Source organism: Corynebacterium nasorum, from assembly GCF_022345765.1.
GTDB lineage: Bacteria > Actinomycetota > Actinomycetes > Mycobacteriales > Mycobacteriaceae > Corynebacterium > Corynebacterium kefirresidentii.
The window spans coordinates 173015-230097 of the sequence record NZ_JAKRDR010000001.1 but is presented as its reverse complement, the minus strand read 5'-3'; the positions used below and the strand labels follow the sequence as shown (position 1 = coordinate 230097).

General features: G+C 58.3%; 57 protein-coding genes (2 of these 57 running past the window's edge). 18 read left to right on the top strand and 39 right to left on the bottom strand.

Annotation, left to right across the window (positions count from 1 at the left end; all coding sequences use genetic code 11):
- Both miaA and MHK04_RS01085 read right to left on the bottom strand, forming a co-directional pair.
- Positions 1-505: the 5' portion of a tRNA (adenosine(37)-N6)-dimethylallyltransferase MiaA gene (gene miaA / locus MHK04_RS01090; RefSeq protein WP_239207608.1), read on the bottom strand. 392 nt of this gene lie to the left of the window's left edge; 505 of the gene's 897 nt are visible here — the first part of the coding sequence; it begins with the start codon at positions 503-505; its stop codon lies off the left edge, out of view.
- Positions 505-1104, bottom strand: a complete 600-nt coding sequence (locus MHK04_RS01085) for a hypothetical protein (protein ID WP_200288947.1) — start codon at positions 1102-1104, stop codon at positions 505-507. Before MHK04_RS01085 ends, miaA begins: the two co-directional genes overlap by 1 nt.
- Positions 1105-1240: 136 nt before the next feature.
- Between MHK04_RS01085 and MHK04_RS01080 the strand changes: the two genes are divergently transcribed.
- Together MHK04_RS01080 and MHK04_RS01075 are read left to right on the top strand one after the other, a co-directional pair.
- The gene (locus MHK04_RS01080) at positions 1241-2545 is read left to right on the top strand and encodes a DUF349 domain-containing protein (RefSeq protein WP_239207607.1); all 1305 of its coding nucleotides are present in this window, start codon (positions 1241-1243) and stop codon (positions 2543-2545) included.
- Entirely contained in the window at positions 2545-3672 is a 1128-nt protein-coding gene (locus MHK04_RS01075) for a GNAT family N-acetyltransferase (protein WP_239207606.1), read from the top strand. The genes MHK04_RS01080 and MHK04_RS01075 overlap by 1 nt, the downstream gene beginning before the upstream one ends.
- A 14-nt stretch (positions 3673-3686) precedes the next feature.
- Here MHK04_RS01075 and MHK04_RS01070 read toward each other — a convergent pair whose 3' ends face one another.
- The 5 genes from MHK04_RS01070 to MHK04_RS01050 all read right to left on the bottom strand — a co-directional run bounded on the left by MHK04_RS01070 (position 3687) and on the right by MHK04_RS01050 (position 8130).
- On the bottom strand, positions 3687-4313 hold the full coding sequence (locus MHK04_RS01070) for an Rv2732c family membrane protein (protein ID WP_239207605.1): 627 nt from the start codon (positions 4311-4313) through the stop codon (positions 3687-3689).
- Positions 4314-4336: 23 nt separating this feature from the next.
- Positions 4337-5899: a tRNA (N6-isopentenyl adenosine(37)-C2)-methylthiotransferase MiaB gene (gene miaB, locus MHK04_RS01065; protein WP_239207604.1), complete on the bottom strand. Its 1563-nt coding sequence runs from the start codon at positions 5897-5899 to the stop codon at positions 4337-4339.
- A 45-nt stretch (positions 5900-5944) separates the two neighbouring features.
- Positions 5945-6547 (bottom strand): recombination regulator RecX, encoded by a 603-nt coding sequence (gene recX, locus MHK04_RS01060; RefSeq protein ID WP_023021362.1) that lies wholly within the window; start codon positions 6545-6547, stop codon positions 5945-5947.
- 48 nt (positions 6548-6595) lie between these two features.
- The gene (gene recA / locus MHK04_RS01055) at positions 6596-7732 is read right to left on the bottom strand and encodes a recombinase RecA (protein ID WP_239207603.1); all 1137 of its coding nucleotides are present in this window, start codon (positions 7730-7732) and stop codon (positions 6596-6598) included.
- 182 nt (positions 7733-7914) lie between these two features.
- Complete coding sequence (locus tag MHK04_RS01050) at positions 7915-8130, bottom strand: DUF3046 domain-containing protein (protein WP_005325117.1); 216 nt, start codon at positions 8128-8130, stop codon at positions 7915-7917.
- A 163-nt stretch (positions 8131-8293) separates the two neighbouring features.
- On the opposite strand from MHK04_RS01050, the gene MHK04_RS01045 reads away from it, so the two are divergent.
- Genes MHK04_RS01045 through MHK04_RS01035 form a run of 3 tightly spaced genes read left to right on the top strand, consistent with a single transcriptional unit; the run spans position 8294 to position 10181 of the window.
- The gene (locus tag MHK04_RS01045; protein WP_023021360.1) at positions 8294-8857 is read left to right on the top strand and encodes a biotin transporter BioY; all 564 of its coding nucleotides are present in this window, start codon (positions 8294-8296) and stop codon (positions 8855-8857) included.
- Entirely contained in the window at positions 8857-9549 is a 693-nt protein-coding gene (locus MHK04_RS01040; protein WP_023021359.1) for an energy-coupling factor ABC transporter ATP-binding protein, read from the top strand. Before MHK04_RS01045 ends, MHK04_RS01040 begins: the two co-directional genes overlap by 1 nt.
- An 11-nt stretch (positions 9550-9560) precedes the next feature.
- Entirely contained in the window at positions 9561-10181 is a 621-nt protein-coding gene (locus MHK04_RS01035; protein WP_023021358.1) for an energy-coupling factor transporter transmembrane component T family protein, read from the top strand.
- A gap of 80 nt (positions 10182-10261) precedes the next feature.
- On the opposite strand, the gene MHK04_RS01030 is transcribed toward MHK04_RS01035, so the two are convergent.
- From MHK04_RS01030 to pgsA, 4 genes are all read right to left on the bottom strand, one after another.
- Positions 10262-11122, bottom strand: coding sequence for a PspA/IM30 family protein (locus MHK04_RS01030; RefSeq protein WP_200288943.1), 861 nt, complete (start codon positions 11120-11122; stop codon positions 10262-10264).
- A gap of 183 nt (positions 11123-11305) precedes the next feature.
- A complete protein-coding gene (locus tag MHK04_RS01025; RefSeq protein WP_023021356.1) occupies positions 11306-11668 on the bottom strand; it encodes a helix-turn-helix domain-containing protein in 363 nt (120 codons plus the stop codon).
- A 26-nt stretch (positions 11669-11694) separates the two neighbouring features.
- Positions 11695-12192, bottom strand: a complete 498-nt coding sequence (locus MHK04_RS01020; RefSeq protein WP_239207602.1) for a CinA family protein — start codon at positions 12190-12192, stop codon at positions 11695-11697.
- 7 nt (positions 12193-12199) lie between these two features.
- Positions 12200-12784, bottom strand: a complete 585-nt coding sequence (gene pgsA, locus MHK04_RS01015) for a CDP-diacylglycerol--glycerol-3-phosphate 3-phosphatidyltransferase (protein ID WP_200435528.1) — start codon at positions 12782-12784, stop codon at positions 12200-12202.
- Between the two features lie 59 nt (positions 12785-12843).
- Between pgsA and MHK04_RS01010 the strand changes: the two genes are divergently transcribed.
- Positions 12844-13131 (top strand): YciI family protein, encoded by a 288-nt coding sequence (locus MHK04_RS01010; protein ID WP_204608652.1) that lies wholly within the window; start codon positions 12844-12846, stop codon positions 13129-13131.
- Here MHK04_RS01010 and MHK04_RS01005 read toward each other — a convergent pair.
- From MHK04_RS01005 to dapB, 7 genes are all read right to left on the bottom strand, one after another.
- Positions 13128-14249: a TerC family protein gene (locus MHK04_RS01005; protein WP_150851270.1), complete on the bottom strand. Its 1122-nt coding sequence runs from the start codon at positions 14247-14249 to the stop codon at positions 13128-13130. The two genes, MHK04_RS01010 and MHK04_RS01005, sit on opposite strands and share 4 nt — an antisense overlap.
- A 169-nt stretch (positions 14250-14418) precedes the next feature.
- Complete coding sequence (locus MHK04_RS01000) at positions 14419-17757, bottom strand: FtsK/SpoIIIE family DNA translocase (RefSeq protein ID WP_411350898.1); 3339 nt, start codon at positions 17755-17757, stop codon at positions 14419-14421.
- A gap of 217 nt (positions 17758-17974) precedes the next feature.
- Positions 17975-18610, bottom strand: coding sequence for a TIGR03085 family metal-binding protein (locus tag MHK04_RS00995; protein WP_239207600.1), 636 nt, complete (start codon positions 18608-18610; stop codon positions 17975-17977).
- Between the two features lie 57 nt (positions 18611-18667).
- Positions 18668-20797 carry a ribonuclease J gene (locus MHK04_RS00990; RefSeq protein WP_239207599.1) on the bottom strand — a complete coding sequence of 710 codons (2130 nt, stop codon included), beginning with the start codon at positions 20795-20797 and terminating at the stop codon, positions 18668-18670.
- Positions 20798-20799: 2 nt separating this feature from the next.
- Positions 20800-21708: a 4-hydroxy-tetrahydrodipicolinate synthase gene (gene dapA / locus MHK04_RS00985; protein ID WP_034655398.1), complete on the bottom strand. Its 909-nt coding sequence runs from the start codon at positions 21706-21708 to the stop codon at positions 20800-20802.
- A gap of 56 nt (positions 21709-21764) precedes the next feature.
- A complete protein-coding gene (thyX, locus tag MHK04_RS00980; protein ID WP_049361193.1) occupies positions 21765-22511 on the bottom strand; it encodes an FAD-dependent thymidylate synthase in 747 nt (248 codons plus the stop codon).
- A 3-nt stretch (positions 22512-22514) separates the two neighbouring features.
- Complete coding sequence (dapB, locus tag MHK04_RS00975; protein WP_049361192.1) at positions 22515-23261, bottom strand: 4-hydroxy-tetrahydrodipicolinate reductase; 747 nt, start codon at positions 23259-23261, stop codon at positions 22515-22517.
- Between the two features lie 58 nt (positions 23262-23319).
- Between dapB and MHK04_RS00970 the strand changes: the two genes are divergently transcribed.
- Both MHK04_RS00970 and MHK04_RS00965 read left to right on the top strand, forming a co-directional pair.
- On the top strand, positions 23320-23790 hold the full coding sequence (locus tag MHK04_RS00970) for a VOC family protein (protein ID WP_023021345.1): 471 nt from the start codon (positions 23320-23322) through the stop codon (positions 23788-23790).
- Positions 23791-23916: 126 nt separating this feature from the next.
- A complete protein-coding gene (locus MHK04_RS00965) occupies positions 23917-24612 on the top strand; it encodes an AMIN-like domain-containing (lipo)protein (RefSeq protein WP_427846918.1) in 696 nt (231 codons plus the stop codon).
- A gap of 94 nt (positions 24613-24706) precedes the next feature.
- On the opposite strand, the gene MHK04_RS00960 is transcribed toward MHK04_RS00965, so the two are convergent.
- The 4 genes from MHK04_RS00960 to MHK04_RS00945 form a co-directional block, all read right to left on the bottom strand.
- Entirely contained in the window at positions 24707-26953 is a 2247-nt protein-coding gene (locus tag MHK04_RS00960) for a polyribonucleotide nucleotidyltransferase (RefSeq protein WP_023021343.1), read from the bottom strand.
- Between the two features lie 143 nt (positions 26954-27096).
- Entirely contained in the window at positions 27097-27366 is a 270-nt protein-coding gene (rpsO, locus tag MHK04_RS00955) for a 30S ribosomal protein S15 (protein ID WP_005278802.1), read from the bottom strand.
- Positions 27367-27536: 170 nt separating this feature from the next.
- Positions 27537-28469, bottom strand: coding sequence for a nucleoside hydrolase (locus MHK04_RS00950; protein WP_239207598.1), 933 nt, complete (start codon positions 28467-28469; stop codon positions 27537-27539).
- Positions 28470-29492, bottom strand: a complete 1023-nt coding sequence (locus tag MHK04_RS00945; protein ID WP_239207597.1) for a bifunctional riboflavin kinase/FAD synthetase — start codon at positions 29490-29492, stop codon at positions 28470-28472. It abuts the gene before it with no gap.
- Positions 29493-29515: 23 nt separating this feature from the next.
- On the opposite strand from MHK04_RS00945, the gene truB reads away from it, so the two are divergent.
- Entirely contained in the window at positions 29516-30409 is an 894-nt protein-coding gene (gene truB, locus MHK04_RS00940; protein WP_239207596.1) for a tRNA pseudouridine(55) synthase TruB, read from the top strand.
- On the opposite strand, the gene MHK04_RS00935 is transcribed toward truB, so the two are convergent.
- The 9 genes from MHK04_RS00935 to rimP form a co-directional block, all read right to left on the bottom strand.
- Positions 30406-31080: a 4'-phosphopantetheinyl transferase family protein gene (locus MHK04_RS00935; protein ID WP_239207595.1), complete on the bottom strand. Its 675-nt coding sequence runs from the start codon at positions 31078-31080 to the stop codon at positions 30406-30408. The genes truB and MHK04_RS00935 overlap by 4 nt on opposite strands.
- Positions 31077-31889 carry a metallophosphoesterase family protein gene (locus MHK04_RS00930; RefSeq protein WP_239207594.1) on the bottom strand — a complete coding sequence of 271 codons (813 nt, stop codon included), beginning with the start codon at positions 31887-31889 and terminating at the stop codon, positions 31077-31079. The genes MHK04_RS00935 and MHK04_RS00930 overlap by 4 nt, the downstream gene beginning before the upstream one ends.
- A gap of 84 nt (positions 31890-31973) precedes the next feature.
- Positions 31974-33314 (bottom strand): MATE family efflux transporter, encoded by a 1341-nt coding sequence (locus MHK04_RS00925; protein WP_239207593.1) that lies wholly within the window; start codon positions 33312-33314, stop codon positions 31974-31976.
- Entirely contained in the window at positions 33311-34273 is a 963-nt protein-coding gene (locus tag MHK04_RS00920) for a DHH family phosphoesterase (protein ID WP_239207592.1), read from the bottom strand. Before MHK04_RS00920 ends, MHK04_RS00925 begins: the two co-directional genes overlap by 4 nt.
- Positions 34274-34717, bottom strand: coding sequence for a 30S ribosome-binding factor RbfA (gene rbfA / locus MHK04_RS00915; protein ID WP_023021335.1), 444 nt, complete (start codon positions 34715-34717; stop codon positions 34274-34276).
- A gap of 264 nt (positions 34718-34981) precedes the next feature.
- The gene (gene infB / locus MHK04_RS00910) at positions 34982-37822 is read right to left on the bottom strand and encodes a translation initiation factor IF-2 (RefSeq protein ID WP_239207591.1); all 2841 of its coding nucleotides are present in this window, start codon (positions 37820-37822) and stop codon (positions 34982-34984) included.
- A 106-nt stretch (positions 37823-37928) separates the two neighbouring features.
- Entirely contained in the window at positions 37929-38276 is a 348-nt protein-coding gene (locus MHK04_RS00905; RefSeq protein WP_086587497.1) for a YlxR family protein, read from the bottom strand.
- 84 nt (positions 38277-38360) lie between these two features.
- Positions 38361-39377, bottom strand: a complete 1017-nt coding sequence (gene nusA / locus MHK04_RS00900; protein WP_023021332.1) for a transcription termination factor NusA — start codon at positions 39375-39377, stop codon at positions 38361-38363.
- A 23-nt stretch (positions 39378-39400) separates the two neighbouring features.
- On the bottom strand, positions 39401-39940 hold the full coding sequence (gene rimP, locus MHK04_RS00895; protein WP_239207590.1) for a ribosome maturation factor RimP: 540 nt from the start codon (positions 39938-39940) through the stop codon (positions 39401-39403).
- Between the two features lie 38 nt (positions 39941-39978).
- Here rimP and MHK04_RS00890 point away from each other — a divergent pair, with 38 nt between their 5' ends.
- Both MHK04_RS00890 and MHK04_RS00885 read left to right on the top strand, forming a co-directional pair.
- Positions 39979-40830 (top strand): DUF4439 domain-containing protein, encoded by an 852-nt coding sequence (locus MHK04_RS00890; RefSeq protein WP_239207589.1) that lies wholly within the window; start codon positions 39979-39981, stop codon positions 40828-40830.
- Between the two features lie 169 nt (positions 40831-40999).
- Positions 41000-41329, top strand: a complete 330-nt coding sequence (locus MHK04_RS00885) for a transglycosylase family protein (protein ID WP_239207588.1) — start codon at positions 41000-41002, stop codon at positions 41327-41329.
- A 126-nt stretch (positions 41330-41455) separates the two neighbouring features.
- On the opposite strand, the gene MHK04_RS00880 is transcribed toward MHK04_RS00885, so the two are convergent.
- On the bottom strand, positions 41456-41818 hold the full coding sequence (locus MHK04_RS00880) for a DoxX family protein (RefSeq protein ID WP_239207587.1): 363 nt from the start codon (positions 41816-41818) through the stop codon (positions 41456-41458).
- Between the two features lie 40 nt (positions 41819-41858).
- Positions 41859-43628 carry a proline--tRNA ligase gene (locus MHK04_RS00875; RefSeq protein WP_239207586.1) on the bottom strand — a complete coding sequence of 590 codons (1770 nt, stop codon included), beginning with the start codon at positions 43626-43628 and terminating at the stop codon, positions 41859-41861.
- 31 nt (positions 43629-43659) lie between these two features.
- Between MHK04_RS00875 and yaaA the strand changes: the two genes are divergently transcribed.
- Positions 43660-44382, top strand: coding sequence for a peroxide stress protein YaaA (gene yaaA / locus MHK04_RS00870; protein ID WP_239207585.1), 723 nt, complete (start codon positions 43660-43662; stop codon positions 44380-44382).
- 30 nt (positions 44383-44412) lie between these two features.
- On the opposite strand, the gene MHK04_RS00865 is transcribed toward yaaA, so the two are convergent.
- The 5 genes from MHK04_RS00865 to MHK04_RS00845 form a co-directional block, all read right to left on the bottom strand.
- Complete coding sequence (locus MHK04_RS00865; RefSeq protein ID WP_239207584.1) at positions 44413-45726, bottom strand: DUF4921 family protein; 1314 nt, start codon at positions 45724-45726, stop codon at positions 44413-44415.
- A 27-nt stretch (positions 45727-45753) separates the two neighbouring features.
- The gene (locus MHK04_RS00860; RefSeq protein WP_023021324.1) at positions 45754-46506 is read right to left on the bottom strand and encodes an ABC transporter permease; all 753 of its coding nucleotides are present in this window, start codon (positions 46504-46506) and stop codon (positions 45754-45756) included.
- Positions 46507-46551: 45 nt separating this feature from the next.
- Positions 46552-47451: an ABC transporter ATP-binding protein gene (locus MHK04_RS00855; RefSeq protein ID WP_208612429.1), complete on the bottom strand. Its 900-nt coding sequence runs from the start codon at positions 47449-47451 to the stop codon at positions 46552-46554.
- A 66-nt stretch (positions 47452-47517) separates the two neighbouring features.
- On the bottom strand, positions 47518-48261 hold the full coding sequence (locus tag MHK04_RS00850) for a response regulator (RefSeq protein WP_239207583.1): 744 nt from the start codon (positions 48259-48261) through the stop codon (positions 47518-47520).
- A complete protein-coding gene (locus MHK04_RS00845) occupies positions 48254-49438 on the bottom strand; it encodes a sensor histidine kinase (RefSeq protein ID WP_239207582.1) in 1185 nt (394 codons plus the stop codon). Before MHK04_RS00845 ends, MHK04_RS00850 begins: the two co-directional genes overlap by 8 nt.
- Before the next feature lie 67 nt (positions 49439-49505).
- Here MHK04_RS00845 and MHK04_RS00840 point away from each other — a divergent pair, with 67 nt between their 5' ends.
- The gene (locus MHK04_RS00840) at positions 49506-50327 is read left to right on the top strand and encodes a PhzF family protein (RefSeq protein ID WP_239207581.1); all 822 of its coding nucleotides are present in this window, start codon (positions 49506-49508) and stop codon (positions 50325-50327) included.
- Complete coding sequence (locus MHK04_RS00835) at positions 50328-51683, top strand: protein adenylyltransferase SelO (RefSeq protein WP_239207580.1); 1356 nt, start codon at positions 50328-50330, stop codon at positions 51681-51683. It begins immediately after the preceding gene.
- A gap of 81 nt (positions 51684-51764) precedes the next feature.
- Here MHK04_RS00835 and mqo read toward each other — a convergent pair whose 3' ends face one another.
- Complete coding sequence (gene mqo, locus MHK04_RS00830; protein ID WP_023021318.1) at positions 51765-53261, bottom strand: malate dehydrogenase (quinone); 1497 nt, start codon at positions 53259-53261, stop codon at positions 51765-51767.
- Between the two features lie 264 nt (positions 53262-53525).
- Between mqo and MHK04_RS00825 the strand changes: the two genes are divergently transcribed.
- From MHK04_RS00825 to MHK04_RS00810, 4 genes are all read left to right on the top strand, one after another.
- A complete protein-coding gene (locus MHK04_RS00825) occupies positions 53526-54557 on the top strand; it encodes an alpha/beta hydrolase (protein WP_239207579.1) in 1032 nt (343 codons plus the stop codon).
- A 27-nt stretch (positions 54558-54584) separates the two neighbouring features.
- Complete coding sequence (mtr, locus tag MHK04_RS00820; RefSeq protein ID WP_239207578.1) at positions 54585-55988, top strand: mycothione reductase; 1404 nt, start codon at positions 54585-54587, stop codon at positions 55986-55988.
- A gap of 316 nt (positions 55989-56304) precedes the next feature.
- Positions 56305-56691, top strand: a complete 387-nt coding sequence (locus MHK04_RS00815) for a hypothetical protein (RefSeq protein WP_239207577.1) — start codon at positions 56305-56307, stop codon at positions 56689-56691.
- A gap of 48 nt (positions 56692-56739) precedes the next feature.
- Positions 56740-57083: the 5' portion of a hypothetical protein gene (locus MHK04_RS00810; protein ID WP_239207576.1), read on the top strand. 55 nt of this gene lie beyond the right edge of the window; only the first 344 of its 399 coding nucleotides appear in the window; its start codon is at positions 56740-56742; its stop codon lies beyond the right edge, outside the window.

The following is a 57083-nucleotide window of genomic DNA, read 5'->3' as shown; positions in this document are numbered from 1 at the left end:
CGGTTAGTTCAATGACCTCGAGCGCGCGGACGGTACGGCGCGGATCCTTATCCTCGATAATGGCGGCTGCGGCCGGATCCACCTGCGCCAGCTCCTCATGCAGGGCATCGGTACCGATTTCCACGCGCCGTGCCTCGTACTTGGCACGAACGGCGGGGTCGGTGGGTGGGAACTGCCAGTCGTCGACAAGCGCTTGGGCATAGAGCATGGAGCCACCGACCAGAATAGGCGTTTTGCCGCGGTCCATGATACCTTCCACGTCCGCGATAGCATCGCGCTGGTAGCGCGCCACGGAAGCGGTCTCGGTCACCTCCCACACATCGAGCTGATGGTGCGGGATCCCCTCGCGCTCGGCCGGGGTGAGCTTGGCGGTGCCAATATCCATGCCGCGATATAACTGCATGGAATCGACGTTGACCACCTCTCCGTCTAGTTCATGCGCAAGCGCCAGACCTAAGGCAGATTTTCCGGAGGCGGTGGGACCAAAGACTGCAATCGGGTGCATTAGACCTCCCATCCTGCGACATAGCGGCCAACGCCCAAGGTGGCATCGGTGGCCAAAAGCTGCGCTTTCTTTGGCCGCAAGCCCGCCAATTCCTCCCACAGTGCGGGTTCTATGACGCCGCGCTGGGAAAGCCACTCACCTGCCCTGCTTGCCGACGCCCCCATCAGCACCTCCTCGCACCACTCGTGCGCCGCCTGGGCGTCTGGAACAAGCGCCAAAGGGGCGCGCTCGGTTAGGCCTGCACTGCCATCTGCCACGACGATGGTCAGCGCCGCTGGATCCGGCTGGCCGATAGCCTCCCGACTACCGCGGACGCTAAGCTGCGGCACGCTGTGTAGTACGTAGCGCGCCATTATCTCGGGCAAAAAATTGCCGCCGCCCAGGTCCGTGGCTGCTCCCCAGGCCTGTAAACTGCCGGTATGGGCGGTATACCAGCGCTGGTCTTGGCTGCCAACGATATCCACGGCTGTGATACCGGCCGCGGCAGCCTCCACCGCAAGGGAGCGAGCAGCGGCGAGCAGTGCACGAGAGGCAGCGTCATGAGCGGAAAGCTCCACGGCCAGCGCTGGTGAGGCTGGCATTACCATGAGATTGAACATTATTTCTCCATACTATCTACCCAAGTGGAGGTAATTAAATAGAATCTGGGCGCGCGCGAGATATTCGCGGTAATGTATCCAATGATTTTATCCGGCAGCCGTGACGCGCGGCGATCTATGCATAGGAGGGCTTGTCATGTCTCCCATCCCTACCCCAGGTTCCATGCCCAAAAAGGGCCCTCGCCCCACCGCAAAGCCTGTTCCCGTTCAGGCCCCACGCAACAATGACCCGGCCAAGTGGGGCCGGGTCGACGCAGATGGTTCCGTCTTCGTTTCTGCTCCAGAGGGCGAACGCAAGATCGGCGAGTGGAAAGCCGGTACCCCCGAGGAGGGCCTTAAGCACTACGGCGCGCGTTATGACGATCTATCTACCGAAATCGAGCTGCTCGAGGCACGCCTACGCGCCAATCCTGATGAGGCCGTCGGCATTAAAAAGACCGCAGCGCAGTTGCGCGAAACCCTAGCTACTGCTTCGGTCATCGGAGACATCGCTGCCTTGGATCGGCGCCTTAGCGCGGTGATTGAACACTCGGTAGAAGCCGGCGAGCAGGCGCAGGCCGATAAGGAGCGTCGCCGCGAGGAAGCTATTGCTGCCAAGGAGAAGCTGGCGGCGGAAGCAGAAGAGATTGCCGAAAACTCCACCGAATGGAAGGCCGCCGGTGACCGCATCCGCGCCATCTTGGAAGAGTGGAAGCAGATTAAGGGCATTGATCGCAAGACCGACGATGCCCTGTGGAAGCGCTACTCCCGCGCCCGCGACTCCTTCAACCGCCGTCGGGGCTCCCACTTTGCCGAGCTGGACCGCGCCCGTGCGGTTGCCCGCAAGAAGAAGGAAGAACTCGTCGAGCGTGCCGAGGCCATCCAGGATTCCACCGAGTGGGGCCCCACCGCCCGCGCCTACCGCGATTTGATGACCGAGTGGAAGGCCGCCGGCCGCGCCCCGCGCGACGTGGACGATAAGCTTTGGGCCCGCTTCCGCGCCGCCCAGGACAAGTTCTTCAATGCCCGCAATGCAGTCAATGACGAGCGCGACCGCGAGTTTGCAGAAAATGCCAAGGCCAAGGACGCCTTGATTGCGGAATACGACGGCCAGATCGACCCGTCCAAGAGCATCGAGGGTGCGAAAGCCAAGCTGCGCGAGCTGCAGGAAAAGTGGGAAGAGGTAGGGTTCGTTCCCCGCAAGCAAGTACGCGAGTACGAGTCCAAGATTGAGGCGTTGGAGCAGCGCGTCACCGAGGCTGAAAAGTCCGAGTGGCGCCGCACCGACCCTGAGGCGCAAGCACGCGTGGCGCAGTTCCAGGCTAAGGTCGATGAGTTTAACTCTCAGGCCGAGGCAGCTGAGGCCAAGGGCAATGCGAAAAAGGCCGCTGATCTGCGCGCACAGGCCGAGCAGTGGCAGGCTTTTGCCGACGCCGCCGCTAACGCCGTCAACGATAAGTAGTGCACCTCGTCCACATTGCTCGGCCACCGCGGCCGCACTCGCCTACCGCCCACGCCCGGCCCAGCGAACCTGCGGACTGCATTCGCAGCTTCGTCTTTTGGGCCAACTTGGCGGCCCAAGAAGCAAGCGGTGATGCCGCGGCATCGACGTCGCCGGGCCGCGTGGTCCAGCGCCTGCAGGGTTCTAGCGAATCACAGACCCATCTTTTTGCTGTAGTGGACGGCGACTCCACTCTTGGTGAGGTTTCTGAGCTGGGACTGCCACAGATTCCCGCAATAGAACCCAGCCCGGAGCTGGATTTCCTCGGGTTCATCCACATTAGCCTGCCGCTTTTAGAAGAGCGCGAGGCAGCAGAGATTGAGTGCGTGCTGTGCGATTTGCCCCTCCCTGGCGAACAGCTCGATGAGGAGGGGCGCAAAGTAGCCGAGTGGATGGGGACAAAGGCGCTGGAGCTGGCCCAGAAACTCGGCCGCACCGTAGCTCACGTGGGGCTATTGCACCCGCCGGGCGCGGACCCAGACTACGACGCTATGGGCACCATCTACCGCGAGTTGGGATTTACGCAAAGGCATGCGGAGCACCAGCTGGTAATGGACATCCCCGAAAGCCCTGTCGCAGCACTGCTCCCGGCGGGAATCACCGCCCGAGTCTGGCCGGATTACGACATCCCTGAGGGCTACCTCGACGAGGTCATGCGCCTGCTTAGCCTAGCGTCCACAGATGCGGAAACTGGTGATCTGACGGTGGAGCCCATTGTGTGGACGCGTGCTCGATTGCGCGAAGCGCACAGCCGCCTGCGCTCTCGTCGCGGGCACACGCTTCTTATCGCACTCACCGCCGAGGACGGGAGCATTCTCGCGCTGACCGAAATGGCGCGGCACGAGGACGCGAATCCTGAGGTATGTGAGTGGACCCTGACTGTGACCGATCGCCCGCACCGCCGCCGCGGACTTGCACAGCTAGCCAAGCTCACAGCGCTGCATGAGGTGGCAGGCTATTGGCCGCGGGTGCGACGCTGCTATTGTTCCGTTGCCGCCAAGGACGCGGCCATGAATGCCATTTACCGTAGCCTGGGTGCCCGGGAACTCTCCCGCTCTTCTGCGTGGGAGTTGCGGCTGGGAGACTAGTGGCGGTAGGACTACTACTCGCCGCGCTGGGCGCGGTGGCGTTCGGCGGCTTGCTTGCGGCGATTGTCCTCCAGTGGCTCGTGCTGCGGTACTGCGTCAATCCTGGATTGGAATTCGCCCACCGCATCGAGCTGTCCGGCGGTGGCGCGCACACGGGCTTCGGCGGCCTTCTGCTCTGGGCTGCGGCGCAGCGCCACCATGCTATAGGCCAGAAATGCTAGGAAAGTAGCCAGCATTCCGACCCACATTCCCAGCGACGCCCCGTCGGCGGTAGAACCACGGAACCAGAAGCCCCATAGGTTGGCAAAAAAGGACACCGTCACCAGCATCCATGCAACCAGCCCAGGCGTGGCGCGGCGGGTGAACAATGTCACCGGAGTAAGAATGCCCAACCCAATGAGCGCGAGCCACGCAGAGACGGTTTCCATGATGGAAATCCTGACACCACTTGACGTGGTGCCGAACGTCAATGCCTCCCAACCGTGGGCTGGACCGGCGTAGGGCAAAATCAGGTAGAGGAGATAGGCCACCACTGCAATGCACAGCGTGACCTTGTGACCGCCGAGGTCCATTGTTTGTGCTGCTCTACGCTCGGCGTTAGCTGCATTATGGGCTGCGGTGGTCGAATGTTCCTCAGTCATGGCTCCCTAGCCTACTCCCCCTGCTAGCAACCGCAGGAATCGCCAGATTCGGCCGCCGCGGGCTTGCCAATCGACGGCAATCCCAGACCGACGCCGATGGGTGCGGTGGTAGGCGTTTCGCCGGCAGCAGACATGTCCCCGGCCTTGGTACGGGTGTGGGAGGTAACGGCGGCGTCGGCAAGCAAGAAGAAGGAGCCCGCACCGGTGACCTGGGTATGCACCACATCGCCAGGGCGAATCTCCGCCGAAATATCCGTGCCATCCGAATCAACCGGGGCGAAATGCACCAGGCGGCCATCGCGCGCACGGCCGGTCATGCGGTGGGTTTCATCGTTTTTGCGGCCGCCTTCGGCCTGCACCAAAAGCTCCACATCCGTGCCGATGAGCTTCTTGTTTTCCTCTGCCTGAATGCTATCTTGCAGGGCAACGAGACGTTCGAAACGATCCTGGACGACTTCCTTGGGAATCTGGTCCTCCATTTCCGCAGCCGGGGTTCCCGGACGCGGCGAATACTGGAAGGTAAAGGCCGAGGCAAAGCGAGCGCGGCGCACAAGCTCCATGGTGTCTTGGAAGTCTTCCTCGGTCTCGCCTGGGAAGCCCACGATGATATCGGTCGTGATTGCGGCGTGCGGAATCTTGTCCCGCACTTCATCCAAAATCCGCAGGAATTTCTTGGTGCGGTAGGAACGGCGCATGTCCTTCAGGACCTTGTCGGAGCCAGACTGCAGGGGCATATGCAACTGCGGGCACACAGCCGGGGTCTCGGCCATGGCATCGATGACGTCGGAAGTAAACTCCGCCGGGTGCGGGGAGGTAAAGCGCAGGCGTTCAAGGCCTTCGATCTTGCCGACCTCGCGCAGCAGCTTAGAAAAGGCGAAACGGTCGCGTGGCATATCGGGATCGGCGAAATTGACGCCATAAGCATTGACGTTTTGCCCCAGCAGGGTGACCTCGGATACGCCCTGGTCCACCAAGGCTTTAACCTCGGCCAAGATATCGCCGGGCCGACGGTCCTCTTCTTTACCGCGCAGGGAAGGAACGATGCAGAAGGTGCAGGTGTTATTGCAGCCTACAGAGACAGAAACCCAGCCGGCATAGGCAGACTCACGCTTGGCCGGCAAGACGGACGGGAACGCCTCGAGGGAATCGACAATCTCCACTTGGGCTTCATCGTTGTGGCGAGCGCGCTCTAGCAGGGTCGGAAGAGCCGCCATGTTGTGGGTGCCAAAGACGGCATCGACCCACGGGGCATTATCAAGGACGGTGTCTTTGTCCTTTTGCGCCAGGCACCCACCCACGGCAATCTGCATGCCTGGGTGGTTTTCCTTGGTTTTCTTCAAAGCGCCCAAGGTGCCATAGAGCCGCTTATCGGCATTCTCACGCACGGCGCAGGTATTAAAGACGATAAGGTCTGGCTCTACACCTTCGCCGGCGGCCGAGTAGCCTGCCTCCTCCAAGAGGCCGGAGATGCGCTCGGAATCATGCACATTCATCTGGCATCCGAAGGTTCGGACTTCATAAGTACGGGTATCTGCGATTGTCTGCTCCACGTCGGCATAGTTTAGCCATGTAGTTAGGCATCTCATAACTGCCGGACTTGGCCATTCCGGCGCTACCCTTCCTCGGCCGTATCAGTCCTCTGCGCGCAGTTCCGCGCACCGCGCGTCAAGCGCTGCGATTGCGATCTGCAATGACATTCCTTCATTGAAGCCGCGGCGTGCCAGCACACCCACGATGCGGCGTAGGGCCTTGTCGCGCTCCTTGCGATCCGGCGGGACAGTCTTAATGGAGCGAGCCTTCTTTTCCGCAAGGGCCTGCGCCATGGCTTGTTCATCGGCAGGGTCAATTTGCTCGAGGGCCTCAGCACGGTCGGCCTCGCTCACGCCCTTTTCCCGCAATTCCCTGTTGAGAACCGAGCTGGACTTGCCGCGCCGCTTATGCCGTTGGCGCACCCACTCGTGTGCAAAGGCTGCGTCATTCACCAGCCCCGCGTGGGCTAAATCATCTAGCACGTCCTCAACGACATCTGGCTCAAACTCGGCCTTTACCAGACGATCATAGAGCTCTTTCCGGGACCTAGAACGCTGATCCAAAAGGCCCAGCGCCCGAGAGCGGACCTTGGCCTTGGCTTCCTCTGCCTCTCGATCAAAAAGCCCGCCCCCAGCTGCTCCATTCTCATAGGCCTCGAGGGCCTGACGGAGTTGGGCGAGCTTTTCGGGGGCGGGCTGATTCATGATGCAGATTCAAATGGTACGCGGTGTGCGGGTGCGGGTTAGACGATTCTAGTCGTCGTCAAAATCGACGTTTGGAACGAGATCAACGGACTCATCGGTCAATGGGTCATCGGCGCCAGGAACATCCATCGCGGCAGCCTCTTCACCCTCGGCCGCAGCCTCGCCGATGCCAAGCTTCTGGAAAATCTTCTGCTCGATTTCATTGGCAAGGTCCGGATTATCCTTCAGGAAATTACGCGCCTTCTCCTTACCCTGGCCCAGCTGGTCGCCTTCGTAGGTAAACCAGGACCCGGACTTGCGGATGAAGCCGTTTTCGACGCCAAGGTCGATGATGGACGACTCGCGAGAGATGCCTTCGCCATACATGATGTCGAACTCGGCAATCTTAAATGGTGGCGAGACCTTGTTTTTTACTACCTTGAGCTTGGTGCGGTTACCGATGGCATCCTGGCCATCTTTTAAGGTCTGGATGCGGCGGATATCGCAGCGCACGGAAGAGTAGAACTTGAGCGCCTTACCACCGGTGGTGGTCTCTGGCGAGCCGAACATCACGCCAATCTTTTCGCGCAGCTGGTTAATGAAGATAGCGGTGGTACCGGAGTTGTACAGGGCACCGGTCATCTTGCGCAGCGCCTGCGACATCAGGCGGGCCTGGAGGCCGACGTGGCTATCGCCCATTTCACCTTCAATTTCCGCCTTCGGGGTAAGTGCAGCAACGGAGTCAACGACAATGATGTCAATTGCGCCAGAGCGTACCAGCATATCGGCGATCTCCAAGGCCTGTTCGCCGGTATCTGGCTGGGAAACCAAAAGGTTATCGGTATCCACGCCAAGCAGGCGAGCATACTGCGGGTCGAGCGCGTGCTCGGCGTCAATAAACGCGGCAATGCCGCCGTCCTTTTGTGCAGATGCAATGGCGTGCAGCGCAACAGTGGTCTTACCAGAAGACTCCGGGCCATAAATTTCTACGATGCGCCCGCGCGGGAAACCACCAATACCCAGAGCAACATCGATTGCGGTATTACCGGAAGAAATGGCCTTAATCGGTGGGCGGTTGTCATCACCCAGGCGCATCACAGCGCCTTTGCCGTAATCCTTCTCAATCATGGCCATTGCGGCATCGAGGGCCTTTTGGCGGTCATCTCCCTTAGAGGTGGCAGAAGAAGACTTCTTTTTGGTTGCCATTAACTTTCATCCTTATCTTTAACGACGATGTACTAACGCATTATTAGACTGCCGTGGAACTCAAACGGTTCCCTCCGTCAACGCCATCCCACTGTAGACGACTGCATCGACACCTCCGCCATATTACATACATCTGTTCGAATTTTGAAAGTGAACACGCCAGTCCGCCAAATTCGACGGCGCTATAAAGTAGGGTAATCGACCCCCAACCTGCGCTCCTTCGGTACATCAAAGTCATCGCACAGGCTCAGCCAGACGCGACGCGGATCGACGCCGCGTTCGATAAGCTCATCGGGCGTTGCCCCGAGGTCGGGCAAGACATGGGAGTGACTAATCCACTTTCCCTTAGACTCGCCAAATTCGTCCACAATGAGCTGGTGATACTCAGTCAATCGCATGCGCGCCATCCTACTCAGCACTAAAGCACGGGCGCCAGCGGTCCAGAAAGTGTCGATTGGGAGCCCGCCGCAATGGCCCCACCTCACAATAATCAGCCTCAGATGAACACCGTTCAAAACCCTCAATTGTCTGCAGTTTTCATGCAGTGCTAACCTCTTGAACATGAAAAAGAACTCTCTGGCAACGACCATTGCCTATGTTGCCGTGTTTACCGCTCTCGTCATCGTCCTTGCCTTCGTGTCCATTCCCATCGGTTCGGCCGGCGTGCCCATCGTGTTGCAAAACGCAGCGCTGATCCTCGCCGGCCTTATTTTGGGTAGCAAGCGCGGCGGTTACGTGGGACTCCTCTTTTTGTTCCTGGGCCTTGCCCTCCCAGTTTTAGCAGGTGGCGGTACCACGCTGCGTGCCTTGGCAGGCCCAACCGCGGGCTACATCATCGGCTATGTTCTTTCGCCAGCGGTTGCAGGTGCAATTGCCTACCGCTCCCCTAAGAACAAGGGTGGCATGGCGGTCATACTTGCCATTGCTGCCATTGTCGGCCTTGCCGTCCAATACATCTGCGGCGCCTTTGGTCTCATGATCCGCTCTGGCTTGGAAATTGGGCCAGCCTTCGCAGCCCAATTGCCCTTCATCCCTGTCGATGCCGGAAAGCTTGTCGTTGCCGTCATCATCGCTCTCGGTGTTCACTCGGCCTTCCCCGATCTGATGGGACGAAAGGCCGCCTAGTGCCCACGATCGAATTTTCCTCGGTTTCGGTAGCTTTTGATGATACCGTGGTGCTCGAGGACATTAACCTCACCCTCACCGAACAACGCATTGGCATCATCGGCCAGAATGGTGGCGGAAAATCCACCTTGACCAGGCTCATTAATGGGTTGGGCGAGCCTAGTGCCGGTACGGTGACGGTGGACCAGATGGACGTCGCCAAGCAGGGCAAAAAGGTGCGCGAAAAGGTGGGCTTTGTCTTTTCGGATGCCGAAAACCAGATTGTCATGCCCAATGTGCGCGATGACGTCGCCTTTTCGCTCCGCCGTTTTAAGCTGCCCAAACACGAGCGCCTCGCCCGCGTGGATGCTGCCCTCGAGCGCTTCGGACTCGCCGAATTTGCTGAGCGCTCACCGCATACGCTCTCCGGCGGACAAAAGCAGCTCCTCGCGCTGGCAGCGGTCATGGTCATCGACCCGATTCTCATCATCGCTGATGAGCCCACTACCCTGCTGGATCTGCGTAACCGCGATCGAATCAAAAGAGAATTCGCGCGATTGGAACAGCAACTAATTGTGGTGACGCACGATCTGGAATTTCTGCGCGATTTTAATCGGGTCATTTGCATCGATGACCACCGCATCGCCGCGGATGGCCGACCGGCGGAGGTCATAGATTTTTACCAAGACCTCATGGCCCAGCGGCCGCTGTAGGGAGAATTGTCATGCAACGACGCACGAATCTCCCACTTTCCGTCTATGTTGATGGCACCAGTTTTGTTCATCGCATCAAACCCAGTTGGAAGATCGCATTCCTCTTAGTCTTTATCCTTGTTACCAGCATCTTTTTCAAGTCCATTCCGTGGGCAGCAGGCGGGGTCATCTTCGTTGTCATCCTTTATGCTTGCGCTCGGATCCCACTGGGCATTGCGTGGAGTCAAATCTGGCCGCCTCTCTTTTTCCTAGTCCCGTTGGCAGGCTTTCAATGGTGGGCAAAGGACTTCGACTATGCGGCGGTGATGTTCCTCAATGTCTTCGCCGCTATGATGGCTGCCTTCTTGCTCACGCTGACCTCCACGGTAGATGAAATCATGGAGTCGCTGGAAGAGTCGCTGCAGCCCCTAAAGCGACTAGGAATACCGGTAGAAAACATCAGCTTGGCTATGTCACTGACTATTCGGCTCATCCCGCTGATGTTTGAAACCGTCTATGAAGTCCTAGATGCCCGCAAAGCGCGCGGTGCCGGGATGTCCCCGCTGGCGTTTGGCACCCCCGTTATTATTCGCTCCATCCGGCGAGCGCGCGCGATGGGGGAAGCGTTGCAGGCCCGCGGCGTCGGTGACTAGCAGCGTAAGTTATCGCCTCCCTTGCACCACCAAATGATGGCCAAGGGAGGCGATAACTTTTTAAAAGACAGTCGAGGGTTTTACTCCCCACGCAACTCACGCAGACGGGCCTGTACAGCATCGTTGTTGGCACTGCCTGGCTGGGCAGCGCTGTCGGCAGCAGAGCCAGAAGCTTTATTGCCCTCAATGGCCTGAGCCTTATTGGCTTCCACGGACTTAGAGGAGTTCATTTCACTGCGAATCTGCTCCAAGCGGGAATGACCGGCCATCTGTATGCCCGCCTGCTGAACCTCGGCCATGCGGTTTTCCACGGAGTTCTCAGCAAGCTCGGCCTGGCCTAGCGCCTTGGAGTAACGGCGCTCAATCTTATCGCGCACAGCATCCAGAGACGGCGTATTGCCATTGGCAGTTAGCTCGTTCATGGAGTTCAAAGACTCAGAGACCTTTTCCTGCATTTTTGCCTGCTCCAGCTGGGAAAGCAGCTTGGAGCGCTCATTGACCTTTTCGCGCAGCGCGGCGTTATTACGCTGAACCGCATTCTTGGCCTTTTCTGCCTGCTGTAGTGCCTGGTCGTGCAGCTTCTTGGTATCCTCCACGGACTCCTCAGCCGTAACCAGCTGGGCGGCGAAGGCCTCTGCCGCGTTCTCGTACTCCACGGCCTTATTTTCATCGCCCTTAGCACGGGCCTGATCAGCCAATTCCAGAGCCTGGCGAGCATTGCCCTGCAGCTTTTCTACCTCTGCCAAGCGGCGGTTAAGCTGCATTTCCAGCTGACGCTGGTTACCAATCACGGCGGCCGCCTGCTGAGACAGCTCCTGGTGCTGGCGCTGAGCATCCTCAATAGCCTGCTCGATCTGCACCTTCGGATCGGCGTTTTCCTCGATCTTATTATCGAAGAGTGCCATCAGGTACTTCCAGCCCTTAACAAATGGGTTCGCCATGGTGTGCTTCAACCTTTCTAGGTTAAAAATGTGCGTAATGTTCTGCTGTTTATACTAGCGAAGCGCTGTTTCCACCGCTTGCACTCCCCGCGGTCGCGGGCGCTTGCCGACGCCCCCCTTAACCACCACAGCCGACCCTCCTCGCGAGAGAATAGGCCGGCTGTTGACATAGACCGCTGTGTGCTAGAGCTCTGATGCGGCAGGTGCCGTATGGGCTAGCTCCTCATCCATAGAGGGCAGGGCCATGTAACCGGCTGCTTCAATCAATACGTCAGAGACCGAGCAATCTAGCGCGTGGCACACAGACGCAAGGAGCTCAGAGGAGACCTCCTTGCGACCGCGTTCGAGCTCTGAAAGGTAACCCGGCGACACGCGGGCCACCCCGGCCAATTCGCGCAGGGTCACTCCCTTGTCCGCGCGGAAGGCGCGCAGCGTCAACCCAAGAGCCTCACGCAAAAGCGGCTCAGGAGTACGAGCAGTGGCGGGCGCCGCTGGTGCAGTAGCGCCGTTTACCGAGTGTTCGAGGACTGCAGTAGAAGTGTTCATCACTATGGTCAACGCTCCTTGTCTCGCTATTGTTCCCGCAGTGCCGGATTTTCTTCCACAGTTGCGCACAGTAGACGAAAGGCGGCTGCGACCGTGGCCTCTCTAATTTCGTTGCGCTCCTTGCCCAAACCGGATAGCAGCTGGGAGAAAGCGACTCTACCAGGAGAATAGATGCCGATATATACGGTGCCCGCCGGCTTGCCTTCTTGTAGGTCTGGTCCTGCCACTCCGGTAAGGCTTATTCCCCAGTCCGCAGCGGTTTCTGCCACCGCTGCGCGGGCCATTGCAAGGGCGGTCTCCCCAGAAACCACTCCGGCAGCTTCGATATCGGCTACCGGTTGGTGCAAAAAGTGGGATTTCACCTCGGTGGCATATGTTATAAGCCCTCCGCGCAATACAGCCGAAGCTCCAGGGACAGAAGCGACCGTGGCGCTGGCCAACCCAGCAGTAAGTGACTCACAAAAGGACAAAGTCTCGCCGCGCTCGGTGAGCTCGGACACGAGGCGGGTTGCCATGGTGCTCATGAACTACCTAGCTATTCTGCTTCTTGCCGTCAATGAGGTACTGGACGCCGGTAACTACGGTCACCACTGCAGCCAACAGCATCACTAGGAAGGTAGGAACGTTCATCCACTCCGGCAACGGCCACAGATACAGCCCGACTGCCAAGGATTGCAATACAGTCTTCAGTTTGCCGCCCTTCGAAGCAGGTACCACCTTGCCGCGGCGCAACAACACCATACGCCAGATGGTGATACCGAACTCACGGATGAGAATGACCACGGTAATCCACACTGGCAGCACCCCGATGATGTTGAGGCATACCAGTGCGGTAGTCATAAGCGCTTTGTCCGCGATGGGATCAGCAATCTTGCCAAAATTGGTGATAAGGCCACGGGCACGTGCGATGTCCCCGTCGAGCTTATCTGTGAGCATTAAGGCCGTGAATAGGCCAAAAGCCCACCATTCATGGCCGGCAATGACCAGCCATGCGAAAACCGGAATGAAAAGAATGCGCAGGCTGGTGAGAATATTTGGCAGGTTCCAATTGGACACCTGCGGATTCACATCCGAGGATTGCGCTGACTGTGTTCCGGGTTGATTCACGTTATACATACTACCTGTTAGCACCAAGCACCTGCGCTTGGATGCCCCTGCATTTTAAAATGCGAAGCATGAAGTATTTTGCTGTTAGCTACGACTACAACCCCAATAATCCTGAGATTGCTAAGGCTCGCCCCGCGCACCGCGAGTTTACCGCGCAACTTTTTGAGGAGGGCACCATCATTGCCACCGGCCCCTTGACGGACTCCAAGGGCGGCGCACTCATCATTGTGGGGCTGGCCGACGACGCCGTGGTCGCCGACGCCATCGCCCTCATGGACAAAGACCCCTTCTACCAAGCCGGCTGCATCACCGGCCGCAGCTTCCGCGAATGGAATCCCGTAAACGCCCGCTTCTAGTGTGGTAGCTCTTCCTTGGGCAGGTCTTCGGCCTTGCCCAAGAATTCGCCCTTCTTGTTCCGGACGATCTTATTGCCCTCCTCGTCCCAGTCGAAGTGATTGTGCGATACCGGTACTCCGCCTTGGTTCTCATCGCGTTTGTTTTTAATAATCGAGGCGATAACCGTAATAACCAGGACGCCCACGATCACGATAAGTGAGGTGATGGTGGAAAATTCTGGGATCGACTCCACGTTCTCGCCGCCGTTGACAAACGGCAAGTTATTCTCATGCAGCGCATGGAACATGAGCTTTACACCGATGAAGCCCAAAATGATGCCCAAACCATAGGGCAGGTACACCAAGCGGTCCAGTAGGCCATCCAGCAGGAAATACATCTGGCGCAATCCCATGAGGGAGAAAGCATTCGTGGTAAAGACCAAGAACGCTTCCGAGGTAATACCGTAAATGGCCGGAATGGAGTCGAAGGCAAACATCACGTCGATAAGGCCGATGGACACCAACGCAATAAAAAGCGGGGTGAACGCGAATTTACGCTTGCCCGAAGAATCTTCCACGCGGTGCGTAAGCTTATCGCCGTGGTAGCGCGGGGTGACGTGGACTACCTTGCGGATCAGCTTGATGATGCCCATGTCATTGGGATCGGTTTCGGGGGCGTCCCGAATCTCGTCGACGATGAGCTTGATCGCTGTGTAGATGAGAAATATCGCGAATAGGTAGAAGATATCGGACCATGCCGCGATGACCGCAGCACCCAAAAGGATAAACACCAGGCGGCATGCCAAGGCAATAACGATACCGATGAGCAATACCTTTTGCTGGTACTTACGCGGGATCTTGAAGGCGCCCATGATAAGCGCGAAAACAAAGAGGTTATCTACGGATAGCGCCTTCTCTGTCACGTAACCCGTGAGGTATTGGATGCCGTGCTCGTGGTCCCATACGGCCCACACACCGGCACCAAAAAGTAAAGCGATACCGACATAGAATAGGGTCCAGAACCCGGATTCCTTCAGCGTCGGCTCGTGCGGGGTGCGCACGTGGGAGTAGAAATCAAAAACAAAGAATCCAAGAATGACGACGATGGAAATCGCCCAGATCCACAATGGCACATGCATTGGTACATCCCTCCGGTCGAAGATACAACAAAGTGACCGGAGGTCTCCCCCGCCCGGCTAGATAGCTGCAGCCCGGCCGGCACGACCGGGAGCATAACGCTTCCGTGCTGACGATCGGTGCCGAAGGATGGGGTACTCCCCTCCAAGACCCGTCCAACTCTACACGATGTTAGAAGGCACCTGTCGAAGGGTTATACGTTGCCTGGACGGTACGTGTGTCCTCGGCGTCGCCCTGCGGGGAAGAATCGGAGCTTGGAGAAGAGTCGGCATCGGAAGTAGCGGCGGCATCATCCTGCTCCTGCTGTTGCATCTCCTCCTGAATCTCCTTCGGAGCTTCGGCAGGGTCGGCGCCCTTGATCATCCAGATGATGGTATCGAGCTCTTCCGGCTTCACTAGGACCTCGCGAGCCTTGGAGCCCTCGGACGGTCCGACGACGCCACGAGATTCCATCAGGTCCATGAGACGACCGGCCTTGGCAAAACCGATGCGCAGCTTGCGCTGCAGCATCGAGGTCGAGCCCAACTGGGCGGTAACCACCAGCTCGACGGCCTCGAGGAGGTCGTCCATGTCCTTGCCAATTTCCTCATCGATTTCCTGCTTGGCCTCGGATTGCTTCTCTTCAGTCACGCCCTCGGTGTAGTTCGGCGCGGCCTGCGACTTGGCGGCATCGACAACCGCCATGACTTCATCATCCGAGACGAATGCGCCCTGCATACGCACTGGACGCTTGCCCTGCGGGATAAAGAGGCCATCGCCCATGCCAATAAGCTTTTCAGCACCACCTTGGTCCAAGATGACGCGCGAGTCCGTCAGCGAGGACGTTGCGAAGGCCAAACGCGATGGAACGTTGGTCTTAATCAGACCGGTGACCACATCCACGGACGGGCGCTGGGTTGCCAGTACTAGGTGAATACCAGCGGCACGCGCCTTCTGAGTGATGCGGACAATGGAGTCTTCAATCTCCTTCGGTGCGGTCATCATCAGGTCTGCCAGCTCATCGACGACGCAGACGATGTACGGGTACGGGCGAACCTCGCGTTCGGAACCTGCCGGTGCCTGGTATTCGCCGGAGACCACCTTGCGGTTATAGTCCTCAATCTTGCGCACGCGAGCAGCCTTCATATCCATGTAGCGCTGCTCCATCTCCTCCACCAGCCATTGCAGGGCTGCTGCGGCCTTCTTCGGCTGGGTAATGATGGGCGTGATCAGGTGCGGAATGCCCTCGTACGGGGTAAGTTCCACCATCTTCGGGTCCACCAGGATGAGGCGAACCTGCTCAGGGGTGGCTCGGGTTAGCAGCGAGACCAACATGGAGTTGACGAAAGCGGACTTACCGGAACCGGTAGCACCGGCGACCAGCAAGTGTGGCATCTTTTGTACCGAGAACGAGGTGTACTCGCCTTCGATATCCTTGCCCAATCCAATAAGCATCGGGTCAGGAGAGCTGGTCATGCTGGGCGCATCAAGCACCTCACGCAGGTGTACCATCTCGCGGTCTGGGTTGGGAACCTCAATGCCAACAGCTGACTTGCCGGGGATAGGCGTCAGCAAGCGCAGGTTGTCCGTGGCTACGGCGTAGGCGAGATTGGACTGCAAATTCGTAATCTTGGATACCTTGACGCCTGGCCCCAGCTCGATTTCATAACGGGTCACTGTTGGACCACGGCTGAAACCGGTGACTTGCGCATCCACCTTGAACTCTTCAAAGACATCAGTAATGGCCTCGATAATGCGGTCATTAATCTCCGTGCGCTCCTTGGCTGGGGTTCCCGGAGTCAACAAATCCGTAGAAGGAACCGCGTAATTCTCGTTGCCAAACTGTGCGGCGGGCGCGGCAGCGGGCGCCTCAGCTGGCGCGGGCGCACCGGCACTACCCGTTCCCGCTCCTGGTTCGGCCGTCGGTTCAGAGCGATCCACCTGCGCGCCGGTCGTTGCATCGCGTCCAGAACGTTCACGGAAGAGCTGGCGAGCCTTCTCGTGCGCGGACGATACTGCATCCGCGCCTCCTTGTGCAGCGGACCCAGCGGCACCTGCGGCAGCACCTGCTACCGCGGCTCCAGCGGCTCCGGCAGCACCGGCACTTGCAGCCTTAGCTGCGCCACGTGCCGCCCCTGCAGCTCCCGCAGCGCCAGCGGCTGCCCCCGCAGCCGATCCCACAGCGGAACCGGCGGCGGTACCCGCTGCTGAAGCAGAGCGAGCAGAGTCAAATGCGGAGCGCTGGCGAGCGGTGCCCAGAACGCGGGTCGGCTCCGAATCTTCGGAGTCTGGCTGTGCCGGCGAAGACGCAGCAGGATCTTCTACGACTGGAATCTCATCGGTATCCTCAATATCGCGCGAAACTGGCTTCTCCGCCGGAGTGGACACGGACTGAAAGCCGCCACGCGTTGGCGCGCTAAAGGTACGGGTTGCTTCGTCCTCCTCCGCCGCAGCGGGGGACTCTGTGGGATAAGAGGAACCACGCGGAGCGGAGCCTTCAGTGCGGCCTCGGAAAGCGCGCAGGCTTCCACCGCGTTCAGAGGTTCGGCGCTTGGCAGCAGGTCGAGCTGGGCGGGTGCTGCGCTCACGCCCTTCCGCAATATCATCGATATCGCCGGTGACGTGTCCATAGAGGTCATCGCCTTCGTCTTCGTAATAATCTTCATCCGCACCGCCAAAGCGAGAGAAAGCTGCAGCGATGGCATCGGCCACCAGCTCATAGGCCTCGCGGATGGTGATTCCGGTGACCAATAGGGCGCCGTAGATAATGACGAGGAAAAGCAACGGCACTGCAACGAAGGAGGTAAAGGCAGTCTCCAACAGGCCACCAATGGCATAGCCGATTACTCCGCCCGCGCCACCGGCACTTTCCGGGGTAAAACCAAGTTCAGGGGTACCAGCAAAGATATGGATCAAGCTGAGCATGGCCAATACAATGACGCTAATTCCGCCCACAATGCGCGGCTTAAAATGCCCCGCCGGGCCGGAGATATCCATCATCAAGGCAATGGCCAAAGCCACTAAGGCCACTGGCAGCACCCATGCGCCCGCACCAATGACATAGCGCACGATATTGCCCACCCAGGCACCTACTTGGCCAGCGACGCCGAACCAGACCGTAGCCGCGAGCACGATGGAAATACCTATGAGTACGAGCGCCACCGCATCGGGATTTTTCACCTGAATGCCGCGCGACTCAGACTCACCCAATTCCATGGTCGAAGGGTGTTCTTCCGCTGCTACATCATTGGCACGAGTAACCTTGCTTTTCTTTTTATTCTCCCCGCGTGCAGAAATTGCTTCCGGCTCCCTTGTCGTCTCGTACTCCTCAGTGTCATATACATCTTCGCTCGGCTTCAGCCCGGCCATTCCATGGCTTACACCTCGCGCCATGTTTCCCATGCCGCGCGCCGTGGCACCAAACACTGCGCCCAAGCCCTTGCCGACGGCCCGGAACGCACTACCGGTGCGCTCCTGTGAGGTCGCTGCAGCACGCCGATGCGAGGACGTCATAGCCAAGGTTTCCGGCATGCCAGCACCGGACCGGCTGCGGCCAGATGGCCGTGAACGATTCGTCTTTCGGCGCGTCCCGCGCGAAGAGGCATTTTTGACAGACATGCCTCTACCTTAACCGGGCCACCCCATAAATCACATTAGCCACACGCGTTTCCCCCGAGGCCTAGGGTCATAATCTAAAGTCACACCCCCAACGACGTATGACGATTGCGATAATAGCGCTAATTCAAGGTTAGAGCCTTGACCGCACGGCGGCTTTGGCATCTCCCTCGAGCGTGACTTCGGCAGCGTCACGTCCAAAGGACCACAGAATCAGTTCGCCTACCTCCCCCGATACTCGGACTACGGCATCTCCCTTATCCGCCACGCCGTGCTTATCCGCGGCGACAATGCGCGGTAATCCTTCGGGCTGCATAATGACCGGGCGAGTCGAGTTTCGCAGGGCCACCTTAGCTAAGAGCTTCAGGTAGCTATGCATCTGCTGTTTGATTCGTGCCGAGAAATCTCGCGGACCCATGCCATTAGCCCGGCGAATGTCCTCGTGGTGAACAAAATGCTCTACAAAGTTTTGCTGTGCATCCACGAAACGAACGGGGTTATAGGTAGCCGGTCCCCTCCCCCAGTCATCAACGAGCTCATCAAAGTCGCGTTCAGCAACCTTCCGCGATTCCTTTTCAAGGTGGCCGGACAATGCCTTGACAAAAAGTCCAGCGGCTGCATCGGGGCGATTTTCCCGCACCCACAGATGTACGGCTAGGTCACGGGTAGTCCAACCCTCGCACAAAGTAGGGGCATCAGGACCAAGCTTATGAAATAGCGCGACCATTTTGGCGCGCTCAGCAGAAGAAAACGACATAAGCCCCAGCATACCGAGCTAGCTGGCATGCTGGGGCTGCGTCTGCCTTTATACGAAGAACCCTGCTATTTACAGGGACTCACGAGAAGCATCTACGTCTTCATCATCGGTAACCAATGGGCCGGAGTTGGTCGGCACGATGGTCGGCAGAATGACCGGCTCGCGCTTGTACTTCGAATCCATAAGTTTAGATACCTTGCGGCGCAGTTTCTGCACCATGCGGTAGGTATCGTTCTCGCCCTCTGCGGCGAGATCATTCATGGTGTTTTCCACCATTTCTGCGACCTCCGGCACGATGCCGCGGTCATCATCGGAAAAGCCTGTGGTAGATACCGTTGGGTGCTCCAATAGGCGCGAGGTGCGGTTATCGATCACGCACGTGATAGATACCACGCCACCAGTTCCCAGGTTGGTGCGGTCGGCCAAGGTATCGGCATCCACATCGCCCATGGACACACCATCGACGTAGAGGTTGCCCACCTGCATCTGGCCTACAACCTCGGCGCGGCCCTTGCGCAGATCCACGACGACGCCGTTTTGCGCCAGCACCGTACGATCGCGGTCCACACCGGTGGAAATGGCCAGTTCCTTATTGGCACGTAGGTGGCGCCACTCGCCGTGCACCGGCATAGCGTTGCGCGGGCGCGCTGCGTTGTACAGGAACAGCAGCTCACCGGCATAACCGTGGCCCGAGGCGTGCACCTTGACGTCTTGGTTAGTAATGACATTAGCGCCAATCTGAGACAGCATATTAATCACGCCGTAGACCGCTTCCTCATTGCCCGGGATAAGCGAGGAGGAGAAGATGATGGTATCGCCATCACGTACGGTAATTTGGCGGTGCTCGCGACGAGCCATGCGCGATAGAGCGGCCATTGGCTCACCCTGCGTACCGGTGGTGATGAGCATGGTCTTGTGCGGAGCCATCTTGGCAGCCTCATCAATGGGGATAATGGTGCCGCGAGGGACCTTCAAAAAGCCCATCTTTTCCGCGATTTCCATGTTGCGCATCATCGAACGGCCGTTGAAAGCCACCTTGCGGCCATTTGCCACGGCAGCGTCGATAGCAGCCTGCACGCGGTAGACGTTGGATGCGAAGGAAGCCAAGATAACGCGCTGCTTCGCGCCGGCAACGAGACGCTTAAAATTGGCGGGGATATCACCCTCAGATGCAGATACACCAGGCACGGTGGCATTGGTGGAATCACACAACATGAGGTCAACGCCCTCATCACCGTAACGAGACAGGGCTGGCAGATCGGTTGGACGATTATCCAGTGGGGTCTGATCCAGCTTGATATCACCGGTATGGATGATATTGCCCGCTGGGGTTCCCAACATGATGCCCAAGGCGTCCGGTACGGAGTGGTTAACTGCCCAGAAGCGAACCCGGAATGGTCCATAAGTCACGTCGGATTTTTCATTAACCTCGACGAACTTCGGCTTCTGACGATGTTCCTTACACTTCGCGGCAATGAGCGCGATGGTAAAGCGGGAAGCAACAATAGGGATATCCGGGCGCAGCTTCAGCAGCCACGGAATAGCTCCGATGTGATCCTCGTGCGCGTGAGTAACGACGAGGGCCTTGACCTTGTGGATCTTCTTCTCGATGGGGCCAAAGTCAGGCAGGATAAGATCCACGCCCGGCTCACCGGGGGACGGGAAGAGCACACCGCAGTCAATGATGAGGAGGTCATCACCGTACTCGAAGACGGTCATATTGCGACCGATCTCCGAGATTCCGCCCAAAGCATAAATGCGGAGTGCATCCTTCGGCTGCTTTGGTGGCTCTGGCAAACGCTTGGTTAGATCCGCACCCTGCATCGACTTGGGCACGTTGCGGCGACCACGGTTATTGCGGCCGCGGCCCTTACCGTTGCCATTTTTGTTGTTGCCGCCATGGTTATTATTTCCACCATGGTTATTGCCGTTGCCGTTACCACCACGGCCACGGCCGCGGCTACCACGGGAACGGGAGCGGCGGTTGTTACCGCCGCCATCATGGTGGTTATCGGAAGAATTCTTTTTGCCAGAGTTGTCCTTATCGCCCTTAGCCGGCTTATCCTGTGCGGAATTGCCAGCATCAGTAGCTGGGGCTTGGAAAACTGGCGAAGCCGCCTCGTTGGAGGCGGTTTCGTTTTCCGCCGGTGGGCCCGCCTTGCGGGTCACCTTGCGGGAACGGTTACGGGGTTCATTCATTCTTAAAGGGCTCCAGATTGTTCCAGATCACGGCGAAGTACCTCGCGTTCCTCCTCGCTCGCAGCGGTAATAGGAAGACGGGTATCGCCAACTTCGATGCCCTGCAGGCGCAGGGCTTCCTTTGCAAACGTCGCTCCGCCCAACCGTGCTTGTGCCCGGGTAAGCGGAAGGAGCGTTGTGGTATTGATTTCTCGGGCGCGGGCCATATCGCTCGCGTCGAAAGCTTCATAAAGTTCTGCCAAGGCACGCGGCACAACATGGCCGATGACGGAGATGAAACCAGAAGCGCCGAGGGAAAGCCACGGCAGGTTAATCGGATCATCACCGGAATACCAGGCCAGACCGGTTTCTTGGATCAGTTCTGCGGCCGCAGGAAGGTCGCCCTTGGCGTCCTTCACGGCTTGGATATTCGGCAAATCCGCAAGGCGGCGGAGGGTATCCGGCGCCACTGGGATGCCCGAGCGGCCAGGAATGTCATAGACACAGATTGGTAGATCCGTGGCTTGCGCGACTGCGGCGAAGTGCTCATAAACCCCCTTTTGGGAGGGCTTCGAGTAGTACGGAGTCACCACCAATAGGCTATCTGCCCCCGCATCCGCGGTGGCCTTGGCCAACTTGATGGAAGCTGCGGTGTCATTCGTTCCGGCACCGGCGCATAGCTTTGCGCGGTCTCCGACTTCTTCCTTTACGGCTTTGAGCAGCTCCAGCTTCTCTTCAACCGACGTGGTCGGTGATTCGCCCGTGGTTCCACCTAGGATGAGCGAATCAACGCCATTGTCTACGAGATGAGCCGCTAGGCGACGACCTGCTGCAACGTCCAGCGCACCGTCACGGTCAAACGGGGTAACCATGGCGACGCCGATGCGTCCAAAGGTGTCGACGCCAGTCTTTGCTGTCATACCTGTGCTCATAGGCGTCAAGATTACCCTTTTGGCTAACAATTAGCCGCATCGGGGTCTCGCGCGTGTTAGGCGTAGGGGCTTGCCGCCATCTGGGTGCCATCAGCCAACGTGGTGATATTGAAGTCATTAAAGAGCACCGGCGCCTTGCTCTGCAGCAACTTCAAGCACTCTACCGCGACGTGGCGCAGCTCTTCATCGGCCTGTTCCGCGGCACGTGCACCGATAAAATGCCGCCACGCGCGATAATTGCCGGTGACAACGATGCGGGTTTCTGTTGCGTTGGGAAGCACGGCACGGGCCGCCTGGCGAGCCTGCTTTTTACGCAGGAGTGCATTAGGCTCATCCAGTTTCTCTTCGAGCGCGCTAAGCAGCTCGTCATAGACAAAGCGAGTTTCATCTACAGCCTGCATGACCAACCGGCTAAGCTGCTCGTCTTCGGCCACCAATTTAGGCAAAACCACTTCAGTTTCATCTGGGTGGACAAAGCGCTGGGAAAGCTGCGAGAAGGAAAAGTGCCGGTGGCGTACAAGCTCATGGCTCGCCGAACGCGACAGCCCCGTGATGTACATCGTTGCTGTGGCATGCTCAAGCAATGCGGTATGACCTACCTCCATGATGTGGTGCAGATAGGCTTCATTCGTTGCCGTGCGGGGATTTGGTTTGTCAAAAGACTCGTAGCACGCTCTTCCAGCAAACTCGACTAGAGCTTCCCCATCTGAGGCCGAATCATCCGCGGTCCAGTCCACAGTGCGCGGGGCGTGAAATTGCGTTGCGGCAATGAGCTGAATGTCTAGCTCACTTGCTTTAGCCATAGCTTAAAGCCCCAAGTACTTATCTAGGCCGACGACCAAACCTGGGTGTTGCGCAATCTGGCGCACGCCCACCAGTACGCCCGGGGTAAAGGACGCACGGTCATAAGAATCTTGGCGAATAGTCAGAGACTGACCTTGGGCACCGAAAATAACCTCTTCGTGTGCGACCATGCCGCGAGTGCGTACCGCGTGTACCGGGATGCCGTCGACATTGGCTCCGCGTGCACCGTCCAGTTGCTTTTCCGTGGCATCCGGCATCTCGCCTAGGCCTGCCTCCTTGCGAGCGGCTGCAATCCCTTCAGCGGTATGGATGGCGGTACCGGACGGCGCATCCAGCTTTGTCGGGTGGTGGAATTCAATGACCTCTGCAGTTTCAAAGAACTTAGCGGCCTGCTTTGCCAACACCATGGTGAGCACAGCGGAGATGGCAAAATTCGGCGCAATCAGGACATTGCCAGCACCGTCTTGCTTAGTCCACTCCTCTACCTGCGCCAAGCGTTCCTTATCAAAGCCAGTGGTCCCCACCACACAGTGAATGCCTTGGGCAATGCAGAATTCCAGATTTCCCATGACGGAGTCCGGCTGAGTAAAGTCCACGATGACCTCCGCGTGGGCGTCGACAAGCTGCTGCAAATCATCACCGCGGTCGATTTCTGCCACCAGCTCTAGATCATCTTCTGCGTTTACACCTTCGACGATTGCTTGACCCACGCGCCCGTGAGCACCTAGTACGCCAACCTTGATAGCCATGGTGTGTTCTCCTTATTTCAGCCACATCGTTAATACTTTTCTCCCCATCCTAACGCGCATGATAGCTGCGCAATTCCTCGCCTGCTGCAAAGAACGTGTTCTCCTAAACGGTGCCCGAGCTTCATCACTAGGATGGCCTGCATGCAGATATATCGCTTCCGTTCCCGTAGATGACGTTGCACGCGCTCACGATTTCTATGTCAACACGCTAGGATTCCGCGTTAAGGATGACGTTACCCACGGCGATTTCCGCTGGCTTACCGTCACCAATGCCGATGGCGAGGGAGACACCGAGCTACTTCTCGAGCCGAAAGGCCACCCCGCAGCAAAAGACTATGCCGCGGCGCTAAAGGCCGATGGAATTCCGGTCACCCAATTTCTCTCCACGGACATAGAAAGCGAATACAAGGAGCTCAGCGACAAGGGCGTGCACTTTACCATGGAGCCCACCGATGTTGGCCCCTCCATCATTGCCGCTTTTGATGACACCGTGGGAAACCTTATTCAGCTCGTGCAGTTAAAGAAGTAGGCCTACTTCCCGCTTCCGCAACGTGCCTCTTAGGACGTTTAACAATTGCATCACTTTCTAACCCCTGCCCCATCAGCCTCAGTAGGATGAGGCTATAGCACGGTAAGCACCAAGGAAGTGATGAACTTGTCTCGTTCAATTTTCTCTCGCACTCTCGCCCTAGCCACCAGCGCAGGTTGCGCATTAGCGCTTGCCGCTTGTTCCGCAGAGGATTCCACGCAGCAAAGCTCACCGGCGCTTAGCGAGGTTCAGTCAACTGTCGACACGGCTGAAGCCGAGACCAACACCGCCGCACCTACTACTTCCGCCCCGCAAAGCACCTCAGCGGCGGATGCTGGCCAGCAATCAATCCCACAAGTCGCGTCCCCAGTTGCGTTTGCGGGCATGGGCACAGCCTCGCTCGAGGACCAACAACATATGCCGGAAGGACTTGGAAACCTCATCCCCACGGGTGTGCGAGTGGGAGCTCATGATGGGTTTACGCGCGTTGTTATCGACTTGGAGGGCGAAGGTGAACCGGGGTGGTTTACCTCCTATACCGATGCCCCCGCCCAACAGGCATCCGGCAAGCCAGTTGAGGTTCAGGGCACTACCTTTCTAAACCTAGGCATTGAGGGAACGCCATGGCCTTCAACCCCTGGGCTCAAGGAAAAATACATGTCCCCAGGCACTACTCTGGGTGCCGGGGTGGTGAGCGAAATCAACTACACCACCACATTTGAGGCACAAACCCAGCTCATTATCGGCCTTAAGAAAAAGACTCCCTACTCGGTGACTTTTCTGCAAGAACCATCGCGCGTGGTGATTGATTTCCAGAATTAAAGTTCTGACATCACCGCTCGGGGTACGCAAACATCAAGAAAGGCCCTGACTTCCAGTGGGTGAACTGGAGCTCAGGGCCTTTTAGGCTTGAGGATTAATCCTCAACCGGAACCAGGGAAATCTTGCCGCGGTTATCGATGTCAGCGATTTCTACCTGAACCTTATCGCCAACGTTGATGACATCTTCTACCTTTTCGATGCGCTCATCGCCACCCAGGTTGGAAATGTGAATCAGGCCGTCGCGACCCGGGGTCAGGGAAACGAATGCGCCGAACGGAACGGTCTTTACCACGGTGCCTAGGAAGCGCTCTCCTACCTTCGGCAGCTGCGGGTTAGCAATGGAATTGACCTTTTCGATGGCAGCATCTGCAGCTTCACCGGTAGCAGCGGAAACATAGACGGTTCCGTCATCTTCGATGGAGACATCTGCGCCGGTCTCCTCGGTGATCTGGTTGATGGTCTTGCCCTTTGGCCCAATGAGCTCACCAATCTTATTGACCGGGATCTTCACAGAGGTGATCTTCGGGGCGAGGCCAGACATCTCATCCGGCGTATCGATGACCTCAGCCATGGTTTCCAGGATGGTAGAGCGGGCATCACGAGCTTGCTCCAATGCCTGAGCCAAGACCTTAGACGGGATACCATCCAGTTTGGTGTCTAGCTGCAGGGCGGTGATGTACTCGGAAGTACCTGCGACCTTGAAGTCCATATCGCCAAAGGCGTCCTCGGCACCGAGGATATCGGTCAGGGCGACGAACTTCTCCTTACCGTTGACCTCACCGGAAACCAAGCCCATTGCGATGCCGGCTACGGGTGCCTTCAGCGGAACACCGGCGTTGTAGAGGGACAAGGTAGAGGCGCATACGGAACCCATGGAGGTAGAGCCGTTGGAGCCCAAGGCCTCAGAGACCTGACGGATGGCGTATGGGAAGTCCTCGCGGGAGGGGATGACCGGAAGCAGGGCGCGCTCGGCTAGTGCACCGTGACCAATCTCGCGGCGCTTCGGGGAACCTACACGGCCGGTTTCACCTGTGGAGTATGGCGGGAAATTGTAGTGGTGCATATAACGCTTGGATTCCACTGGGGTCAGGGAATCGATCTGCTGCTCCATCTTGAGCATGTCTAGCGTGGTAACGCCCAAAATCTGAGTTTCTCCGCGCTCAAACAAGGACGAACCGTGAGCGCGTGGCACCAAATCCACCTCAACGGAAAGGTCACGGATATCGGTAACGCCGCGGCCATCAATGCGGAAGCCCTCAGAGAGGATCTTCTGGCGCACGATCTGCTTCATCAGGGCGTTATACGCGCCACGGATCTGCTTCGAGGCGTTGTCCTCATCCAAATCTTCGAACTGGTCCAAGAGCTTTTCTTCGACCTGCTCCATGTATTCATTGGTAGCATCGTCGCGTTCCTGCTTGCCCGGAATAGTCAGCAGCTTCTCTAGCTTCTTGGTAGCAGCGCTTTCCACAGCTTCGAAGACGTCATCACTATAGGCTGGGAAGAGGGGGAATTCCTGAGTTTCCTTGGCGGTACGCTCCGCCAGACCGTTCTGGGCCTCACACAGGGTCTTAATGAATGGCTTGGCTGCTTCCAGGCCTGCAGCGACGGTTGCTTCCTGCGGCGCAGGGGCGCCTTCAGCAATGCGCTCTGCAACGTTGGTGCCGGCACCGGCCTCGACCATCATGATGGCCACGTCGTCCTTGCGGCCCTTCTTTACCATGCGGCCGGCAACAACCATCTCAAAGAGCGCGCGCTCGTGCTGCTCGTGGTTCGGGAAAGCCACCCACTGGCCTTCCGGGTGCTTATCGTCGGCGATAAGAGCCATGCGGACGCCGCCTACAGCACCAGAGACGGGCAAGCCAGACAGCTGGGTAGCGGCGGAAGCGCCGTTGATGGCAACGACGTCGTAGTACTCTTCCGGATCCTGGGACATGACGGTGACGACAACCTGGACCTCATTGCGCAGGCCCTTGACAAAGGTCGGGCGCAGCGGGCGGTCGATGAGGCGGCAGGCCAGGATAGCCTCAGAGGAAGGGCGTCCCTCTCGGCGGAAGAAGGAGCCCGGAATCTTGCCAGCGGCGTACATGCGTTCTTCTACGTCAACGGTCAAGGGGAAGAAGTCGAATCCCTCGCGCGGCTGGTTAGAAGCGGTGGTGGTGGCCAACAACATGGTGTCATCGTCCAAGTAGGTGGTCACGGAGCCGTCTGCCTGGCGGGCTAGCTGGCCGGTTTCAAAGCGCAACGTGCGGGTACCAAAGTCACCATTGTCTAGCGTGGCAATGGCTTCGGTAATGCCGAAGTCCTCGTCAATGTTGAACTCGACGGAGTTCTGAACGCTCATTAAAAAATGTCTCCTTGAGTGGTTTAGGCGATCGTCGGTGCCGCCTGGTTAATTTTGTCTACGACAACGCTGTCAAATTCTAACAGAAAAACCACAAAAGCCCCGCCTAAGGGCGGGGCGAGAGGGCCAAAGCTGAGCCGAAATTAACGACGCAGGCCCAAGCGAGAGATCAGATCACGGTAGCGATCGACGTTGTTCTCAGCCAGGTACTTCAGCAGGCCACGACGGCGACCAACCATCAGCAGCAGACCACGACGGGAGTGGTGATCGTGCTTGTGGAACTTCAGGTGCTCGGTCAAGGTATTGATGCGGGAGGTCAGCAGGGCAACCTGTGCCTCAGGGGAACCGGTATCGGTTTCGTGCAGGCCGTACTCCTTGAGGATTTCAGCCTTCTTCTCAGTGGTCAAAGCCATGAGTATTTCTCCTTTATTTCAGTCCACATTATCGTGACGCATAAGCCTGCGCGGTGCGCGGGACTTGTACGTGCCGCAACTGCTGTGAACCGCAGTCGCTAAGCCAAGGAAACACCTTACAGCGTTCGGACACAGAAAATCAAAACTCCCTGGCCCTTAAGTCTGGCCTGCTAGAGCTCGCTAAAGAGGGTTTCCAGTAGTTCTACAAACTCCCGCACAAAGCGCGCGCTATCTACACCCACAGCTACTTTCGCGGTTGCCGGTGTCGAAAGCCGGGTTTCGTCTGCGATTGTCCTACCGCGGGTAGGGCCGGTGGTATCGGTCTTGAGGTTTATCGAAAGGACGTCGACAAGCGAGGCATCTGCCGCCACCGCCACGGCCAGTGGATCGTGCAGGCCGCAACCGCCCAAATACGGCGACGTAGTGGCATAGGCACCAATATAATAATCGACCATATCCGCGAAGATGCGGCCGGCACGGGTACCCGAAGCGCGCCAACGAGCGGATTCCTCCGCAGTCAACAACGTGCGTAAGGTAACATCCAGGCCCACCATGGTGATATCGCCGGCATGGCGGAATAGGTAATCGGTAGCCTCCGGATCCTGGGAAATATTAGCCTCAGACCACGGGGTGACATTTCCAGGTACTGTGAGCGCCCCGCCCATCATCACTAGGTGCGCGTTCGCGGCAAAACTGGGGTCTTGGCGCATTGCAGCAGCAATCGTGGTGGAGGGGCCGGTAGGAATGATGACCAAATCAGCGCCATGCTCGTGGACTGCTTGGATGAGGAATTCTGCCGCGGGTTGAGACTGGACCTGCGCGGTTGCCGGCGGCAGGAGGACCTCGCCTACGCCGTTGCGGCCATGGATAAAGGAGGAAATATCGCTCGGCCGAAAGCCATCCGGGCTGGGGCCGGCAAAAACCGGAATATCACCTTTGCCCAGCAGCTCCAGGAGGGCAAGTGTATTGCGCACGGCCAATGGCACAGTCACGTTGCCGTACGTACAGGTCACACCGATTAATTCAAAGTCTGGATGGGCTATGGCATACGCCAGCGCCAAGGCATCATCAATGCCGGTATCGAGATCGAGAATGGCCTTCATTTATTTCTCCCGTAGGAAATAGTCTTTGGCAGTCCAGCCTTGTGCCTTAGCATCGGCGGCAAGCACCTGGCGCGCCTTGGCTACGTCATTGGCCATGGCTTCTAGCAGCTCATCCACGGAACTGAACTTCACCATATCGCGAAGGTGACCGACGAAATGCACCGTGGCCTCATATCCATACAGATCCGCATCGCGGTCGAGCACGAAGGACTCGATAGAGCGATCCTCGTCACCAAAAGTGGGGTTGGTGCCCACGGAAATAGCAGCCGCGTAGGCCACGCCAGGGCGCATGTCGCCGTCTATGGAAGCGTCAGAGTGGACAATAAACCACCCTGCGTAAACACCATCGGCCGGGATGGCCACCGTATCCGGGAAGTACTGATTGGCCGTAGGAAAACCCAGTTCCTTTCCTCCCCGACCCGCGCCGCGTACCACGGGCCCAGTCACGGTGAAATGGCGGCCGAGCGCCCAATTAGCGGATTCAATGTCCCCGTTTGCAAGACACTCGCGAATATGGGTAGAACAAATACGCACGCCCGCATCATCCAGCAACGGGACGATATCCACGCTAAAGCCAAACTCGGCACCAAAATCTTGCATGGCCCGGGCGGTTCCGGTGGCACCCGCGCCAAAGGTGAAGTTCTCCCCCACCACTATGTGCTGCGCATTGAGTTTTCCTACCAACAGTTCCTCCACGTAGGGCTGCGGCTCCACGCCGGCTAGGTCTTTGGTGAAGTCGATGACAAGCACGGCTTCAATGCCTAGCTCCTCGGCCAATTCCAGCCGGCGCTCAAAGCTGAGCACCGCCAGTGGGGCACGCTCCGGCAAGAATACCGACACCGGGTGCGGGTCAAAGGTCACCATGACAGCGCGTTCACCACTGACGCGAGCGTGCTCCACACAGGCGGAGATAAGCTGCTGATGCCCGCGGTGTAGGCCGTCAAAAACGCCGATTGTTACTGACGTTGGGCCTAATTCCGCAGGGATGTCATCGATTCCATACCAAATATCCACGCAGACCATCGTAGAGCATAGACTTAGAGGCTATGACTGATGCGCTCGCAAACTCCGGACTCGTCATCGTAGACAAACCCGCCGGTATGACCTCCCACGATGTTGTCGGCCGCCTACGCAGGTATTTTCACACCAAAAAGGTGGGCCATGCCGGCACCTTGGATCCCATGGCCACCGGCGTGCTTGTCCTTGGCCTGGAGCGGGGCACCAAATTCTTGGCCCACATGGTTGCCTCCACTAAGTCCTACGACGCCACCATCCGGCTCGGCGCCGCCACCACCACCGATGATGCCGAGGGGGAATACTCCTGGGGCGCTAGCGCTGCAGGCGTTGACCGCCCTGCAATTGACGCTGAAATTACCAAGCTCACTGGCGATATCATGCAAAAGCCCGCGGCCGTATCAGCCATTAAGATTAATGGCCGCCGCGCCCATGAGCTCGTACGCGAGGGCCACGAGGTAGACATTCCCGCGCGTCCGGTAACGGTGGATACATTCGACGTTCTCGCACAGCGCCGCGAGGGCGACTATATCGACTTAGATGTCACGGTAGATTGCTCCTCTGGCACCTATATCCGCTCCCTGGCCCGTGATTTGGGCGAGGCCCTTCAGGTAGGCGGGCACCTTACTGCTTTGCGCCGCACAAAGGTGGGCCCTTTTACGCTTGCCGACGCCCACTCGCTCGACGACCTTGCCGATTCCCCGCGCCTTTCCTTGAGCTTGGACGAAGCCTTGGCTCGCTGCTTCCCGGTTCTATCCGTCACCGCGGATGAGGCGGCGGCTCTAGCTATGGGCAAATGGCTCGAACCCCGCGGGCTTAAAGGCGTGCATGCTGCCGTGGCTCCCAATGGTCAGGCGGTCGCGCTCATCAAGGAAAAGGGCAAGCGCCTAGCCACCGTGTTTGTCGCACGGCCCTCTACCCTTTAATGGCTAAAGTCTAGGGCCGGAACCGATGTGGACACGATGACGTAGCCATCTCGAATCACCCAGCGCCCAGTGATAAACGGCACCGGAGTGGGCCGGGCCAAAATATAGGAAATGAGCGTGCCATCCTCGCGCAGATCAATTTCAGCTTGATCAAAGTCGAGCCAGCGGAAGGTCATGGGAAACCACGATTTATACGTGGCTTCCTTGGCGCAAAAGAGCAATCGGTCTGGGCAGTTAATCCCCGCCTTACTTAGCCGCAAAAGCTGCGGCATCTCCCCGGCTCGGGCAATCATGGCAAGAACATGATCCGGCAGCGGCTCGGCGGGTTCTGCGTCCAAGCCCACAGATTTTAGGGCGGAGGTTGGAGCAACCACCGCGGCCCGCATTCCCTCAGTATGCGTCATCGATCCGATAAAGCCTTCTGGCCATAGCGGCATGCCCCGCTCGCCGCGCAAAATCGGCGTCGCCGGGTTAGCACCCAATTCCTGCAAGGCTCGGTGCGCGCACCACCTAGCATCGCCGAACTCGGCCTTGCGCGCATCAACCGCCCGAGAAACGAGAGACTTTTCTTCAGCCGCAAGGTCTTCAAAGTTCGCCAAATCCGCGTAACTCGAATCCGTGCGCACATAGCAATATCGCGCACTGTCAGGAAATAGCTCTGGATACATCATGGTGTTCCCTCCTCCGCAAAGGAACGCAGTACCGGATAGGGCCACGCCTGGGCGGTCTCGCGGCCCTGCCACTCTCGGGGATACCCCAACGATGTCTCTATGTGGTCCACGCCGTCCACATTGATGCGGGAGGGCATGTGCAAGTGTCCATAGATTACGGATTCGGCGTTATAGCGGCGCGGCCACGACCGTGTATGCCGCGTTCCGCACCATAAGGCAATCTCGGGAAAGCGCAACAGCATCGTCGGCTCTTGCACCAACGGCCAATGGTTGACCAGCACCGTAGGACCATTCACGCGGGAAAGACGTTTAATGGAATAGGCCAATCTATCCCAGCACCACGCCCGAATGTCTACAAAGGGGGCAATGGCGAACTCATCCGTCATCATCAGTTGCTTTGCACGTGCCGCTGCAATAGCTTGGTCCACGCTAAGACCATGTGGACGGAAGCTATAGTCATACAACGTAAAAAGCGGCACGATAGTAGTCCCGTGGAATACCGGATATGGGTCTTCGGGAGTGATAACTCCGATTTCCCTACACCTATCTACCAGGTGCGTGTATTTGTCTCGGCCTTGATATTGCTCTTGTGAGCGCGAGAAAAGTTCATGATTGCCTGGCACCCAGATGACTCTGGCATAGCGGTCTTTGAGCTGGCGCAGAATACGAATGATGAGCTCGGTACGCTCTGCTACGTCTCCGGCCACGATGAGCCAATCCGCGGGATCTGGCGGCGTGAGCTGGGCAATGCGCTCACTATTGGCGCTTACCGCACCATGCAGGTCAGAAACCGCCCACACTGTTGGCATAGGTTCTACCTGCCTTCTAAACAACTGCGCACTGCACGGAGACGTGCATCACCCGCGAATATCAATACGCCCACTTTAGCGCAGCTAGTTCTCTTGTACTACGGCCCATTTCATGGATCGGAACCGGAAGACCACGCCCACCATACGGAAAGCAATGAATGCAGCAAGGCCGCACCACACGCCAGTCAACCCTGTGCCCATAAAATGCGCCAAGATGACGCCTGGCAAAAATCCCACCAAGACCGAAGAAATGGTCAAAGTGCGCAAGAACGCAGCATCGCCGGCGCCCAGCAGGACACCATCGAGCGCGAAGACTACGCCGCCGCCAATGACCATGGCTACCAAGATCCACCACGGCTGGCCAATGGCATCGAGTACCTCCGGGGCGGAGGTGAAAATGCGCGGAATGATTCCCGCGCCGGCAGCAAAAACGGCGGCCAGCAGTCCTGAAAAAATCGTAGAGTACAACACGACCTTGCTGCCTACACCGCGTGCATGCTTAGCAGAGCCAGCGCCTAGGGCCGCTCCCGTCAAAGATTGTGCGGCAATGGCCAAAGAATCCAAGATGAGGGACATAAAGTTCCACAACTGCATCATGATCTGGTGACCGGCCAGAGAAGCGGTACCCACCCGGGAGACCACGGCCGTGGCGGTGAGGAAGGCCACCTGGAAGCTAGCCGAGCGCAGAATAAGATCGCGGCCCAAAATCAACTGCTCCCGTATTACATGCCATTGAATGTGCCAAGAGCCGGTATGTTCCTTGTGTAATTCGCGGACAAATAGCGCAGCAATAATGCTCATGCCCAGTACCGTGGCTATAGCGGAGCCGGCCAGCCCCCAGAAATGGACAAAGATGGGCACTGCAATCGCGCCGGGAATCATGCCAGCCAAGGTGAAATACAGCGGTTTCTTTGTATCTTGGACTCCGCGCATCCACCCGTTGCCAGCCATTTCCACCAATGTAACGGGAATGGCAAGTGCCGCGATGCGCAGCCACAACGCCGTTCCGGCAGCCGTGGCGGGATCACCAGTTAAAGCACGAGCAAATACGCCGCCGAAAATCCACATGATAACCGCGAGAAGCCCGCCTACTCCCAAGGCCACATAGGTAGCTTGTACGCCCTCAGCAACCGCAGCCTCGCGTTTTCCGGAGCCAAAGAGGCGAGCAGAGCGAGCGGTCGTGCCGTAGGACAAAAATGTCAACTGCGTAGTCACCACGGAGTGAATCGTGGTCGCTGCGGCCAGAGAAGCTAGCTCTTGCGCGCCAAGGCGGCCGACCACCGCAGTATCCAACAGAAGATAGAGCGGCATCGCCGCTAGCACGCCAAGCGCAGGAAACGCGAGGCCAAAGACCTCGCGTGCGGTTACTGTGCCGGCGGTGGAGCGATCCTGGGTGTTCAATCCATCCGTCTGCCCTGTACTCATTGAATAGCGGCCACCAATTCCTTAATGATTTCTTCTGGAGCTCCGTGAGCGGTATACCCTGCGGCTGGAACATGCCCGCCGCCGCCAAAGTTAAGCGCAACGGAGGAGCAATCAATCCGAGAGGAACGCAAGGATACCGCCCATACCTCCGGAGCCTGCTCTTTAAACACCACGCCTATGGTGGTTCCTTCTAGCGCACGGACGAATTCCACCAGTGACTCCACGGCCGAATCTGAGTGGCCGTGGATATCATCCCTTCGCGCGACAAGGATGCCTAGGGTGTGCTCCCCTGCTTCCTCAATACGCAGACCAGCCAGTACCCTACCAATCATCTGTAGATCGTCCGGTGTGATGGAATCCAAGAGGTCAGCGGCGATCTGCTTGGTATCGAGATCGTAATGCATAAGGCGGGTGGCAATATCATGCATTGCCGGCCTACCCCAGCGGAAGCTGCCGGTATCAGTCATCAAACCAGCATAAAGGCAGTGCGCGATATGGCGGTCAACTTGAATTTCTAGAGAATCCAAAATGCTCAGCAAGACCACGGTGGTGGATTCACATTCGGTATCCACCACATTGATGGCACCGAATCCTGGGTTAGAAGAATGGTGGTCAATGCACAGAACCCAGCCCTGCTGGGCTAGCTGCTCAATGTGGTCTGCAAAAAATCCCGTCCGGTCCAAGGAACCACAATCAACGGTGACATAAAGGTCGTAGCCGTCGGGCAGTTCGCGGCTGACGATGACGTCCTCGGCACCGGGAATGGTGTATAAGTTCCGGGAGATTTCCCGATCTTGGCCCACGACGGCGCACACGTCTTTGCCCTGTTGCCGCAACGCGAGCAGCAACGCCGCAGCAGAACCGATAGCATCGGCGTCCGGCCGCAGATGCGTGACAATGCAGATGCTGTGGGCATCCTGCAGGGCAGCAACGGCCGGCTGGTATTGCTTTTTAGTCACTTAAGCCTCGTCTTCATCGGAGGTCTTATATGGGTTTGCGTCCCCTGCGGGCTGGGCGTTTTCCTTCAGCTTCGCCAACTCCTCGTCGCGGGCACGGGCACGAGCTAATAGTTCTTCCATATGAGCTGAAGCTTCTGGGACGGTATCGACCTCGAAGGTCAGCGTCGGGGTAAAGCGCACGGAGAGTTGATCTCCTACAATCTTGCGCAGCTGCCCCTTAGCGCGCTTGAGAGCTTCTTCTGCTTGCTGGAAATCCGGCTCGGAGTCAATGTCTTTTCCGCGCACGGTATAAAAAACGGTGGCATCGTGCAGGTCGCCTGTGACTCGAGTATCCGTGATGGTCACCAGCTCAAGGCGGCGATCCTTAATCTGGCGTTCGATGGCGCTTGCCACGATTTCCTGAATGCGCTTGGCCATACGCGCTGCGCGTGCGTGATCAACCATGTGAACCTCCCAGCTCAAAAAGAATCCATCTTTAAAATTACCGCCAACCGGTATAGAAACCACCAGTTTAGTGCGCAATACCGGACAATGAAAACCCGTACCGCTTGCACAGGTACGAAGTGGGCCATGCAAAATCATCGCTATAAACAAGCTGCTAAAGCAAAAGGCCCACTTCCACTCTCCCCAATCCTCCCCACCTGTGTGCTGGAAGCACATTCAGTGGAGAGACGGTAAGTGTAGAAGTGGGCCTTGCGGCGGCGTCATTTAGTCGCGCGGAACCTCGACCTCTTCGTAGGCCTGGATGATGTCGCCTACCTGGATATCCGGGTAAGAGAGCACCATACCGCACTCATAGCCGGCCTTGATCTCGGTTGCGTCGTCCTTCTCGTGACGCAGGGACTCAATCTTGGCGTCGGCAGTGATGACGTTGTTATCGCGCAGCAAGCGAACCTTGCCGTTGCGGACAACCTTGCCCTCGGTGACCATGCAGCCGGCGATGGTACCCACTGCGGAGGACTTAAACAGGGCACGGATCTCGGCCGCACCGGTGTCGCGTTCCTCGTAAATCGGCTTGAGCATGCCCTTAAGCGCAGCCTCGACCTCTTCGATGGCCTTGTAGATGATCGTGTAGTAACGAATATCCACGCCCTCTTGGGTGGCCATCTCCGTCGCCTTGCCTTCCGCACGAGTGTTGAAGGCAATGATAACGGCGTCGGAAGCCGCAGCCAGGGAGACGTTGGTCTCGGTCACAGCGCCCACACCACGGTCGATGATGTTGAGCTCGACTTCGTCCTCGGTCTTGATATCCAGCAGGGCGTCTTCCAGTGCCTCGACGGAACCGGCATTGTCGCCCTTGAGGATGAGGTTGAGGGTCGAAGTCTCCTGCAATACCTTGTCCAGATCCTCCAAGGAGACGCGCTTGCGCTGCTTGGCCTGCAGGGCAGAGCGCTTGCGGGCGTCACGCTGATTGGCAATCTGGCGGGCAACGCGGTCGTCTTCCACCACGAGCAGGTTATCGCCAGCGCCAGGCACACCAGACAGGCCTTGGACCTGAACCGGGCGGGATGGACCGGCCTCTTCGACGTCGCCGCCGAATTCATCGAGCATGCGGCGCACACGGCCGTGTGCATCGCCCACGACGATGGAATCGCCCACGTGCAAGGTACCGCGCTGGACAATGACGGTAGCAACCGGACCACGGCCGCGGTCGAGGTGTGCCTCAATTGCCACACCCTGTGCGTCCATATCTGGGTTAGCGGTCAGCTCCAAGGCCGCATCCGCGGTCAGGATGACGGACTCGAGCAGCTGATCGATGTTCTTACCCTGCTTCGCGGAGATGTCCACGAACATGGTGTCGCCACCGTATTCCTCCGGAACCAAGCCGTATTCGGTGAGCTGGCCACGGATCTTATCCGGCTGCGCTTCCGGCTTATCCACCTTGTTGACTGCCACGACTACCGGAATATCCGCAGCCTTGGCGTGGTTGATGGCCTCCACGGTCTGTGGCATGACGCCGTCATCGGCAGCAACCACGAGGATAGCCAAGTCGGTGGACTTAGCACCACGAGCACGCATGGCGGTAAAGGCCTCGTGACCCGGGGTATCCAGGAAGGTAATGGTGCGTTCGCCGTCCACGTCTACCGTGGTCTGGTATGCACCAATGCCCTGGGTGATGCCGCCTTCCTCGCGGGCGCCCTCGTTGGTCTTGCGGATGGCGTCCAGCAGGCGGGTCTTACCGTGGTCAACGTGACCCATGACGGAGACGACTGGAGGACGATTCTCCAGCGCTTCCTCGCCGCCTTCGTCCTCACCGAACTGCAGGTCGAAGGACTCGAGGAGCTCGCGGTCCTCATCCTCAGGGGAGACGACCTCGACGTTGTAGTTAATCTCAGAGCCGAGCAGCTGCAGCGTATCTTCCGATACCGAAGCGGTCGCCGTCACCATTTCGCCAAGGTTAAACAGCGCCTGCACCAGTGCTGCTGGATCCGCACCGATCTTCTCAGCGAAGTCCGAAAGGGAAGCGCCACGACGCAGGCGGACGGTCTTGCCCTTGCCATCTGGCAAGCGCACGCCGCCTACGACATGCTTCTGCTGCTCTTCGTACTCATGACGCTTCTGACGCTTAGACTTCTTGCCCTTGCGTGGAGCGCCACCTGGACGGCCGAATGCACCTGCGGTGCCACCGCGACGTCCGCCGCGTCCGCCGCCACGGAAACCGCCTGGACGGCCGCCACCTGGCCGACCGCCGCCTGGACCTCCGTGACCACCACGGCCACGGCCACCGCGTCCACCACCGCTCGGTGCCTTAGACGGCATCGATGCAGGGTTTGGATGGGAAGGCATCATGGCTGGGGATGGACGGCGACCGCCGCCACCCTGGCTATTGCCGCCCTGGCGGTTATTTCCGCCCTCGTTTTGGCCGCCGCGCTTGCCGCGGTTATCTGGCTTATTGCCGCCACGCGGGCCCTTAGAGCCGCCTGGACGTGGGCCCGGCCGGCTATCGCCGCCGCCCGTGGAGAACGGGTTATTGGCTACGCGGCGGGTACCGCCTGGCTTCGACATCGGGCGAGGCATGGAATTGCCTGGGGTCGGGCGCTCGCCCGACTTCTTGCCACCAGCCTGGCCGGGCTTAGGTGCGCCCTGGCCTGGCTTTGGTGCGGCAGGCTTGGCCCCCGGCTTCGGTGCAGCAGCCTTTGCCCCGGGCTTCGGTGCAGCCGACTGTGCGCCGGGCTTAGGAGCGCCCTGGCCTGGCTTTGGTGCGGCAGGCTTGGCCCCCGGCTTCGGAGCCTGTGCGCCTGGCTTCGGTGCGGCAGCCTTTGCCCCGGGCTTGGCCGCAGCGGACTGCGCCCCTGGCTTAGGAGCACTTGCCTTGGCAGTGCTCTTAGCAGCACCCTTGGCAGGCTTTTTGTCTTGCTTCTTCTCGGCGGACTCATCGCCACCGGACTGTGCTTCATAATGAGCTCGCATCTTCTTAACCACCGGCGGTTCGATGGTGGAAGAAGCAGTCTTTACAAACTCACCCTGTTCTTTCAGGGTGGCGAGCAGTTCCTTGCTGGTTACTCCGAGCTGCTTTGCTAGCTCGTGAACACGTAGCTTTCCGGGCACTTGTCTCCTCTTGGTATCGACTAGGAGCCAAGGCCACGGAAACTGGCCTGACCCCTAGTTAGGTTTGTTGGACGTTCATCGCTGATGCTTCATCGTTGTGCGCTCATCAGTGTTCGGTCTTCCTTTGTAACTCTGGTTTGTACGAATCTAACGCGGTGTCTTCCGCCTTAGTTACTTGTCCGCTCTGCGCTTCCAAGTATTGACGTACCTGACCTGTGTCCACGGGTGCGGACGTGCGAAGCGCGCGCTTGAAAGCACGTTTGCGCTCCGCCAGCTCGAGTGCAGAAAGGGTGGGGCTAATCCACGCCCCACGACCGGGAAGCCGGCGGTGGGGATCTGCTACCAGACGGCGGCCATGCGGATCATCTCGGTCGATAACCACTCGTAGCAAGTCCGTATCTGGCAGGCGGCGGCGAGTAGCGATGCAGGTCCGGAGTCTTAGCCTCTCAGACATTCAACTCCTTACTTTTCGCGTCGCCACTATGCCCCATTCTGCAACTGGGCCATTTACTAGACTACGCTACAACCGCGCAGATCCTTAATTAGCGTCAGCGTCCGAGTGAATATCAATCTTCCAACCGGTCAAACGAGCAGCTAGTCGGGCATTTTGCCCCTCTTTACCAATGGCCAGGGAGAGCTGGTAATCCGGCACTACCACACGGGCGACCTGTGCCTCGTTGTCCACGACGGTGACCTTAACCACCTTTGAGGGGGCTAGCGCATTGCCCACATAGACCGTGGGGTCCTCACTGAAGTCAATGATGTCAATCTTCTCACCGCCGAGCTGACGCATGATGTTGTTGACGCGCTGGCCGCGGGGCCCGATGCAAGCGCCCTTCGCGTTCAGGCCCTTCGCGTGGCCCACAACCGCCACCTTGGAGCGGTGACCCGCCTCGCGGGCGATAGCAATCATTTCTACGGTTTCATCGGCAACCTCTGGAACTTCCAGCTCGAAAAGGCCACGCACCAATTCAGGGTGGGTACGCGAGAGGTTGATCTGCACCTGGGCACCATTGCGATTCACGCCGACAACGTAGGCCTTAATGCGGTCACCGTGCTCCAGCTTTTCACCGGGAATCTGCTCGGCAGGCAGTAGAATGCCGTCCTGAGATTCCAGCTCAGAGCCCAACTGGACCACCACGATGCCGCGGGCATTAGCGCGGGCATCGCGCTGGACGATGCCACTGACCACGCGGCCGGTAAGCCCCGAGTAGGAATCATAGGTGCGCTCTGCCTCCGCCTCGCGCAACTTACGCAAGATGGCCTCGCGCACGGCCTGTGCGCCTACGCGGCCAAAGTTCTCTGGGGTGTCATCGTATTCGGTGGTTACTTCCCCAGTTTCCGGGTCGCGCTCCGAGACGATGACGCTGACTGCACCAGTGGTGGTATCGATATCGACGCGGGACTTGGCGCCTTCCACCTTGCCGCCAGCATTAGACTCGCGGTAATCCAGGTAGGAATACAACAAGGCACCCGCAATCGCTTCCAGCAAGTCCTTTACCGGGACGTTGCGTTCGGATTCGATGGTGCGAAGTGCCTGCAGATCAATATTCACTTGTCATTCCTCTCGGTTGCCGGTTAATTCTCGGCTTCTTCAAACGTCTTGTGCACTGCCTCTATTTCCTGTTCGGACGGCTGCGCAAATTCAATTTCTACCACTGCCCGGGCAATGTTTTCCAATCGCTCTGCGCGCGTCTGCACGTCCTTTTTATTTGCCGTGATGAGGATTACGGCATCGGCGGCGTCGTTAAGCGCGCCAATGCGAGCTGTCTGAGACTTGCCATCGCCAAGGTCGAAGGAAACCTTGCGCCCCCGATTGCGGCGCCAGTGGCGTGGGGCGGTCAACGGCAAATCCACTCCGGGGGTGGAAACCTCCAGGGTGTAGCCGGCACCGAAATTGAGCTCGCCTGCTTCTTCCTTGGCGTCAAAGAAAGCAGAAATCTCATTAGATACTTCCTCCAGCACGTCCGAGCTAGGGCGCTTATCACCATCAATACGGATAACCACCTGGGATTTCTTCCCCGCCTTGGTGGTCTTAATGTCTTCTACATCCAATCCCCGCTCAGCTAGCTTTGGCTGCAAGAGTTCGGTCAATTGTTGTGCATCTGGGAAAGCCATGCCCACTAGCCTACGTGCTACCGGGTACAGTCTTTTGCGTGAACCGCCGACGTATAGCTTTGATTCTCGTAGCCACAACCGCCACCCTGCCCGCCTTAACCGGGTGCCAGGCGGTTGATTCCGTCGTCGACTATTTCGGCCCCCGGCCGGAAAATAGGCTGCTCGCGCTTGCCGACGCCGCCGCAACCGACGCCCTTGCTTTAAACGGCGTCGACGATCACGCCGCGGAGATCCGCAGTTCCCAGGCCGATGCCCTCTATGCCGAAATTACGCGCCTCTGCGGTACCGACGATGCCGGCAATCCCCCACGCTCGTGTGAGGTAGAGCGCCCCACTAAAGCTAACCGCGCCGCGGATTCTTCCGAGGTTATGGAAAATGCCGCCTCTGCTACGACAGCGGCAGCCGATGAAGTCACCGTTGAATCGCGCACCCTGGTGACCGAGCAAGCCATCGCGCTCAATGCTTGGCTGCCAGGCGATGCTCCCGCTATCCCAGAACTTTCCCAACCAGAGCAAAAAAGTGCTGCCGATCTCCTTGCCTGGGAGTATGAGCAGGTTTATGCGCTGGATTTCGCCCGAGCCTACGTCGGCGCAGAGCACGAGGGCAACGTGGACCACCGCCTAGAGGTCCACCACCGCCGCATCGATGCCCTGCAGGAGGCCTTAGGCCGGTATGGCACCGTGCCGCAACCCGAGCCGGCTTATTCTTCCGGCGACCAAGAACTTCCCCATGATTCCGCATCTGCGCTGAACTTTTTAGGCGGCCTCGCCGAACAGGACGGCCGGAAATGGTCCGCCGCCGCTGCGCAGGCGGCGCAAGAAGAATCACCAGATCAAGACTGGATCACCTGGCTTATCGGCATCGCGGCCGAATCCCACGGCATGCGCTAGAACGCGACGCCTGTCTGTCAATCCCCTGAACGCCGGACAGTGAAAATGTAGCGAGCTCTACGACGCTATGCATTGCTTCTGCTCTACAAGTGTGCGTAGGTTGGTGCACCATGAGCTTGCAGGAGATACCGCGAGCCTAAAAGACACAAAGAGAAGGAGTTTCCTCTCAATGCGTTCTAAGAAGACCATTTTGACTGTATCCGCCGCCGCACTGGGCCTTGCTGGCCTTGCCGCCCCTGCCGCTACTGCCGCACCGGCTAGCGCTTGGGATCAGGTTGCTGCCTGCGAGTCCGGCGGTGACTGGCATATCAATACCGGAAACGGTTACCAGGGTGGCCTGCAGTTCAACGCGCAAACCTGGGCTGCCAATGGCGGCACCCAGTACGCTGCAACCGCTGACCAGGCAACGCGAGAGCAGCAGATTGCCGTGGCCGAAAACGTTTTGGCCGCCCAGGGCGCTGGCGCATGGCCTAACTGCGGCGGCCCAGTTGCCGGCTAAATCATAGGCTCCGGCACGAAAGAGAAAGCCGGCCCCTCCCCACCCTGCGGCGTTTCCGCGGGGTTGAGGACGGGGCCGGCTTTTCTGCTGCGTCTACCTAGCTAGCGCGCAGCAATGTCAATTCCTTTAAGCCTCATGCTTGGCGATATTCCAGGCATACATCATAAGCAGCACCTGCAGCGGCTGACGGATGATGTGGTAGAACTTTTTCGGCCATCCTGCCTTGCGCTCAATCCAGGCGTGGTACATATTGGCTGGCCATACAGCGGCAAAGAGCGCAAGCGCAGAAGCACCGCCGAACCCACGGGTAGCGCGGCGCCGCAGCAACGCGCCAGTGACTATCTCCCAGAGACCAGAAGCAAAGTTATAAAACCGTGCGGGGCCGGGCAGCTGCGGCGGAACGATGGATTCGAAAGTTTGCGCCTTCACAAAGTGCAATACGCCCATGGCGGAAAGCACCGTGGAAAGTCCATTCTTTTGGAAATTCATGCCTTCCACGGTACCCCGACGCGAATCATTGCGCGCTTCTCTAACCGCGAACCAGCTCAAGAATCTTGTCCACGATTTCCTCCGCTGGGACCTCTAGGGTCTCTCCGCCGCGGATGCGCAGCTCTATCTTGCCTTCCTTGAAGGCACGGCCCAGGACTGCCACAAATGGCATGCCTAGCAGCTCTGCATCCTTGAACTTCACGCCTGGGGAGACCTTCGGGCGGTCATCAAAAAGCACCTCGATCCCCTTGGCGGACAGCTCTTCCACCAATGTGTCGCCGGCCTCCATGGCTGCGGCGTCCTTATTAGCCACTGCCACATGGACCTGGTACGGCGCGACAGCTACCGGCCAGTTAAGGCCCTTGTCATCATGGCGCTGCTCGGCTAGCACAGCCAGCATACGAGTGATGCCGATGCCATAAGACCCCATGGTGGGAACCGCACGCTTGCCGTTTTCATCCAAAATCTGGACGTCGAAGGCCTCGGTGTATTTGCGGCCCAGCTGGAAGATGTGGCCCAGCTCGATGCCGCGCTCCAAGGTCAACGTGCCCTGGTTATCCGGGGCAAGATCGCCTTCCTTGACCTCTGCGGCCTCAATGAACTCATCCACGGTGAAATCGCGGCCAGCCACGCAACCAACCACGTGGCGCTCGCTTGCGTCAGCGCCGGTAATCCACGCTGTGCCCTTGACCACGCGCGGATCGGCCAAGACTTTAATGTCATTGGCGTTCAATACGCGCGGTCCAACATAGCCCTTGACTAGGAAGTCATTGTCAGCAAAGTCCTTGTCCCCGGCCAATTCAAACTCCACCGGCTCGAGTGCAGCCTCGAGGCGCTTTTCATCCAGTTCACGATCGCCCGGGATGAGCACGGCGGCCAACTCGGACTCGCGCTTTTCGCTCTCAGCAGCTGGGTGGAAGAGCTTTACCATCATGCATTTGAGGGTGTCTGCGGCCGTTGCCTCGCGGCCGTCGATAGTAATGCCTGCTTGCTTTGCCCAGGAAACGAGTGAATCAATGCTCTCTGCATTCGGGGTGTCGTATTCCTGCGCCTCTGGCTGGCCCTCGATGTCCTTCTCCGCAGGTGCTGGGGTAACTACGGCTTCCACGTTGGCAGCATAATCGCCTTCAGTAGAGCGCACGAAGGTATCTTCACCGACTTCAGAGACGGCGAGGAACTCCTCCGAGGCAGAACCACCCATCGCGCCAGAGGTGGCCTTACAAATGGCGTAATCAATCTCTAGACGGTTGAAAATATTTTGATACGCCTTCCGGTGGCGGCCATAGGACTCATCCAATCCTTCATCGGTCATGTCGAAGGAGTATGAGTCCTTCATGGTGAACTCGCGGCCGCGCAGCACACCGGCGCGGGGGCGTTCCTCATCGCGATACTTGGTCTGAATCTGATACAGCGTAACCGGAAAATCCTTATAAGAGGAGTACATGTCCTTTACGGCGCTGGCAAACATCTCCTCGTGGGTAGGGCCGAGTAGCATGTCTGCGTTCTTGCGGTCCTTCAGGCGGAAGAGATTATCGCCGTATTCAACCCAACGGTTGGTCTTTTCATAAGGCTCGCGCGGCAACAAAGCAGGAAAAAGCATTTCCTGACCGCCAATAGCATCCATTTCCTGACGGACTACGTCTTCAATCTTGCGCAGCGTGCGCAGGCCCAACGGCAGCCAGGTATAAACGCCCGGCGCAACGCGGCGGACATAGCCGGCGCGTACGAGCAGCTTGTGGCTGGGGACCTCGGCATCAGCCGGGTCCTCACGAAGGGTTCGGAGAAATAGTTCAGAAAGGCGGGTAATCATGGTCAAAAATATACCCCGCTACTGTGTATATATGCTCATTATCCTCCCTCCTTCAGAAACTAAGGACCACGGCGGCACAGGACACGCGCTTGATTTCGCGCAGCTTTCCTTTCCGGGACTAAACGAAACCCGGCGCGAAATTGCAGCTGAGCTGCAGTCTCTTTCGGTAGATGAGGCAATGAAGGTGCTGAAACTCTCAGAAAAGCTGCGCGGTGAAGCCGAGTCCAACCAGGGTCTTTTTACCACCCCCACCATGCCGGCCGTGTTGCGTTATACCGGCGTGCTTTTTGATGCCCTAGACGCTCCCACCCTCCCCACATGGGATCGCCTTGCCATTGGCGACGCCCTTTTTGGCATCCTCCGCGCCAGCGATCCCATCCCCCATTACCGGCTTTCGGGCGGGACAAAACTTAACGGCCGCACCATGAAATCGCACTGGGGCAAGCAGATTACGCAGACTCTCGAGGGGGTAGACGAGCTTATTGTTGATCTGCGCTCGGGTACGTACCAACAATTGGGCCGGGTGAAAGACGCGGTAACGGTGCGGGTAGAAAGCGTGCAAGAAGATGGCTCGCGCAAGGTAGTCAGCCACTTTAATAAGCACTACAAGGGCCTCCTCGCCCGCGAGCTAGCGCTCTCTCCTGCCGATGCCTATAGCGCCGCCGACGTTGCTGCTATCGCGCGCGCCGCAGGTATGACCGTTGAAGAACCGCGGCCGGGTTCGTGCGAGCTCACGCTCCTGGTCAGGCGCTGAGCCGACCACCGTTTGCCCAGCGCGGTCTGTTTAGCGCAGCTGCGGGTTATATAGCAGGCTATTGCGTTGCACCGAGCACTCCGTCGCCACGCGTATTGAGCCGGAAACATGTCCGGATTCGCGCAGGGGGTAAAGCTGGCCTACTACCCTATCGCGCAGGTCCCAGGGCGAAATGGTGTTGAGGTAGATCTTGGTACCGCCTTCGAATCCAGCGAGCGTAGAAATACGTAACTTGATAAGAATGCGCCATGGTTGGGCAACATCGACGTCGGCGGGCTTGTGGTGCCATTCCTCATTGCAGGGTACCTCGCGGCCTACTGCGGCGTGGGCAGCGTGGACTAGATCGCTCATGGCACGAATTTCTTCTTCCGACTGCAGCCACGGCTCGCAGGTTGCGGACTTGGAGTACACCTCCAATGTGGGATAACGGTGTCCGAAGCCGGCGAAGAGGACAGCATGGTCGTTTTCCGCGATGACGAGATTGCGGCTAGCGGCATAATCCACCGCCCACTCGTTGTACATGTTCATATTGCTGCGCAGCATCTGGACCTCTCGGTGAGAAGCCATACCGCGATCATCAATAGCAACGAGCTGCTTGTGCAGGTGCTCGAAGGAAGCACCGGCTGGCTGCAACCAGTTTTGGAAAGCCACCACGTACGGGGCGTAGCGGTTGCGCTCGTAGAGATCCCGCATGGCGTCGATAGTCAGCTGCATAAAGAGCAGGTGTTCTTCAGCGCTTAGCGTGCCCGAAGATGCCAACTGCGAGTCATCCTGTGCGCCGCGCTCAAAATGGCGGCCAGCCACGATGACGTCGTGACCGCCGGCGAAGAATCCAGCAGCCTGGTCCACCAGTTCTTCTTCGCTTGTCTCAGGCAAGTGCGCTGCTTTGCGCTTCGTGCGCACTATCTTGAGCACATGTTCCCGGCCGGCCGGATCGCTAAGGTAGTTGTCCATGCGCTGGCGGGTTTCGTCATCCATCTCAAAGCCGTAATTGGCATGCCAATAGTCATAAGAGACGATTTCAAACAGATTGGGGATGCGCCGAAAGGCCGGCACTGTATGATCGTATTCCTGCAAGGGCAATCCACGCACAATCCCGCCGGAAGGCAGAATGCGTGCCTTTTCCGGCGGGGTATCGGTCAAGCGCCCAGAGCAAAAGGCGCAGCGATGGCTAAAGTCTTCCTCTTGCAGTGGCTGCAGGTTAGCTACTGGTACAGACAGCGGGCGGTTACCACGCCCTGGCACGGTCCACACCTCGGTCCCGGAGAACGGGTTGACCTGCTTGACCGTGCCATCCCGCATGGTTTGGATGGGTTCTATGCGGGAAAATAGTGCATCACTCATGCCCACTAGGGTAGTAACGCCTAGTACCTATTTCGCAACAGAGCGACGACGCGCCACCGCACAGGACCCACCAACGGTGAGCACGATCATCACGATTAGAACGACAGCGGCGACAGCTCGAGATTGCTCATCACCACTGCGGTTGGCGCCCATTACTAGCCCCCAAGCGTTGGCATCAGGTAGCACGCGGAGGATAGCCTTAGCCCAAGGAGCGCTAACGGCATCGAGGGCGGTTTCAATGACGAAATACTCTGCCACGAGAATCATCGCTGCGAATGCACCACTGCGCAAAAGGTAGGCCAAGCTGGTAGCTAACAGGATAAAGACAGTCCACTCAACGTAGGCAAGGATGAACCCATTGTTATCCGGCCAATGCATAAAGCTGTCAAAATTGAAATCACCTCCGAAGGCAGTAATCAACAGCGTGGCTACCACCATGCCCAGTGTGGCCGCGAGCAGTAGCGAAAAGGTGATGATGAAAAATTGGCTCAGCACTATACCTACGCGGCGATTTGATGAGAGGTATGACCATGAAACTGTTCCTTTACTTTGGTCGCCGCCTACCATCATGGCAGCAGCAAACACCATCACGACAATGGCGAGTGAACCGGAAATAGACACATCGACAGCCTCGAACTTGCCGTCGACCGTACCATTGAAGTCATTCGCCCAAGCCAACAAGACAGCGCCGGCAGCCATGCCAGCTGAAACTACGGCGAGGTATATCCAAGTAGAGCGGAGCGAAAATAGTTTCCGGGATTCAGAAATCAGAGCGTTCATGTGAATCTATCCTTTGCAGATGGAGCGTGTTGTGCAGGTGAAAAACTATGCAGAGCGGTAGGCCACGTGGTCGGCTGTCGCGCCGAGGTAGGCCTCTTCCAGGGAGGGCTGCTTGCGTTCCAAGCTGGAGATGAGAATGCGGTTATCCAGACAGATGCGGCCGATGTCGGAGCCTTCGAGACCGCGCACGCGCAGGACTTCCCCGTCAAAGGAGGTCTCCGCATCGGTGCCGTGCAACAGCCGCAGGAGTGCATCGGGCTGGTCCACAATCACTTCGAGGCTTGCGCCTCCCGTGCCATTGACAAACTCCTCCACGGTGCCCTCGCCCAGCAACTTGCCCTTGCCGATGACCACGAGGCGGTCTGCGGTGAGCTGCATCTCCGAAAGCAGGTGGGAGGAAACCAACACGGAGCAGCCGGCCTCGGCGAATTCGCGGATGCGGGCACGCATCCAGTGCACGCCTTCGGGGTCGAGGCCGTTGACAGGTTCGTCAAGAAGCAAGTGCTTCGGCTCGCCGATGAGCGCACAAGCAAGGCCCAGGCGCTGCTTCATGCCTAGCGAATAGCCGCCCACGCGCTTGGTGGCTACCTGGGTAAGGCCGACGCGGTCCAGGGTGTCATCCACGTGGTTCATGGACACGCCCTGCAACGCGGCCATGTAGCCCAGGTGAGCACGGGCGCTGCGGCCCGGGTGGAACCAGTTGGCGTCCAACAAGGTGCCCACCGTGGTAGCGGGATTGGACAGCCCGCGGAAGGGCGTGCCATCAAAAGTCGCGGTGCCGGAAGTCGGATTCTCCAACCCCACGCACATGCGCATGGTGGTGGACTTGCCAGAACCATTCGGTCCGAGGAAGCCGGTGACTTGACCGTCTGGGACCTCAAAGGAGAGGTCATCTACTGCTTTAAAGGAACGGAAATTCTTAGAAAGGTGTGAAACTTTGAGCATGGTTCCCATCGTGCCGCCTGACCAGCACGAAGTAACCATCCTCGGGAGTGATTTAGCAGGTCATACCTAGGGATGAGACAGCAGCTCCTCCACCGAGACCACGCCATGAGTTAGGGCGTAGAGCACGGCATGCACACGGTCGCGCGAGCTGGTCTTAGTAAGAATATGGCGCACGTGGGTCTTGACCGTGGCCATGGACACGAACTCGCACTCCGCGATTTCGGTATTCGAATACCCCAGTGCCATCAGCTTGAGGACGTCCAGCTCGCGTGGCGTGAGATCTTCGGCCGGAGGGGCGGTAGCTGCTGCCGCAACGGGGGTGGCATGTGAATCGGGCTGTGCTACAGACTGCTCGCTGCGCAGTTGTTGCAGCACCTGGGCGGTAATGCGCGGCGAGAGCACAGCCTCTCCCGAATACACGGTGCGAATGGCAGAAAGGAGCTCTTCGGGTTCTACATCTTTCAGCAGAAAACCGGAGGCCCCAGCGGAAATTGCTCCGTGGACAAAATTCTGGTCATCGAAGGTGGTTAGCATAATGACCTGGGTGTCTGGGAATTCCGGCAGCAGCCTTTCTGTGGCGGCGATGCCATTGACGCGGGCCATCTGTACATCCATAAGCACAATATCGGCAGGTCGCGCGCGGGCGAGGTCGAGGACTTCATCGCCATCGGATGCTTGCCAGATAACTTCTAAGTCCTCTTGGGAGCCAAGAAGCATGGCGAACCCGGCGCGCACGAGGGGCTGATCATCGACTAGGCCGATACGGATGGGGCCAGCGGGCGCACCTGTTGGCTGCTCAGGGTTAGTCATTGGGTACCTCCACGGTAATAAAGAAGTGTCCGTCCTCGGTGCGGGTAGCAACGCTGCCGCCATAGGCCTTGACACGCTCGCTCATTCCAATAAGTCCGTAGCCGGGCTTGTGATTATCCGGCATGCGTGCGGCCGGATTTTCGGCACTCAATACTAGGCCGTTTCCAATAGAGCGGAAGCGCAGCACTCCGCTTTTATCGCGGGAATGCTTGAGCATATTGGTCAAAATTTCTTGCACCACGCGGTAGACGGTGAATTGGTAGAGTTCGTCGCTTTCGGTCGGCAGGTCCTCCAGCCCGTGCACGGTGATATCGAAGCCGCTGCGGCGGGCTTCCGAGATGAGTCCTGCGATATCGCTGGCACCGGGTGCCTTGGTATCGGCGCGGGAATCACCATCTCGCAGCACGGAGAGCAAACCGCGCATCTGCTTGAGGGAATCGCGGGAGGTAGAGGCGATGGTTTCCAAGGCTTCTGTGGCCGCTGCGGGATTTTTGGCAGCGGCGAACCGGGCGCCGTCGGCAAGAGCAATAACGCCCGCTAAATTATGCGCCACGATGTCATGCATCTCGCGGGCAATGCGGTTGCGCTCAACCGCACCGGCCATTTCCGCGCGTTCTTTCAACAGTTGCTGGTCCTCGCGCTTTTTGCGGTCATTGGTGCCAAGCAAGAAGAAAAATCCCATGACCGGCCACGCAATGGCAATGACTGAGCCGAAAGCAGCCAGAGGGCCGATGCTGGCATCTTCCAGACCAAAGTCGATGCCATCTATGAGTCTCCGCCCATAAAGGTCCGCTGCAGTGGCCGCCAAGGTGCCTAAGGCAATCCACCCTATCCAGAACCGTTGTAAGCGCTTGGGTGAATGTGCGCCTATAAGAAATACGCAGTATGCCACTGGGAAGAAGTGAGCGTTACCCATGGCAGCCAGCGGGGTAAAGATACACACCGTTAGTGTTACTGCCATGAAGCCGATGGCGTATTCCTTGAGCTTGGGGTGTAGCCACAATGCTAGTGGAATACCGACTGCATAAAGCACGAGGACCAACTTCTGGAAAGGCGAGGATCTATCAATGGCGCCTTCTGCCGCTGGCACCGAAGAAACCCAGAAAAACAGTGGAATGACAATTCTCCACGGTGGGCCTACCCACGCTCGAAGTGCATCGGGCCATAGCTTCTTCATGGCTTTCTAGGCTAGCGCAGGCTCTAGGCCATAGTCCTCATCCCTGGGGCTGACTAGACTGGCTGGCATGCACCACGAGTTCTTTGAGGTCGATGTTTTTGCCACGGGTGCCTTTAATGGCAATGCCTTGGCGGTGATTGCGAGCGCCGACGGCCTAAGTACCGAGCAGATGCAAGCAATCGCGAACTGGACCAACTTTTCTGAGACTACCTTTTTGCTCGAACCTAACGACGCCCGCGCGGACTACCGCGTGCGCATTTTCACCCCGTACGAAGAGTTTGATTTTGCCGGCCACCCCACCTTGGGCAGCGCTGCCGCGTGGCGGGCGCTAGGCAATAACTCGCAGACAGAGGGAACCATCGTCCAAGAATGCGGCGTGGGCTTGGTAACCGTCCGCGAAGAGGGCGAAGTCTTGTCCTTTGCTACCCCGCCGCTGCACCGCGCAGAACCGCTAAGCCCGGCGGATCTAAAGGAGGCCTGCGGTGGACTGGGGCTAGATAGCGCGGATATTGTGGACCATGGCTGGGTGGACAATGGCCCGGGCTGGCGCCTGCTCCAATTGCGCGATGCCGAGGCGGTGCGTGCGGTTAAGCCCCATGGCGAGCGCCCCAAGGTCGGCGTAGTGGGCCTTAATCCCAACGCCGCAGAGGGCGAGTCGGCCTATGAGGTTCGGGCCTTTACCACGCAATTCGAAGACCCAGTCACCGGTTCTTTCAATGGCGGCGCCGCGCAGTTTATGCGCTCGCGAAACCTGGTGCCAACGCGTTATACCGCAACACAAGGCAGCCAGATAGGCCGAGCGGGCGAAGTATTTATCAACGATGACGGCACGGATATCTGGGTAGGCGGGCGCGCCCATATTCGCGTGCGCGGAACACTGGAGGTTTAAATGCAGCTACACCACGATTTTGCCCAACGCCTTCCCCACTTGGTTCGCCCTACCGAGGGCGAAGAGCAGCCGAACCCAGAGATGGTCATCCTAAACGAGGAACTGGCCAGGCAGTTGGGCTTTGACCCGGACTGGCTGCGCTCCTCCGAGGGAATCGAGTTCCTCACGGGTCGCGCGGGCGGACACGCCATGGCCTATTCTGGCTTCCAATTCGGTGCGTTTAATCCGCAGATGGGAGACGGCCGCGCCATGCTACTGGGAGAAGTGGAAAAAGACGGCCGGCTCTGGGATCTCCATGCCAAGGGAACTGGACTTACTCCCTTTTCCCGCCCGGGCTCCGATGGCCGCGGAACGCTTTCTTCCATGCTGCGTGAATATCTTGTTTCTGAAGCCATGCATGCCTTGGGTGTTCCCACCACCCGGGCGCTGGCGGTTATCTCCACCGGACGGCCCATTCAGCGCGGGCACGTGCAGCCAGCCGGCATTGTGGTACGCGTGGCAGCCAGCCATATCCGCGTCGGCACCTTTCACCTAGCCGCGCAGACGGATTACACCCGGCAGTTGGCCGACTATGCCATTGCTCGCCACTACCCTGGCGCGGACTACCAGGAATTTTTCACCCAGGTGATGGATGCGCAGATCCGCACCGTCTCCCGCTGGATGCGCTTGGGCTTTATCCACGGCGTGATGAATACGGATAACACCACCATCTCTGGCGAAACCATTGACTATGGCCCCTGCGCCTTCATGGAGGCCTATTCGCCCGCGACGGTCTTTTCCAGCATCGATAGGCAAGGCCGTTATGCCTTTGGCAATCAACCTTCCATCCTGGGATGGAACCTGGCCCGTTTGGCGGAATCCCTCCTGCCGCTATTTGATATGGACATGAAAAAGGCCATGGACTTTGCCCAAGAATCCATCAACGGCTTTACCGACCGCTTTGTGGACCAGCACAGGGCAGATTTAGCAAAGGCTTTGGATACCTCTCGAGAAGTCGCTTCTTCTTATGCGGCTGCCATGCAGCTCAACGGCCCAGATATCACGCTGGCTCACCGCGCTCTTGCCGACGCCGCCGCGGGCCACCCCTCCCACGCCCGCAAGCTCTTTGCCGAGGGAGACTTCTTGGACGACTACCTTGCGTCCTCTCCCGATCCTTCCCGTGTTGATAGCGCCATGCCGCGGGTTATCCCGCGCAACCTCGCCGTAGAATCCGCGCTGGATGCTGCCGAACGCGGGGAGTTGGGCCCGTATCAGGAGCTTCTCCACGCGGTCACCCACCCGTGGGAGCCCAACCCCTCATTCGAATCGCCGGATCCTAATGGTCTGGAGGGATACCTCACCTACTGCGGAACCTAGCTCCTGCCCACCTCTCCCAGAGCGAGTAAACCCCTGTACCGTCTCGGTGCGGTACAGGGGTTGTCTAGGAAGAAGCTGGTTCTAGCGGTCTAGCTTCAGGGTCTTCTGGGTGTACTCCCACATCTCGTCATAGAGCTTTTCATCGTTGCGCAGCTTGATGCCATAAGACGGAACCATCTCGCGGATCTTGTCCGCCCAATCAATCATGTGCTCGCCGAAGCAACGCTCCAACAGCTCCAGCATGACGGCCGGGGTAATGGATGCGCCCGGGGATGCACCGAGCAGGCCGGCGATATTGCCCTCCTGGTTATTAACCAGGGTGGTACCGAACTCGAGGGAGCCGAACTGCGGGGCGCCTGCAGGCTTGATCACCTGGACGCGCTGGCCGGCGATGACGGTCTCCCAGTCGCTTTCCTTTGCCTCCGGGACGTACTCGCGCAGGGTCTCCACGCGGTCGGAGAAGTTCTTGCGTACCTCGTCTACCAAGTACTTGGTCAGGCCGAACTCCTGGACGGCAACGCCAAGGTAAGAAGTGATGTTATCCGGGCGGATGGACTTAAATAGGTCCAGGTAGCTGCCCTTCTTCAGGAACTTCGGGCTCCAGCCGCCGTAGGGGCCGAATAGCAGGCCCTTCTCGCCGTCGATAACACGGGTATCCAGGTGAGGCACGGACATTGGCGGGGCGCCCACAGCAGCCTTACCGTAGACCTTCGCCTGGTGCTGCTCGATAAGCTCCGGGTTCTTGGAACGCAGCCACAGACCGGATACTGGGAAGCCTGCGTAACCGGCAACTTCCTTCACCTTGGCCTTGCGCAGCAGATCCAAGGCATAACCGCCAGCACCCACGAAGACGAACTTAGCCTTGACTACCGTGATGTCACCGGTGTGCTTGTTCTTGGAATAGACCTTCCAGGAAGAGCCATCGCGCTTGATGTCGATGACCTCATGTCCGTAGCGGATCTCGGTGCCGGAGGCCTTAGCCGCGGTCAGGAACTGCTTGGTCAGCGCGCCGAAGTTAACGTCAGTGCCGGCATCGGTCCAGGAGATGGCTACCTTATTGGAGAAATCACGGCCCTGCGCCATCAGGGGCAGCTTCTCCGCAAAGACAGAATCATCAGCGGAGAACTGCATGCCTGGGAACATGTGCTTCTCGCTCAAAACGTCATAGCGACGCTTAAGGTAGTCAACCTGGATTTCGCCCTGTGCGAAGGACACGTGCGGAACTGGGTTAATAAATTCGCTCGGGTCGGTCAGAATACCGTTGTTGAGCTGGTGAGACCAGAACTGGCGAGACTTCTGGAACTTCTCATTAATCCCCAGAGCCTTGGAGATATCAATGCGACCATTCTTCTCCGGGGTGTAGTTCAGCTCGCACAGTGCGGAGTGGCCGGTACCGGCGTTATTCCACGGGGAGGAGGACTCCAATGCGGGGCCGTCGAGACGCTCAAAGACCATCTGGGTCCAGCTAGGCTCCAGCTCGCGGAGCATTGCGCCCAAGGTGGCGCTCATGATGCCGGCACCAATAAGTGCTACGTCGACCTCGTCTACAACCTGTGCTGTCTTCTTAGCGGAGGACACTCTGTTATTACCTCTTCGAATTGAAAATAGATATCCATCGGCGCGGTCTACGCCTTGACTTATAGCGCTTAGCGCCCCGCGCCACCATCGTTGCACTAAGACAACCTGGCAGTGCGTCACGCGTTAAGGCCTTACTCTACGCTTTTCTTATGCAATTTGGGATTTCTCCCCCAGACCAGTGACAAAAATGTGGGAATTTCCGCCCCCACTATCTACACCCCAGCACCAGCACCATAAATCCTTTATTACACCTAGAATCGAGGCATGGTTACACACTCCCCGGTATGGGGCCCGGACAAACTCGGCCCCGACTATGAAGCTGCCACCATTGACTTAGGCGTCGACCCCGACGGCGAGGGCAACGTGGCCACCACGCTGGTGCACTACGCGCCCCAGCAGGCGGGCGATGCGGCACGCGAACCATCCGCTGCCTCATCGCGCCCAGCATTGGTGTGGCTACACGGTATGACCGACTATTTCTTCCACACCCACGTAGCCGAGCACTTTGCCGCCCAAGGTTATGACTTTTACGCTGTCGATCTGCGCAAGTGTGGTCGCTCGCGCCGCTCCGGCCAGTCATGGCACTATGTATCGGACTTGGCGTTCTACTTTGCTGACCTCACCGCTGCACTCGATGCCATCCCTAATGATGAGGTTATCTTCATCGCTCACTCCACCGGTGGCCTCATCGCCCCGCTATGGATGGATCATCTGCGCCGAACCGACTACGAACGCCACCAGCGCTTGAAGGGGCTCATCCTCAATAGCCCGTGGCTCGACATGATGGGCGTGCCCGGCCAGGTTCTTACCCCGCTCAAACCGCTGTTGTACGCACTTGGCCGCATCGTCCCCAGGACTCCCCTGCCCGGTGGCAACTTCACCGCCTACGGCGAGTCTGTTCACCAAGATTTCTACGGCGAGTGGGATTTTGACCTCCACTTTAAGCCACTGGCTGGCCATAAGAAGTATGTTGGCTGGCTAGCCGCAGTATTCCATGGCTTTGATGCCATCCATAGCGGTCGTATCGATGCCGGCGTACCAATTTTGACGCTGCAGTCCACTCGCACTCAACTGGGCCGGCCTTATTCCGATAGCGCGAACCACGCGGATGTCATCATCGACGTTGCCCAAACGCGCCGCTGGGCAAAGGAACTAAGCGCTCACTACACCTTGCACCCCATCAAGGGCGCTAGGCACGATGTTTTTCTATCCCTTCCGGATCCGCTGCAAGAGGCCTTCAACGCCTGCGATGAGTGGTTGCCCACCGTCTTAGATTCCGCTAAACCCGTCCAGTAATTTAATCCCTATATATAAGGAATAAACGTGACTTCTTCACACCAGAACCATACGCCCGCGGCCGAGGAACATTTTGACCTCATCATCATCGGCACCGGCTCCGGAAACTCCATCCCTAGCCCGGAGTTTGATGACCAAAAGATCGCCATCATTGAAAAGGGTACTTTTGGCGGTACCTGCCTCAACGTGGGCTGCATTCCCACTAAAATGTATGTCTATGCCGCCGATATCGCCTTGGCCGCGCGCGAGGCTGGCCGTCTAGGCCTAGATGCTCAGGTCAATAGCGTGGATTGGGCTTCCATCGTGGACCGCGTCTTCACCAACCGCATCGACCAGATTGCCAAGGGCGGCGAGCAGTACCGCCGCGGGGAGGAAACCCCAAATATCACCGTATTTGACGAGCACGCCCGCTTTATTGGCCCGAAGACTATTCAGACCGGCGAACATGTCATCACTGGCGAGCAAATCGTCATCGCGGCCGGCTCCCGCCCGGTCATTCCAGAGGTCTATGCCAAGTCTGGCGTGAAGTACTACACCAATGAAGACATCATGCGCATGGACCATCAGCCACAAAGCCTCATTGTGGTGGGCGGTGGCTATATCGCCATGGAGTTTGCCCATGTCTTTGACGGGCTCGGCACGGAGGTCACCGTGGTCAATCGCTCCGAGAGTTTGCTGCGCCACCTTGATGATGATCTATCTAGTCGCTTCAATCAGATTGCTCGCGACCGCTTCGACGTCCGCATTGCCAATGGCGCCCAGCTCGAGAAGACCGACAAGGGAGTGCGGTTGGAGCTAGATGATGGCACCTCTATTGAGGCAGAGGCCATTCTGGTTGCCACTGGGCGCACCCCCAATGGCGATCAGATGGATGTGGATAAGGCAGGCATTGAGCTGCTTGCCGACGGCCGCGTAAAAACCGATGAGTTCGGCCGCACCACTGCCGAGGGAGTATGGGCGCTTGGCGACGTCTCTTCGCCGTACATGCTCAAGCACGTAGCCAATGCCGAGATGCGCTCCGTACAGCACAACCTGCTGCACCCAGAAGACCTCCGCCCGCTCCCCCATGACAATGTCCCTGCCGCCGTCTTTACCCACCCGCAGATCGCAACGGTGGGCCGGACCGAAAAGCAGGCTCGCGAGGAAGGCTTCGATGTCACCGTCAAGGTGCAGAACTTTGGCGATGTTGCCTACGGCTGGGCCATGGAAGATAAAACCGGTATATGCAAGCTAGTGGCAGACCGCGCTACCGGGCAGCTTCTCGGCGCTCACCTGATGGGACCGCAGGCTTCTACCCTCATCCAGCAATTGATTACCGCGATGGCCTACTCGTTGGACATGCGGGAGTTCACCCGCAACCAATATTGGATTCACCCCGCACTACCAGAAGTAGTGGAAAACGCCCTTTTGGGACTGGAGTGGCAAAAGTAAATTGTTACGTGACCTTTCTCACACATACCCAGATTTTTCCCAGCTTCCAGGGCATATTCCCATTTCACGCCAAGGAAGTCACATTCGTGACTGCAGGAAATTCACCACCACTTAGGGACACACGTTAATTTAATGGATGAAATTCCGGTCTTTGACGCGCAAAAGGACAAGGGTTTTACTAGATTCACTGGGGGCACCGGATCGAGCCGATACGAACACGGCTACCGCGTGTTTCTGTATGTTCCCTGCACATTCAATAACACTTTGGTTTCCCAGTGTGGAAGCCTTGCAAGTACGACTTTTAAGGAATTTTGATATGCGTATCCGCAATGCAGCTATCGCTGGCGCAACCGCTCTCGCCGTTGCCTTCGGTGGCACCACCGTTGCTTCCGCTGACGAGACCGTCAACCAGAACGGCAACGAAATCACCGTCCAGCCGCAGAACCCATCCAACACCGCAAAGGGCGGCGACGACGACAACGGCAAGTCCGGCGGCTCCCTGTCCTCCGAGCTTGGCCACAAGCTCGAGGGCGACCAGGCAGCTAACGCCGTTGGCATCTTCGGTTCTTCCAAGGACTTCTCCGGCCAGCCAGCATGGGCAAAGGTCTTCTACGGTGCAACCGTCCTAGCAGGCGTTGGCGCTCTGCTCGGCGGCATCATCGGCCCTGTTTACAACTTCTTCGTACACGGCCCTTCCTTCTAAGCAACAGCCACTCGGCTTCATCAAAACTTCCGAAAGGTACTTTTCATAATGCGTAACTTCCGCACCGCAGCCGTTGCTGCTGCTACCGCAGTCACCGTAGCATTCGGCGGCACCGCAGTTGCTTCTGCAGAGACCCCCTCCACCAACGAGAACACCACCTCCTCCTCTTCTTCCAACTCCCTCACCCAGCTAGGCAAGGACTGGGGCGCATGGACCGAGGGCGAGGACGGCAAGCCTGTCGTAACTCCTGACAACCAGGTCACCGGCGAGGACATGTTCGGCACCGAAACCTCCGAAAACATCCCGGAGTGGGCTTCCAACTGGAAGAAGGGTGCTACCGCACTGGGCATCACCTCCATTGTCGGCGCAATCATCGGCGCTTACAACTACGC

Coding starts and splice junctions, on each gene's coding strand:
- MHK04_RS01035 (WP_023021358.1), top strand. CDS start 9,561: ATGCAACGACGCACGAATCTCCCACTTTCCGTCTATGTTGATGGCACC.
- MHK04_RS01050 (WP_005325117.1), bottom strand. CDS start 8,130: ATGCGATTGACTGAGTATCACCAGCTCATTGTGGACGAATTTGGCGAG.
- MHK04_RS00815 (WP_239207577.1), top strand. CDS start 56,305: ATGCGTATCCGCAATGCAGCTATCGCTGGCGCAACCGCTCTCGCCGTT.
- MHK04_RS01045 (WP_023021360.1), top strand. CDS start 8,294: ATGAAAAAGAACTCTCTGGCAACGACCATTGCCTATGTTGCCGTGTTT.
- MHK04_RS00840 (WP_239207581.1), top strand. CDS start 49,506: ATGCACCACGAGTTCTTTGAGGTCGATGTTTTTGCCACGGGTGCCTTT.
- pgsA (WP_200435528.1), bottom strand. CDS start 12,784: ATGTATAACGTGAATCAACCCGGAACACAGTCAGCGCAATCCTCGGAT.
- yaaA (WP_239207585.1), top strand. CDS start 43,660: ATGCTCATTATCCTCCCTCCTTCAGAAACTAAGGACCACGGCGGCACA.
- MHK04_RS00905 (WP_086587497.1), bottom strand. CDS start 38,276: ATGTCTGAGAGGCTAAGACTCCGGACCTGCATCGCTACTCGCCGCCGC.
- MHK04_RS00865 (WP_239207584.1), bottom strand. CDS start 45,726: ATGAGTGATGCACTATTTTCCCGCATAGAACCCATCCAAACCATGCGG.
- recA (WP_239207603.1), bottom strand. CDS start 7,732: ATGGCAACCAAAAAGAAGTCTTCTTCTGCCACCTCTAAGGGAGATGAC.
- MHK04_RS00930 (WP_239207594.1), bottom strand. CDS start 31,889: ATGCCAACAGTGTGGGCGGTTTCTGACCTGCATGGTGCGGTAAGCGCC.
- recX (WP_023021362.1), bottom strand. CDS start 6,547: ATGAATCAGCCCGCCCCCGAAAAGCTCGCCCAACTCCGTCAGGCCCTC.
- dapB (WP_049361192.1), bottom strand. CDS start 23,261: ATGGCTATCAAGGTTGGCGTACTAGGTGCTCACGGGCGCGTGGGTCAA.
- MHK04_RS01085 (WP_200288947.1), bottom strand. CDS start 1,104: ATGTTCAATCTCATGGTAATGCCAGCCTCACCAGCGCTGGCCGTGGAG.
- truB (WP_239207596.1), top strand. CDS start 29,516: ATGACTGATGCGCTCGCAAACTCCGGACTCGTCATCGTAGACAAACCC.
- miaB (WP_239207604.1), bottom strand. CDS start 5,899: ATGAGATGCCTAACTACATGGCTAAACTATGCCGACGTGGAGCAGACA.
- rbfA (WP_023021335.1), bottom strand. CDS start 34,717: ATGGTTGATCACGCACGCGCAGCGCGTATGGCCAAGCGCATTCAGGAA.
- MHK04_RS00945 (WP_239207597.1), bottom strand. CDS start 29,492: ATGGTCTGCGTGGATATTTGGTATGGAATCGATGACATCCCTGCGGAA.
- MHK04_RS00875 (WP_239207586.1), bottom strand. CDS start 43,628: ATGATTACCCGCCTTTCTGAACTATTTCTCCGAACCCTTCGTGAGGAC.
- MHK04_RS01010 (WP_204608652.1), top strand. CDS start 12,844: ATGAAGTATTTTGCTGTTAGCTACGACTACAACCCCAATAATCCTGAG.
- MHK04_RS00950 (WP_239207598.1), bottom strand. CDS start 28,469: ATGAAGGCCATTCTCGATCTCGATACCGGCATTGATGATGCCTTGGCG.
- MHK04_RS00845 (WP_239207582.1), bottom strand. CDS start 49,438: ATGAAGAAGCTATGGCCCGATGCACTTCGAGCGTGGGTAGGCCCACCG.
- MHK04_RS01020 (WP_239207602.1), bottom strand. CDS start 12,192: ATGAGCACCATGGCAACCCGCCTCGTGTCCGAGCTCACCGAGCGCGGC.
- MHK04_RS01025 (WP_023021356.1), bottom strand. CDS start 11,668: ATGAACACTTCTACTGCAGTCCTCGAACACTCGGTAAACGGCGCTACT.
- MHK04_RS00960 (WP_023021343.1), bottom strand. CDS start 26,953: ATGAGCGTTCAGAACTCCGTCGAGTTCAACATTGACGAGGACTTCGGC.
- MHK04_RS00850 (WP_239207583.1), bottom strand. CDS start 48,261: ATGACTAACCCTGAGCAGCCAACAGGTGCGCCCGCTGGCCCCATCCGT.
- MHK04_RS00855 (WP_208612429.1), bottom strand. CDS start 47,451: ATGCTCAAAGTTTCACACCTTTCTAAGAATTTCCGTTCCTTTAAAGCA.
- MHK04_RS00860 (WP_023021324.1), bottom strand. CDS start 46,506: ATGAACGCTCTGATTTCTGAATCCCGGAAACTATTTTCGCTCCGCTCT.
- MHK04_RS00885 (WP_239207588.1), top strand. CDS start 41,000: ATGCGTTCTAAGAAGACCATTTTGACTGTATCCGCCGCCGCACTGGGC.
- MHK04_RS00835 (WP_239207580.1), top strand. CDS start 50,328: ATGCAGCTACACCACGATTTTGCCCAACGCCTTCCCCACTTGGTTCGC.
- MHK04_RS00925 (WP_239207593.1), bottom strand. CDS start 33,314: ATGAGTACAGGGCAGACGGATGGATTGAACACCCAGGATCGCTCCACC.
- dapA (WP_034655398.1), bottom strand. CDS start 21,708: ATGAGCACAGGTATGACAGCAAAGACTGGCGTCGACACCTTTGGACGC.
- MHK04_RS01000 (WP_411350898.1), bottom strand. CDS start 17,757: ATGCCGGAAACCTTGGCTATGACGTCCTCGCATCGGCGTGCTGCAGCG.
- thyX (WP_049361193.1), bottom strand. CDS start 22,511: ATGGCTAAAGCAAGTGAGCTAGACATTCAGCTCATTGCCGCAACGCAA.
- rimP (WP_239207590.1), bottom strand. CDS start 39,940: ATGGCTTTCCCAGATGCACAACAATTGACCGAACTCTTGCAGCCAAAG.
- MHK04_RS00880 (WP_239207587.1), bottom strand. CDS start 41,818: ATGAATTTCCAAAAGAATGGACTTTCCACGGTGCTTTCCGCCATGGGC.
- MHK04_RS01080 (WP_239207607.1), top strand. CDS start 1,241: ATGTCTCCCATCCCTACCCCAGGTTCCATGCCCAAAAAGGGCCCTCGC.
- MHK04_RS00935 (WP_239207595.1), bottom strand. CDS start 31,080: ATGATGTATCCAGAGCTATTTCCTGACAGTGCGCGATATTGCTATGTG.
- MHK04_RS01030 (WP_200288943.1), bottom strand. CDS start 11,122: ATGGCGAACCCATTTGTTAAGGGCTGGAAGTACCTGATGGCACTCTTC.
- MHK04_RS00970 (WP_023021345.1), top strand. CDS start 23,320: ATGATAGCTGCGCAATTCCTCGCCTGCTGCAAAGAACGTGTTCTCCTA.
- MHK04_RS01005 (WP_150851270.1), bottom strand. CDS start 14,249: ATGCATGTGCCATTGTGGATCTGGGCGATTTCCATCGTCGTCATTCTT.
- rpsO (WP_005278802.1), bottom strand. CDS start 27,366: ATGGCTTTGACCACTGAGAAGAAGGCTGAAATCCTCAAGGAGTACGGC.
- MHK04_RS00825 (WP_239207579.1), top strand. CDS start 53,526: ATGGTTACACACTCCCCGGTATGGGGCCCGGACAAACTCGGCCCCGAC.
- MHK04_RS00995 (WP_239207600.1), bottom strand. CDS start 18,610: ATGCTGGGGCTTATGTCGTTTTCTTCTGCTGAGCGCGCCAAAATGGTC.
- MHK04_RS01070 (WP_239207605.1), bottom strand. CDS start 4,313: ATGACTGAGGAACATTCGACCACCGCAGCCCATAATGCAGCTAACGCC.
- MHK04_RS00990 (WP_239207599.1), bottom strand. CDS start 20,797: ATGAATGAACCCCGTAACCGTTCCCGCAAGGTGACCCGCAAGGCGGGC.